Annotated in this window: 54 protein-coding genes, 1 pseudogene and 1 riboswitch (2 of these 56 cut by a window edge); of the genes and pseudogenes, 28 read left to right on the top strand and 27 right to left on the bottom strand. The window is 65.3% G+C overall.

The window, feature by feature from the left end:
- Positions 1-507, top strand: partial view of an alpha-(1->6)-mannopyranosyltransferase A gene (locus AYK61_RS01990; protein ID WP_183130130.1) — the 3' portion only. It extends 1,137 nt beyond the left edge of the window; only the last 507 of its 1,644 coding nucleotides appear in the window; its start codon lies off the left edge, out of view; it ends in the stop codon at positions 505-507.
- A gap of 11 nt (positions 508-518) precedes the next feature.
- The gene (locus AYK61_RS01985; RefSeq protein WP_121872348.1) at positions 519-1,484 is read left to right on the top strand and encodes a phytoene/squalene synthase family protein; all 966 of its coding nucleotides are present in this window, start codon (positions 519-521) and stop codon (positions 1,482-1,484) included.
- Here AYK61_RS01985 and AYK61_RS27180 read toward each other — a convergent pair.
- Entirely contained in the window at positions 1,481-1,852 is a 372-nt protein-coding gene (locus AYK61_RS27180; protein WP_183130129.1) for an Rv2175c family DNA-binding protein, read from the bottom strand. The two genes, AYK61_RS01985 and AYK61_RS27180, sit on opposite strands and share 4 nt — an antisense overlap.
- A 249-nt stretch (positions 1,853-2,101) precedes the next feature.
- Here AYK61_RS27180 and pknB point away from each other — a divergent pair, with 249 nt between their 5' ends.
- Complete coding sequence (gene pknB, locus AYK61_RS01980) at positions 2,102-4,084, top strand: Stk1 family PASTA domain-containing Ser/Thr kinase (RefSeq protein WP_121869607.1); 1,983 nt, start codon at positions 2,102-2,104, stop codon at positions 4,082-4,084.
- Here the strand turns inward: pknB and AYK61_RS01975 are convergent, their stop codons facing one another.
- Positions 4,085-5,470: a class II 3-deoxy-7-phosphoheptulonate synthase gene (locus tag AYK61_RS01975; RefSeq protein ID WP_032394396.1), complete on the bottom strand. Its 1,386-nt coding sequence runs from the start codon at positions 5,468-5,470 to the stop codon at positions 4,085-4,087.
- A gap of 45 nt (positions 5,471-5,515) precedes the next feature.
- On the bottom strand, positions 5,516-6,007 hold the full coding sequence (locus tag AYK61_RS01970) for a polyadenylate-specific 3'-exoribonuclease AS (protein ID WP_121869606.1): 492 nt from the start codon (positions 6,005-6,007) through the stop codon (positions 5,516-5,518).
- A gap of 80 nt (positions 6,008-6,087) precedes the next feature.
- On the opposite strand from AYK61_RS01970, the gene AYK61_RS01965 reads away from it, so the two are divergent.
- Positions 6,088-7,380: a glycosyltransferase 87 family protein gene (locus AYK61_RS01965; protein WP_121869605.1), complete on the top strand. Its 1,293-nt coding sequence runs from the start codon at positions 6,088-6,090 to the stop codon at positions 7,378-7,380.
- 23 nt (positions 7,381-7,403) lie between these two features.
- Here AYK61_RS01965 and AYK61_RS01960 read toward each other — a convergent pair whose 3' ends face one another.
- The 6 genes and pseudogenes from AYK61_RS01960 to AYK61_RS01935 form a co-directional block, all read right to left on the bottom strand.
- Positions 7,404-8,132: a 1-acyl-sn-glycerol-3-phosphate acyltransferase gene (locus AYK61_RS01960; RefSeq protein WP_121869604.1), complete on the bottom strand. Its 729-nt coding sequence runs from the start codon at positions 8,130-8,132 to the stop codon at positions 7,404-7,406.
- A gap of 179 nt (positions 8,133-8,311) precedes the next feature.
- Entirely contained in the window at positions 8,312-9,286 is a 975-nt protein-coding gene (locus tag AYK61_RS01955; RefSeq protein WP_121869603.1) for an ROK family protein, read from the bottom strand.
- Between the two features lie 55 nt (positions 9,287-9,341).
- On the bottom strand, positions 9,342-9,815 hold the full coding sequence (locus tag AYK61_RS01950) for a hypothetical protein (protein WP_147458289.1): 474 nt from the start codon (positions 9,813-9,815) through the stop codon (positions 9,342-9,344).
- Positions 9,816-9,846: 31 nt separating this feature from the next.
- A complete protein-coding gene (locus AYK61_RS01945; RefSeq protein ID WP_121869601.1) occupies positions 9,847-11,073 on the bottom strand; it encodes an ArsA family ATPase in 1,227 nt (408 codons plus the stop codon).
- A gap of 29 nt (positions 11,074-11,102) precedes the next feature.
- Positions 11,103-11,537: an SRPBCC family protein gene (locus tag AYK61_RS01940; RefSeq protein ID WP_121869600.1), complete on the bottom strand. Its 435-nt coding sequence runs from the start codon at positions 11,535-11,537 to the stop codon at positions 11,103-11,105.
- Between the two features lie 133 nt (positions 11,538-11,670).
- Positions 11,671-12,062: pseudogene (locus AYK61_RS01935) on the bottom strand (polyketide cyclase / dehydrase and lipid transport).
- Positions 12,063-12,266: 204 nt separating this feature from the next.
- Here AYK61_RS01935 and AYK61_RS01930 point away from each other — a divergent pair.
- Entirely contained in the window at positions 12,267-14,072 is a 1,806-nt protein-coding gene (locus tag AYK61_RS01930; protein ID WP_121869599.1) for a long-chain fatty acid--CoA ligase, read from the top strand.
- A 25-nt stretch (positions 14,073-14,097) separates the two neighbouring features.
- Here the strand turns inward: AYK61_RS01930 and AYK61_RS01925 are convergent, their stop codons facing one another.
- The 5 genes from AYK61_RS01925 to AYK61_RS01905 all read right to left on the bottom strand — a co-directional run bounded on the left by AYK61_RS01925 (position 14,098) and on the right by AYK61_RS01905 (position 19,148).
- On the bottom strand, positions 14,098-15,222 hold the full coding sequence (locus tag AYK61_RS01925; protein ID WP_121869598.1) for a glycosyltransferase family 4 protein: 1,125 nt from the start codon (positions 15,220-15,222) through the stop codon (positions 14,098-14,100).
- Between the two features lie 23 nt (positions 15,223-15,245).
- A complete protein-coding gene (locus tag AYK61_RS01920) occupies positions 15,246-16,616 on the bottom strand; it encodes a hypothetical protein (protein WP_121869597.1) in 1,371 nt (456 codons plus the stop codon).
- 31 nt (positions 16,617-16,647) lie between these two features.
- The gene (locus AYK61_RS01915) at positions 16,648-17,634 is read right to left on the bottom strand and encodes a C40 family peptidase (RefSeq protein WP_121872347.1); all 987 of its coding nucleotides are present in this window, start codon (positions 17,632-17,634) and stop codon (positions 16,648-16,650) included.
- Between the two features lie 382 nt (positions 17,635-18,016).
- Positions 18,017-18,571 carry a C40 family peptidase gene (locus tag AYK61_RS01910; RefSeq protein ID WP_183130128.1) on the bottom strand — a complete coding sequence of 185 codons (555 nt, stop codon included), beginning with the start codon at positions 18,569-18,571 and terminating at the stop codon, positions 18,017-18,019.
- Between the two features lie 18 nt (positions 18,572-18,589).
- A riboswitch (cyclic di-AMP (ydaO/yuaA leader) is annotated at positions 18,590-18,751 on the bottom strand.
- A 115-nt stretch (positions 18,752-18,866) separates the two neighbouring features.
- Entirely contained in the window at positions 18,867-19,148 is a 282-nt protein-coding gene (locus AYK61_RS01905; RefSeq protein ID WP_121869595.1) for a hypothetical protein, read from the bottom strand.
- 147 nt (positions 19,149-19,295) lie between these two features.
- On the opposite strand from AYK61_RS01905, the gene AYK61_RS01900 reads away from it, so the two are divergent.
- Together AYK61_RS01900 and AYK61_RS01895 are read left to right on the top strand one after the other, a co-directional pair.
- On the top strand, positions 19,296-21,095 hold the full coding sequence (locus AYK61_RS01900; RefSeq protein WP_121872346.1) for a DEDD exonuclease domain-containing protein: 1,800 nt from the start codon (positions 19,296-19,298) through the stop codon (positions 21,093-21,095).
- A 57-nt stretch (positions 21,096-21,152) separates the two neighbouring features.
- Positions 21,153-21,428 carry an Lrp/AsnC family transcriptional regulator gene (locus AYK61_RS01895; RefSeq protein ID WP_121869594.1) on the top strand — a complete coding sequence of 92 codons (276 nt, stop codon included), beginning with the start codon at positions 21,153-21,155 and terminating at the stop codon, positions 21,426-21,428.
- A 27-nt stretch (positions 21,429-21,455) separates the two neighbouring features.
- On the opposite strand, the gene trpD is transcribed toward AYK61_RS01895, so the two are convergent.
- Both trpD and AYK61_RS01885 read right to left on the bottom strand, forming a co-directional pair.
- A complete protein-coding gene (gene trpD, locus AYK61_RS01890; RefSeq protein WP_121869593.1) occupies positions 21,456-22,517 on the bottom strand; it encodes an anthranilate phosphoribosyltransferase in 1,062 nt (353 codons plus the stop codon).
- Positions 22,518-22,568: 51 nt separating this feature from the next.
- A complete protein-coding gene (locus AYK61_RS01885; protein ID WP_121869592.1) occupies positions 22,569-23,045 on the bottom strand; it encodes a hypothetical protein in 477 nt (158 codons plus the stop codon).
- A 151-nt stretch (positions 23,046-23,196) separates the two neighbouring features.
- Here AYK61_RS01885 and AYK61_RS01880 point away from each other — a divergent pair, with 151 nt between their 5' ends.
- From AYK61_RS01880 to AYK61_RS01860, 5 genes are all read left to right on the top strand, one after another.
- A complete protein-coding gene (locus AYK61_RS01880) occupies positions 23,197-23,808 on the top strand; it encodes a heme-copper oxidase subunit III (RefSeq protein ID WP_094612701.1) in 612 nt (203 codons plus the stop codon).
- A gap of 83 nt (positions 23,809-23,891) precedes the next feature.
- Entirely contained in the window at positions 23,892-24,740 is an 849-nt protein-coding gene (locus AYK61_RS01875) for a c-type cytochrome (protein ID WP_121869591.1), read from the top strand.
- Positions 24,737-25,948 carry a ubiquinol-cytochrome c reductase iron-sulfur subunit gene (locus AYK61_RS01870; protein WP_237669275.1) on the top strand — a complete coding sequence of 404 codons (1,212 nt, stop codon included), beginning with the start codon at positions 24,737-24,739 and terminating at the stop codon, positions 25,946-25,948. The genes AYK61_RS01875 and AYK61_RS01870 overlap by 4 nt, the downstream gene beginning before the upstream one ends.
- Positions 25,945-27,723, top strand: a complete 1,779-nt coding sequence (locus tag AYK61_RS01865) for a cytochrome bc complex cytochrome b subunit (protein WP_121869590.1) — start codon at positions 25,945-25,947, stop codon at positions 27,721-27,723. Before AYK61_RS01870 ends, AYK61_RS01865 begins: the two co-directional genes overlap by 4 nt.
- 230 nt (positions 27,724-27,953) lie before the next feature.
- Positions 27,954-28,229: a helix-turn-helix domain-containing protein gene (locus AYK61_RS01860; RefSeq protein ID WP_121869589.1), complete on the top strand. Its 276-nt coding sequence runs from the start codon at positions 27,954-27,956 to the stop codon at positions 28,227-28,229.
- 135 nt (positions 28,230-28,364) lie between these two features.
- Here the strand turns inward: AYK61_RS01860 and AYK61_RS01855 are convergent, their stop codons facing one another.
- Both AYK61_RS01855 and AYK61_RS01850 read right to left on the bottom strand, forming a co-directional pair.
- The gene (locus AYK61_RS01855; protein ID WP_121869588.1) at positions 28,365-28,781 is read right to left on the bottom strand and encodes a cytochrome c oxidase subunit 4; all 417 of its coding nucleotides are present in this window, start codon (positions 28,779-28,781) and stop codon (positions 28,365-28,367) included.
- 18 nt (positions 28,782-28,799) lie between these two features.
- Positions 28,800-29,879 carry a cytochrome c oxidase subunit II gene (locus AYK61_RS01850; protein WP_183130390.1) on the bottom strand — a complete coding sequence of 360 codons (1,080 nt, stop codon included), beginning with the start codon at positions 29,877-29,879 and terminating at the stop codon, positions 28,800-28,802.
- Between the two features lie 224 nt (positions 29,880-30,103).
- On the opposite strand from AYK61_RS01850, the gene asnB reads away from it, so the two are divergent.
- The gene (gene asnB / locus AYK61_RS01845; protein WP_121869587.1) at positions 30,104-32,032 is read left to right on the top strand and encodes an asparagine synthase (glutamine-hydrolyzing); all 1,929 of its coding nucleotides are present in this window, start codon (positions 30,104-30,106) and stop codon (positions 32,030-32,032) included.
- Positions 32,033-32,080: 48 nt separating this feature from the next.
- On the opposite strand, the gene AYK61_RS01840 is transcribed toward asnB, so the two are convergent.
- From AYK61_RS01840 to AYK61_RS01830, 3 genes are all read right to left on the bottom strand, one after another.
- Positions 32,081-33,055, bottom strand: coding sequence for a carbohydrate kinase family protein (locus tag AYK61_RS01840; protein WP_121869586.1), 975 nt, complete (start codon positions 33,053-33,055; stop codon positions 32,081-32,083).
- 104 nt (positions 33,056-33,159) lie between these two features.
- Positions 33,160-33,525, bottom strand: coding sequence for an iron-sulfur cluster assembly accessory protein (locus tag AYK61_RS01835; RefSeq protein WP_037192882.1), 366 nt, complete (start codon positions 33,523-33,525; stop codon positions 33,160-33,162).
- 65 nt (positions 33,526-33,590) lie between these two features.
- Positions 33,591-34,664: a glycerate kinase gene (locus tag AYK61_RS01830; protein ID WP_121869585.1), complete on the bottom strand. Its 1,074-nt coding sequence runs from the start codon at positions 34,662-34,664 to the stop codon at positions 33,591-33,593.
- A gap of 100 nt (positions 34,665-34,764) precedes the next feature.
- Between AYK61_RS01830 and AYK61_RS01825 the strand changes: the two genes are divergently transcribed.
- The 4 genes from AYK61_RS01825 to AYK61_RS01810 are packed head-to-tail and all read left to right on the top strand — an operon-like array spanning position 34,765 to position 37,875.
- Complete coding sequence (locus AYK61_RS01825; RefSeq protein ID WP_032394419.1) at positions 34,765-35,424, top strand: DUF3043 domain-containing protein; 660 nt, start codon at positions 34,765-34,767, stop codon at positions 35,422-35,424.
- A gap of 5 nt (positions 35,425-35,429) precedes the next feature.
- Complete coding sequence (gene cobU, locus AYK61_RS01820; protein ID WP_121869584.1) at positions 35,430-35,999, top strand: bifunctional adenosylcobinamide kinase/adenosylcobinamide-phosphate guanylyltransferase; 570 nt, start codon at positions 35,430-35,432, stop codon at positions 35,997-35,999.
- Positions 35,996-37,111 carry a nicotinate-nucleotide--dimethylbenzimidazole phosphoribosyltransferase gene (cobT, locus tag AYK61_RS01815; RefSeq protein ID WP_121869583.1) on the top strand — a complete coding sequence of 372 codons (1,116 nt, stop codon included), beginning with the start codon at positions 35,996-35,998 and terminating at the stop codon, positions 37,109-37,111. Before cobU ends, cobT begins: the two co-directional genes overlap by 4 nt.
- A 2-nt stretch (positions 37,112-37,113) precedes the next feature.
- Positions 37,114-37,875 (top strand): adenosylcobinamide-GDP ribazoletransferase, encoded by a 762-nt coding sequence (locus AYK61_RS01810; protein WP_121869582.1) that lies wholly within the window; start codon positions 37,114-37,116, stop codon positions 37,873-37,875.
- Here AYK61_RS01810 and AYK61_RS01805 read toward each other — a convergent pair.
- Complete coding sequence (locus AYK61_RS01805; RefSeq protein WP_121869581.1) at positions 37,872-38,975, bottom strand: branched-chain amino acid aminotransferase; 1,104 nt, start codon at positions 38,973-38,975, stop codon at positions 37,872-37,874. The genes AYK61_RS01810 and AYK61_RS01805 overlap by 4 nt on opposite strands.
- 41 nt (positions 38,976-39,016) lie before the next feature.
- Positions 39,017-40,117 (bottom strand): glycine cleavage system aminomethyltransferase GcvT, encoded by a 1,101-nt coding sequence (gene gcvT, locus AYK61_RS01800; RefSeq protein WP_121872343.1) that lies wholly within the window; start codon positions 40,115-40,117, stop codon positions 39,017-39,019.
- Positions 40,118-40,234: 117 nt separating this feature from the next.
- Between gcvT and AYK61_RS01795 the strand changes: the two genes are divergently transcribed.
- Entirely contained in the window at positions 40,235-41,758 is a 1,524-nt protein-coding gene (locus AYK61_RS01795) for a leucyl aminopeptidase (protein WP_121869580.1), read from the top strand.
- 48 nt (positions 41,759-41,806) lie between these two features.
- On the opposite strand, the gene AYK61_RS01790 is transcribed toward AYK61_RS01795, so the two are convergent.
- Positions 41,807-42,148: an oxidoreductase gene (locus AYK61_RS01790; protein ID WP_094612934.1), complete on the bottom strand. Its 342-nt coding sequence runs from the start codon at positions 42,146-42,148 to the stop codon at positions 41,807-41,809.
- A gap of 377 nt (positions 42,149-42,525) precedes the next feature.
- Between AYK61_RS01790 and sucB the strand changes: the two genes are divergently transcribed.
- The 5 genes from sucB to AYK61_RS01765 all read left to right on the top strand — a co-directional run bounded on the left by sucB (position 42,526) and on the right by AYK61_RS01765 (position 47,982).
- Positions 42,526-44,301: a 2-oxoglutarate dehydrogenase, E2 component, dihydrolipoamide succinyltransferase gene (sucB, locus tag AYK61_RS01785; protein ID WP_121869579.1), complete on the top strand. Its 1,776-nt coding sequence runs from the start codon at positions 42,526-42,528 to the stop codon at positions 44,299-44,301.
- 149 nt (positions 44,302-44,450) lie between these two features.
- Positions 44,451-45,341 carry a TIGR01777 family oxidoreductase gene (locus AYK61_RS01780; RefSeq protein WP_121869578.1) on the top strand — a complete coding sequence of 297 codons (891 nt, stop codon included), beginning with the start codon at positions 44,451-44,453 and terminating at the stop codon, positions 45,339-45,341.
- Between the two features lie 21 nt (positions 45,342-45,362).
- Positions 45,363-46,142, top strand: coding sequence for a lipoyl(octanoyl) transferase LipB (lipB, locus tag AYK61_RS01775; protein ID WP_121869577.1), 780 nt, complete (start codon positions 45,363-45,365; stop codon positions 46,140-46,142).
- A 10-nt stretch (positions 46,143-46,152) separates the two neighbouring features.
- Positions 46,153-47,166: a lipoyl synthase gene (gene lipA, locus AYK61_RS01770; protein ID WP_176459221.1), complete on the top strand. Its 1,014-nt coding sequence runs from the start codon at positions 46,153-46,155 to the stop codon at positions 47,164-47,166.
- 60 nt (positions 47,167-47,226) lie between these two features.
- Positions 47,227-47,982 carry a DUF4191 domain-containing protein gene (locus tag AYK61_RS01765; RefSeq protein ID WP_121869576.1) on the top strand — a complete coding sequence of 252 codons (756 nt, stop codon included), beginning with the start codon at positions 47,227-47,229 and terminating at the stop codon, positions 47,980-47,982.
- 40 nt (positions 47,983-48,022) lie between these two features.
- Here the strand turns inward: AYK61_RS01765 and AYK61_RS01760 are convergent, their stop codons facing one another.
- The gene (locus AYK61_RS01760; RefSeq protein WP_121869575.1) at positions 48,023-48,487 is read right to left on the bottom strand and encodes an RDD family protein; all 465 of its coding nucleotides are present in this window, start codon (positions 48,485-48,487) and stop codon (positions 48,023-48,025) included.
- Positions 48,488-48,654: 167 nt separating this feature from the next.
- Between AYK61_RS01760 and glnA (AYK61_RS01755) the strand changes: the two genes are divergently transcribed.
- The 5 genes from glnA (AYK61_RS01755) (at position 48,655) to AYK61_RS01735 (ending at position 53,884) form a co-directional block, all read left to right on the top strand.
- Complete coding sequence (glnA, locus tag AYK61_RS01755) at positions 48,655-50,091, top strand: type I glutamate--ammonia ligase (protein WP_032368128.1); 1,437 nt, start codon at positions 48,655-48,657, stop codon at positions 50,089-50,091.
- A 188-nt stretch (positions 50,092-50,279) separates the two neighbouring features.
- A complete protein-coding gene (locus AYK61_RS01750) occupies positions 50,280-50,930 on the top strand; it encodes an ABC transporter permease (RefSeq protein ID WP_037192916.1) in 651 nt (216 codons plus the stop codon).
- A complete protein-coding gene (locus tag AYK61_RS01745) occupies positions 50,923-52,119 on the top strand; it encodes an ABC transporter ATP-binding protein (protein ID WP_121869574.1) in 1,197 nt (398 codons plus the stop codon). The genes AYK61_RS01750 and AYK61_RS01745 overlap by 8 nt, the downstream gene beginning before the upstream one ends.
- Positions 52,116-52,901: an ABC transporter permease gene (locus AYK61_RS01740; RefSeq protein ID WP_259467894.1), complete on the top strand. Its 786-nt coding sequence runs from the start codon at positions 52,116-52,118 to the stop codon at positions 52,899-52,901. The genes AYK61_RS01745 and AYK61_RS01740 overlap by 4 nt, the downstream gene beginning before the upstream one ends.
- Positions 52,901-53,884 carry a glycine betaine ABC transporter substrate-binding protein gene (locus AYK61_RS01735; protein WP_121869573.1) on the top strand — a complete coding sequence of 328 codons (984 nt, stop codon included), beginning with the start codon at positions 52,901-52,903 and terminating at the stop codon, positions 53,882-53,884. Before AYK61_RS01740 ends, AYK61_RS01735 begins: the two co-directional genes overlap by 1 nt.
- A 12-nt stretch (positions 53,885-53,896) precedes the next feature.
- Here the strand turns inward: AYK61_RS01735 and AYK61_RS01730 are convergent, their stop codons facing one another.
- Together AYK61_RS01730 and glnA (AYK61_RS01725) are read right to left on the bottom strand one after the other, a co-directional pair.
- Entirely contained in the window at positions 53,897-56,944 is a 3,048-nt protein-coding gene (locus tag AYK61_RS01730) for a bifunctional [glutamine synthetase] adenylyltransferase/[glutamine synthetase]-adenylyl-L-tyrosine phosphorylase (protein ID WP_121869572.1), read from the bottom strand.
- Positions 56,945-57,071: 127 nt separating this feature from the next.
- Positions 57,072-57,671 carry the final stretch of a type I glutamate--ammonia ligase gene (gene glnA, locus AYK61_RS01725; protein ID WP_032379097.1) on the bottom strand. The gene runs 741 nt beyond the window's last position, so 600 of the gene's 1,341 nt are visible here — the last part of the coding sequence; its start codon lies beyond the right edge, outside the window; the stop codon is at positions 57,072-57,074.

Genomic DNA, 57,671 nt, shown 5'->3' with positions numbered 1-57,671 from the left:
GCGCACCTGGTGACCGTCAGCACCTCGTGGTTCCTCGATCTTCGCCTCGGACCCGTTCTGGATGTCACCCGTCTGCTGTGCGCGATCGCACTGGTGGTCGTTCTTGCGGCGGCCTGGTGGTTGGGCCGCAGATCCGAACGCGATGCGGTCAAGGGCATCCTGATCGCCCTGGTCGCCACCGTCGTCCTCTCCCCCGCAGCCCTGCCCTGGTACTACTCGTGGCCACTGGCGATCGCCGCAGGCTTCGCACTCTCGCGCACGACCCTGATGATTTTGACGGGGCTGTCGACGTGGCTCATGCTCGTCTTCCAACCCGACGGATCGATCGGCCTGTACACGTTCGGACACGTCGCACTGGCGATCTTCGCCGCGGTCGTCGCAGCTCTGGCTCTGACGCGCGTCGATCCGCTGCGTTTACGATCGGACCGATCCAGGGAACACCGTGCCGTGCCGAACGCACCCAAGACCCCAGCAACGGAACCGACCGGAGACGAATCCACGTCATGAAGGCCCACGTGATGAGAGAACTGGACGGTATCGATCCGGAGCTGCACGAGGCTTACCGCATCTGTCGTGAACTCAACGCTCAGCACGGCAAGACGTACTTCCTCGCCACTCGCCTGCTCCCCACCGACAAGCGCGCCGGCGTGCACGCGCTGTACGGGTTCGCCAGGATGGTCGACGACATCGTCGACCTCGAGGGCACCGACATCGCCGTGGGATCGGACGAGCTCAACGCCCGTCGCATCGTCGAACTCGACGTGATCGAATCCCGGGTGCGCGACGCCTTGGCGGGAAAACCATTGTCCGACAGCGTGTCCGATCAGGTATTGAGCGCATTGTGCGACACCGTGGCGCGCTACGACATTCCGCACGACTATTTCTTCGCGTTCATGTACTCGATGCGCATGGACATTCCGGGGAGCCCGATGTTCGTCTCGCGCTACCGCACGATGGAGCAGTTGCGCGAGTACATGTACGGCTCCGCTGCGGTGATCGGACTGCAGATGTTGCCGATCCTGGGAACGGTCGTCGAGCGGTCCGAGGCCGAGCCCCCCGCCGCAGCCCTGGGCGAGGCGTTCCAGCTCACCAACTTCATCCGCGACATGGGTGAGGACCTCGACCGCGACCGCATCTATCTGCCCACCGACGAACTCGCGGCGTTCGGCGTCGACGAAGAACTACTCCGGTGGTGCCGCACCACGGGGAACGTCGACGCCCGGGTCACCCGCGCCCTCGCACACCTGATCGCCGTCACCCGCTCGATCTACCGCACGTCCGATGCAGGCATCGAGATGCTGGATCCGCGAGTGCGACCGTCGATGCGCACGGCGTCGATCCTGTACGGCCGCATACTCGCAGAGGTCGAGTCACAGGGTTACCGGGTGCTCTCCCAGCGGGCGACGGTGCCGCAGTGGACCCGAGCGCGCGTCGCGCTTCCGCAGTTCGCCGTCACCGGCTGGAAGCGCGCGACGGTTCGCTAGAAGGCCATCGCCTGTGCGCGCCTGATCACTTCGCGCATCAGGTCGCCGTGCAGAGCGGCGACGGGTGCACCGGGCAGGCTCTCGTCCTCGGTGAACAGCCACCGCAGGATCTCCTCGTCCTCGTACCCTCCGTCGTGCAGCACGGCCAGCAGGCCGGGCAGCCCCTTGACGATGGTGCCCTTGCTCGTATCCAGGAACTGCTCCGGCACGACGGGCACGCGCGAACGCTTCAGGGCGAGCAACTGGCGATCTCGAACGAGCTGTTCGACGCGGGTCTTGGGGATGTCGAGGATCTTCGCGACATCGGCGAACTGCAGCACAGACTCCGACGGATCGAGCACGTCGTCGGCATAGGGAATGGCACTCACGCAGGTAACGTTAACGGGTCCGACGCTCAGACTTCAAAAGCGTGACAGCCGGGTCGTTCCGCAGGCTCCACTCCTGCCGCCGGGTCGTTCCGCAGGCTCCACTCCTGTGCAGCAGGCCCCACAGGACCGAAGACACAAGCCACGATCGTCGGTCGGCATCCCCGGCACCGATACGATCGTCTTCAGCGTCCGGCGACCGAGCCGGAAGACGAGTGGACGACGAGGGGAGGTTCGGTGATACCGGGTTCGATGCTCGATCGTCGATACCGAATAGACGCACCGATCGCGCGCGGCGGTATGTCGACGGTCTACCGCGGACTCGACACCAGGCTCGACCGCCCCGTAGCGGTGAAGATCATGGACCCGAAGTTCGCCGAGGACCCGCAGTTCGTCCAGCGCTTCGAGTTCGAGGCGCGGGCCGTGGCCAGGCTCAGCCACCCGGGCCTCGTCGCCGTCTACGACCACGGGCGCGACGGCGAACACGCCTTCCTCGTCATGGAACTCGTCGAGGGCGGAACGCTGCGCGAACTGCTGCGCGAGCGTGGACCGATGCCGCCGCACGCTGCAGCGGCCGTCATCCGGCCGGTTCTCGACGCACTCGCCGTCGCCCATCGAGCCGGTCTGGTGCATCGCGACATCAAGCCCGAGAACATTCTGATCAGCGACGACGGCGACGTGAAGATCGCCGACTTCGGCCTCGTCCGAGCCATCGCGGCCTCCACCGTGACATCGAGCAGTGTGATTCTGGGCACCGCCGCATACCTGTCTCCCGAGCAGGTCACCACCGGATCCGCGTCCGCGAGCAGCGACGTCTACGGCGTCGGTGTCGTGCTGTTCGAGCTGCTGACCGGACGCACACCGTTCACCGGCGACACCTCACTGTCCATCGCCTACCAGCGCATCGACAACGACGTACCGCTCCCCTCCACCCTCATCGCCGGCGTCCCCCCGCAGTTCGACGAGGTGGTCCAGCGCGCCACCGTCCGCGCCCCGGAACACCGGTACCGCAATGCCGACGACATGGCCCGCGCCCTGCGCGCTGCCGCGTCGGCGCTCGCGTTGCCCGAGTACCGAGTGCCCGCACCCAAGCGCTCGGCCGAGCACCTGAGCTCGGCCGCAGCCGGAGCGCCGACGACGGTTGCAGGCAACCGTCCGCCGTCCGCTCGCACCCAGGTCGTGGACACTTCGCCGCCCCCGCCCCCACAACACGGGGTGCAGCACACCCGAGTGGTCACCTCGCCCACGTCCCGAGGCGTCGACGACCGCCAGGAACCGTTCGATGCGCCGCCCGCCGGACCACCCCCGACCGGCCGACGGCACTACGAATTCCCCGACTTCGACGCCGATCAGCAACGCTCGCGCCGAGCGATCGTCATCTGGCTCCTCGTCGTCGCCCTGCTCGCCGTACTCGTCGGGCTCGGCGGATGGTGGATGGGCTCGGGTCGTTACACAGCCGTCCCGATGGTGGACGGACTCGACACCACCGGTGCCACCAGCGCTGTGGAAGCCGCCGGTCTCGAGGCCGCGGTGCGCGGAACCTACTCCGACTCGGTGGACACCGACCTACTCATCGGCACCGATCCCACCGGCGGATCGCGAATCGCCAAGGGCGACACGGTGTCTCTCTTGGTATCGCTGGGTCGCCCCACCGTTCCGTCCATCGACGCGGACGCATCCGTCGAAGACATGGAACAACAATTGCGAGACCGGACTTTCACACCCGTCGACGGCGGCGAGGCCTTCAGCACCTCCGCACCGATCGGCGGAGTCGCAGCACTTGACCCACCGCCCGGCACCGTGCTGTCGACCGGTACCGCGGTCACGGTGCTGCGCAGCAAGGGAGCACCTCCGGTCGAAGTTCCCGACGTACGCGGGCAGAGCGTCGACCAGGCCCGAACGACGCTGGAATCGGTTGGCATCACCGTCGGCGAGGTTCGGGAGTCCTTCGACGAGGACACCGACGGCGGCAAGGCGATCGGATCGACGCCCGAAGCCGGACAGACCGTACGATCCGGGTCCACCGCGGTGCTCGAGGTGTCCAACGCCGTCACCGTGCCGTCGCTGCTGGGCCGGTCGGTCGGGTCGGCCCGGACCACCCTCGAGACGTTGGGCCTGACGATCGACGTCCGTCAGGTGGTGGACACCGACGGGTCTCTGGTCATCACCCAGAGCCCCGGAGCCGGTTCTCGGGTGGAACCGGGCTCCGAGGTCATGGTCGTCTCACTGCCCTGATCAGTCGCGGAGCATCTCGGCAACGAGGAACGCCAGTTCGATGCTCTGCTGCGTGTTCAGGCGCGGGTCGCAGGCGGTCTCGTACCGACCGGCGAGGTCGAGGTCCGAGATGTCCTGGGCACCGCCGAGGCACTCGGTGACGTTGTCGCCGGTCAATTCGACGTGAATTCCGCCCGGATGCGTTCCGAGGCCGTTGTGCACCTCGAAGAATCCCTGCACCTCGTCGACGATGCGGTCGAAGTGCCGCGTCTTGTAACCGGTCGACGCCTCGTGAGTGTTGCCGTGCATCGGATCGCACTGCCAGATGACCTGGTGGCCGGTGGCCTGAACCTTCTCGATGATGGCGGGCAGGATGTCGCGCACCTTGCCGTTGCCCATGCGTGAGATCAGCGTCAGACGTCCCGGCTTGTTGGTCGGGTCGAGGCGCTCGACGTACTCGACGGCCATCTCGGGCGTGGTCGTGGGCCCGATCTTGAGACCGATCGGGTTGGAGATCAGCTCGGCCAGCGCGATGTGCGCCCCGTCGAGCTGGCGAGTGCGGTCGCCGATCCACAGGAAATGTGCGGACAGGTCGTACAGCTTGGGGTGATCGTCGGTGTTGTCCAGGCGCAGCATCGCACGCTCGTAGTCGAGCACGAGTGCTTCGTGACTGGCGAAGATCTGCGCGGTGTGCAGGTTGGGGTCCGAGACGCCGCAGGCATCCATGAAGCGCAGTCCGCGATCGATCTCCCCCGCGAGCGCCTCGTAGCGGGCACCGGCGGGCGACTGCGCGACGAACTCGCGGTTCCAGTCGTGCACCTTGTGCAGATCCGCCATACCGGCACCGGTCAGTGCGCGGACCAGGTTCATCGCCGCGCTTGCATTGGCGTAGGCGCGCACCAGTCGCGACGGATCGTGGCCGCGGACGCTCTCGTCGGCGACGAGGGAGTTGATCATGTCGCCGCGGTAGGACTGCAGACCGAGCGCGTCGATGTTCGACGAACGCGGCTTGGCGTACTGCCCGGCGATACGGGCGACCTTGACCACCGGCATGCTCGCGCCGTAGGTGAGCACCACCGCCATCTGCAGCAGCGTGCGGATGTTGCCCTTGATGTGCGGCTCGGTGTTGTCGACGAACGTCTCGGCGCAATCGCCACCCTGCAGCAGGAAGGCCTCACCGCGAGCGACGGCGGCGAGCTTGTCCGACAACGCCTCCACCTCACCGGCGACGGTGATCGGCGGAACGCTCTCGAGCACCTTGCGCATGTCGGCAGCATGCTCGGGATCCCACTGCGGTTGCTGCGCAGCCGGCTTGGCCAACGCGTCGTCCAATCGAGAGCGCAACGTCGGTGACAACGGCGGCAGGTCGGGCAAGCGATCGATGGGTACGTCGACAGTCCAGTTCACCGCTACAGGATATTCGCACCGCCGAAGCCGCAGGACAACGGGTGTTCACCCGCGGTACGAGTACTCCTCGATCGCCCGGAACTTCGCCAGATTGTGCCGCGCGTCGGCGAGGGCGTCGTGAGCGTCGTCCGGCACCGACGGCAGCTCGGGACTGCCGCGATCCTCCCAGTGCTGGCGCAGCTCACGGGTGAACCGCGGCAACGAACGCGGCAATTCGGTCATCGAGCCCCACAGCTGGCAGAGCGCCACGTGGTCGTACGCCGCCACCCACGCCCACAGTTCGACCTCGGCACCGTAGTGCGGAACGAGAAATTCGAGCAGTTCGTCCCGGATTCGCGACCGGCTCATCCACAGCGGCGACGAGTACGGTGGCAGCTTGGGAAGCACGTTGCGTCGAACCCAGCGGCCGGCGCGCTCGGGATCGAACTCGGAGGACACCGCATAGAACTCGCGACCGTCCTCCGACACCACACCGATCGAGACCAACTCGATTGTGCGACCATCCTCGATGAACTCTGTGTCGTAGAAGTAGCGCACGCGGCTCACCCTAGCGCGTCCCCGACACGCCCCCCACGTACCGGTAGCCCCGATCCGAACAGCCCTGAAAGGGAACACCAGTGACTTCGCCCGACACCAACCGTCCGGTCGCCGAAGCATCGGAGCCTGCCGCGCCGACGCGACGCCGGTGGCCGAGTTGGGCGGTGGCGTCGAGCAGGGTCCTCGTCCTGATCGGTGCCGTCGTCGGTGTGCTGTTCCATCTCAACGGCTTTCCGGGTCTGCGCACGATCGGTGAGCATTACCGACTCGATCTGGACGTGTATCGACTCGGCGGTCAGGTGTTCGCCGAGGGCGGGGATCTCTACGGTCAGCTGCCACCGATCGCGACCGGTACGACGCTGCCGTTCACCTATCCCCCGATCGCCGCTGCGATCTTCAGCCCGCTGTCGTCGGTGTCGCTGTACGCCGCCTCGATCGCGGTCACCGTGCTGTCGATGCTCTTGCTGCTGGTGACCGTCGTGGTGACCCTCACCTCGCTGGGTCTGCGTCCCCGCACGCTCGTATGGTGGTCTGCCGGAGCGGTGTTCGCCGTGGCCGTGCTGCTGCTCGAGCCGGTCACCTCGACGCTGAACTACGGGCAGATCAACATCGTGCTGATGGCGTTCGTTGCACTGGATTGCCTGCCGAAGAAGACGCCGTGGCCCCGAGGCGTGCTGATCGGTCTCGTGGCCGCCGTCAAGCTCACACCCGCGGTGTTCGTTCTGTTCTTCTTGTTGCGCAAGGACTTTCGAGCTGCAGTGGTGTCGGTACTGAGTTTCGCGGTGTTCACCGCGATCGGTTTCGCGCTGACGTGGTCCGACTCGGTGAAGTACTGGACCGAGACGATCGTCGATTCCGACCGAATCGGCGGCCCGGCCTACCCGCCCAACCAGTCGATCACCGGAGTGCTCGCGCGGCTCGGATTGGACGAATTGCCCCGGTCGATCCTGTGGCTCGCGTTGTCGGTGGTGGTACTCGCCATTGCGGCGGTGGCGATACGAAAAGCGTTCGCCGCAGGCGAGACTGCGCTCGCGCTGACGATCAACGCCATGTTCGGTCTGCTGGTGTCGCCGGTCTCGTGGTCACACCACTGGGTGTGGGCCATCCCGTTCACCGTGATGCTCGCCGTCCTCGGCTACCGCCGCCGCAGTGCGCTGCTGGCGACTCTGGTGGCCGTCGGGCTGGCGTTGATGCTCTATCCGCCGCACTGGAAGCTCGGCGAAGGCCGGTGGAGCGGTCTCGGCTGGCCGCTCGTGGACCAGTTCGCAGCCTCGGGCTACGTGTGGTGGGCGCTCGCGTCTATCGTCGCGCTGGCCGCGATCGGGTGGACCGACCGAACCGATACGACAGCCGGCACCCGTTCCGCACTCTGATCGCGGAGCTGGCCGGCAGAGATTCAGCTGGCCTTGGAATCCGGGATGCGCTGCGCCGTCGGAGCCGACTCCGCTTCGGGTGCAGTCTTCTTCAGAGATGCGGCGTACACGTCCACGTACTCCTGACCGGAGAGCAACATCAGGTCGTACATCACCTCGTCGGTGACGGCGCGCTCAACGAAACGGTTGCCGGCCATACCTTCGAAGCGCGAGAAGTCGATGGGCTTTCCGATCCGAATGGTGACCTTCGCCGGACGCCACACGCGCGAACCGATCGGGTTCATCTTCTCGGTACCGATCATCGCGACCGGAATCACCTGGACTCCGGTCTGCAGTGCCAGACGCGCCATCCCGGTCTTGCCCTTGTACAGCCGAGCGTCGGGTGACCGCGTGCCCTCGGGGTAGATACCGAGAACCTTGCCTGCTTCGATCACGCGCACACCTGCGTTGAGTGCGTCCTGTGCCGCGTCGGCTCCGGTGCGATCGATCGGTACCTGCCCGACCGCGGTGAAGAACCACTTCTGGAACGCGCCCTTGAGGCCCGGTCCGGTGAAGTACTCGCTCTTGGCGAGGAAGGTGATGCGCCTGGGCGTCTTGAGCGGGAGATAGAAAGAATCGAGAACGGCCTTGTGGTTGCTGGCCAGAATGACCGGACCCTCCGTCGGGATGTTCTCCGCACCCTCGATCGTGGGCCGACCCAGGGCGATGAGAAGGGGGCCGACGAAAATGTACTTAACCAGCCAGTACCACATTGACATGCTCCCTGATGGTGGTCGGGAAATCGTTTGGTGCCGCCTCGCCCTGGAGCGAATCGACTGCGGTCGTGCATCCTCGAACCGTGCCGCGTAGTGAACTGTACCCACGGTTTATGACACCAGCCACATCATCTCCGACACCGGGACAGAGGTCACAGGAAGCGAGCGAAGAACGGTCAGCGAACCCCGGTGACGAACACCGTCCGGGCCAACTCCGCGGCCCCGATCATGCCTGCTGCCTCACCGAGTTGAGTACTGCGGATTCGGGCGAGGGGTCGATGCCCCGCACCGGTCACCAGCTCCGCGTACTTGTCGGTCGCGCGGGCCAGGAACTGACTCGATGACGTCGCCACTCCACCGGCCAACACGATCAGATCGGGGTCGTACACGTCGCTGACCATCGAGAGCCCGACTCCGAGCCACTGCGCGAAGTCTTCCATGGTGCGGCGGGCGATCGAGTCACCCTCGTGGGCAGCACTGGCAATTCGGCGGCCGGTCAGCGAACCCGGGTCGAGAAACACCTCACGCGCCAGGGTCGTCGACGACGCCGGGTCCGCCGCCAGCAACTCGACTGCGGTATCCACCAGAGCAGTGCCGCTGCAGTACCGCTCCCAACAACCGCGCTTGCCGCACGGGCATGCCCGGCCGTCCGGCACGACCTGGATGTGACCGAGTTCCGGTGCCACGCCGTGGCTACCCCGATAGATCCTGCCGTCGATCAGCAGCGCCGCACCGATTCCGGTACCGATGGCCACCATCACCACATTGCGGCCCCCGGACGCGGCTCCGAAGCGATACTCGGCCCACGCCGCAGAATTGGCGTCGTGCTCGAGCAGCACCGGCAGACCGATGCGCATGCTCATCTCCGTCGCCACGGGGGTGTTCACCCACGGCAGATGCGGGGCGAAGAGAACCGTCGTGCGATCGGAGTCGATGAACCCGGCGACGGCGAGCCCGACGGCCGCGATGTCGTGTCGCCCGGCCAGCTCCTGCACGGCCCGGTCGAGACCGCGTTCGAGCGCGCGAGCAGTGTGCGGGGTAGGAGCGGCCGTCGAATCGAGCACCTGACCGTCCTCGTCGACGACGGACGCGCGCAGGCTCGTCCCGCCCACGTCGATGCCTACCGTCAGCCGCTGGTGGTGCCGCTTCATTCGTTCATGCCTTCCTCGGCCGTCCCCCACGCGGCCTGCACCCGAGTCGCTCCGCTCACGGACGCTCCTGCTCGTCCGAACGCGAATTCTTCACTCGAACGGTAATCGGAACGAACGACGCGGGGCGGTCATCATGAAGTTTCGTGTCGACCGACACGTCCGCGACCTCCGCCGGGTCCGCGGGGGTGCCGGCACTGCCGGGCCCGGATTCGGCCGCGCTGCCAGGTGACGGCGGGGTGGTCGGAGCCTGCGCTGCGGAGTGCGCCGCCCCGGAGGTCGTGTGATCGGCGAGCAGCTGACGCAACAGCGCGATCACCACGGCGCTCTCGGAGGCCACCAGCTCGACGAGATCGTGGCGCTCCCCGCGCACCAGGGCCGCCAGTGCGCAGACCGGGCACCAACTGCATCCCTGTTGGTCCCGATCCTGCTGCGTCTCGGCGACGCGACGCATAATGGGCTCGAGTCGCGTCAGCACGGTGTCGGCCAAGGCCAGCAGGTCAGCCCCCAGCTCGGAATGGTCCGAGTTCATCGACACACCCCGGCCGCCAGGGTCATAGGAGTCACAGCGGCCACACGTCGGGGTTCGGACGAAAACGCACCACCAGGCACGGTCCGTCGAGTTCGGCGGAGTCGGCGACACACCGACGCAGCACCGACGCCAATCTGATGCGCCGTCGCCTCCCGTCGGCACTCACTATCAAGTCGTCCTCCACTCGCCCCAGGCCCAAGGTCGCCGAATCGACCACCGGCAGCAGCATTCTCATCGCGTACACGGATTCGAGTCCGCTACCCGACTCGAGTACCACCGAAGGCTGCTCACCCCAGCCCGGCGCGCGCCGTTCGAGGGAGTCCGGTTCGAGGCGATCGGCCACATCTTGCAAGGGCCCCAACCCTACCGGTTCACCGGGAGCGTGCTCCACCTCCACGACGGGCACCGTACCGATGCGTCGGCGCAGCTCGGCGACCGCGTCGAGCTGCGCCGCCCGCCACCTCTCGAACCAGAACACGGCCGGATGAGCGCCCACCAGACCGATCGACGACGCGTTGAGCTTCGGCAGGATTCTGTTGACCAGAACACGATCGATTCTGATGCCGAGCAGAGCAGCTGCCGACAGCGTTCTTTCCGCGTCGACGATGGAGAGCTGTTCGGCAGTGACGACCACGGTCGCCCCGGTACGGGCCGAGTCGGTGATCAGGGAACGGACGGAGTCGACCTGCGCGAGGATTCGCTCGATCATCGCCACCACGAAGGTCAGACGTACATCGGAACCGGTGCCGGCGACCATCCGGGCGTGCAGAGGCCAGATCCGCTCGACGTACGCGGCGACGGTATCGGGCAACTGCAGCGTTCGCAGGGCATCCGCCGACGCGGGAAGGTCGACTATCACTGTGTCCCAGCGATTCTCGTCGGCAAGACAGCAGATCTCGTGCATTCCGAGCAGCTCTTCGACTCCGGGCAGACCGAGCAGCTCCTCCGGTTCGATGGCTCCGAAGCTCACCCCGTGCTCGTGTCCCGCGGACGCCACGGCCATCAACGAGCCCAGCCCCCGGTACCGCGCTTCGAGCAACGTCAACGTGTCGATCTCGACGATGTCGAGGCCGGGCGCGATCGAACGAACACCGGACGGATCCACGGCCTCGGCGTCCCCCGCGAATGCATCGGCGAGCGAGTGCGCCTGGTCGACGGAGGCGATCAGTACCCGTTCACCGGCCTGGGCCAGTCGCAGCCCGGACGCAGCCGCCAGCGTCGTCTTACCCGCGCCACCTTTGCCGAGGAACAGCAACACCGTGGTGCGGGCTTCGGTGCGAGCTTCGCTCAGCCTTCGACCCGCTTCTTCAATTCCTTGAGCGCGGTGTCGGTGATGACCTTCTCTGCCTTGCGCTTGAACAGACCGATCATCGGGATGTTCAGGTCGACGGTGAGCTCGTACGTCACGTCGGTGCCGCTGCCGGTCTCCTTCAACGAGTACGAGCCGTTCTGCGACTTCTGCATCTCACCCGATACGAGGTTCCACGAGACCGAATTGCCGTCGGCAGCCCAGTCGTACTCGAGCTCGTAGGTGTCCTTCACCATTCCTGCGTCCAGCACGAACTTGACGCGCTTGCCGCGGCCGTCCGCACCGACCTCGAGGACCTCGACGGATTTCGCGGCCGACACCCACGTGGGGTACGCGTCGAAATCGGCGATGACGTCCATGACCCGGCTCGGTGGGGCTTCGACGACGATCGACCTCTGGGTTTTCTCCGCCATGACTACTGGTCCGCTTCCTCTCGGGTACATCGATCAGCTCGGTTCGCTTCGGTGCCGTCGAACTCGCGCAGGCCTATCTCACACGATCGGTCCGCCGACGCACAACGCGAACCGGCCGACCGTACCGCGCGGTTCATTCGCGAGTCGAAGTCGACGCTACGTGGTGGGGTGCCTCACCTGCCGACCGACCGGCCTCGAGCTCTCGTTTGAGCTCGAATGTCATCGCACGTCCGGCCACCCGCCGGGCGTGCTGATGCGCCGCGACGTCGGCGTCTCCGGTGGGTTCGGCGTGCAGGAAGTAATGCACGATCACACCGTCCAGCGCAGGCTCGAGCCAGAGTTCCATCGTTCCGACGACACCGCCGCGCACTGCCCAGCGGATCCCCTTCTCACCCCGGTCCTCGGTGACGGTCAGATTCAGATCGGGCCACCATCGACGCCAGCGCTCGGGCGAGGCGAACGCGTGCGCCACCCGCTCGCCGGGGCGGCCACGAACGTCTGATCCGCAACTTGAATACTGCTCATCGACAGAGCTTCACATATCGGGTCCCCGGCCGTGCGCGTCCCCTCTTCTCGGGGTCGTTCCTGCAGGCTCCACTCCGGTCTTTTCCGAGTCGTTCCTGCAGGCTCCACTCCGGGTGTATTCGAACGCCCCGAACCCGGGTCTAGAGTATCTGTGAAGCCGAGCTATCGACTTTCGTTCTCCCCGTTCTATCCGGAGGTAATCCCGTGCGCGAGTTCACCGTCGCCGCCAAATACGACATCGCGGACACCGACTCGGCTGTCGATACCGTCTTCGTCCGCGCCCGCAACTCACCGAACGCGACAGTGTTCCGCCGCCAGGTCGGTGGGCAGTGGCTCGACGTCACCGCCGCCGAGTTCGAGCAACTGGTGGTGGGAGTGGCACAGGGCCTGATCGCCGCCGGCATCGAGCAGGGCGATCGCGTCGCTCTGATGTCGTCGACGCGATTCGAGTGGTCGGTTCTCGACTACGCGATCTGGGCCGCGGGCGGCGTGACGGTACCGATCTACGAGACGTCCTCGGCCGGGCAGGTGGAGTGGATTCTCGAAGACGCCGAGCCGGTCCTGCTGATCCTCGAGAACGACGCACACGTGCAGGAGACGAAGGACGTTGTGGCAGCTGCCCCGTCGGTCCGCACGACGTTCGTCATCGAGAACACATCAGGCACGGACGCAGTGCAGGCGCTGATCGACGGCGGTGCTGCGGTCTCCGAAGACCAGGTGCATCAACGTGTTTCAGCACTCGCCTCTTCGGACCCGGCAACCCTGATCTACACCTCGGGAACCACCGGTCGCCCCAAGGGCGTCCAACTCACCCATGCCAATCTGCTCGCCGAATCACTCGGGATTCGCGAGACCTCACTGAAATCACTGATGAGGCAGGGCCGTAGCACGCTGATGTTCCTTCCGCTCGCGCATGTTCTCGCGCGCGCGGTGAGCATCGCGTCGTTCGACGCCGGAGTCACTCTCGGCCACACCAACGACATCCCGAACCTCGTCGCGACGTTCGGCACGTTCCAGCCGGACTTCATCCTCTCGGTTCCGCGAGTGTTCGAGAAGGTCTTCAACACCGCAAAGCAGAAGGCGCACGCAGACGGCAAGGGAAAGATCTTCGACCTCGCCACCGAATGCGCAGTGGCATGGAGTGAAGCCCAGGACACCGGCGGACCGGGAATCGTGTTGCGCGCCAAGCACACCGTGTTCGACAAGTTGGTCTACGGCAAACTTCGGGCAGCGCTCGGCGGCAAGTGCGAACTCGCCATCTCCGGCGGAGCGCCTCTCGGTTCCCGTCTGGGCCACTTCTACCGGGGCATCGGCGTGACGATCTACGAGGGCTACGGGCTCACCGAAACCACCGCGGCGTTCGCGGTCAACACCATCGGATTCCAGCGCGTGGGCAGCGTCGGGCGCCCCTTGCCCGGTAACACCGTGCGTATCGCCAAGGACGGAGAGATCCAACTCCGCGGACCGGTCGTGTTCGACGGCTATTGGCGCAACGAGGTCGCGACCGCCGAGTCGCTGGACGACGGTTGGTTCCGCACCGGCGATCTCGGTTCCGTCGACGACGACGGATACATCACCATCTCGGGTCGCAAGAAGGAACTGATCGTCACCGCAGGCGGAAAGAACGTCTCACCGGCCGGACTGGAAGACCAGTTGCGGGCGGGCGCGCTGATCAGCCAGGCAGTCGTCGTGGGCGATCAGAAGCCCTTCATCGGCGCGCTCATCACCCTGGATCCGGATGCGTTCGATCGCTGGAAGTCCTCCCACGGCAAGGCCGCCGACGCCACCGCAGCGGATCTGCAGACCGACCCCGAACTCGTCGCGGAGATCGACGCCGCCGTCGCCGACGCGAACAAGTCCGTCTCGCATGCAGAGTCGATCAAGAAATATCGACTTCTCCCCCACGACTTCTCGGAGGAGAACGGCGAGCTGACTCCCACCATGAAGCTCAAGCGCAACGTCATCACCGCGGCCTACGCCGACGAGATCGAATCGATCTACGCCCGGTAGGTGCACCGCATCGCGGTGACGAACGTCAGATCAGCGACCGCAGCTTCTCGGTCAGCACGTCCCAGCGCCATTCCGCGTCCACCCATGCGCGGCCGGCGTTGCCCATCTGCGTGGCCAGCGTGCGGTCGGAGAGGATCTTCACGATCGCGTCGGTGATGTCCGAAACCGACGTACCGTCGACGACGAGGCCGGTCTTGTTGTGCTGCACCGCTTCCGGCGCACCCCCGGACATGCCGGCAACGACGGGTACACCGCAGGAAGACGCTTCGAGGTAGACGATGCCGAGACCTTCGACATCAAGGCCTGCGCCTCGGGTTCGGCTCGGCATCGCGAACACGTCGGCGATGGTGTGGTGGGCGGCGAGCTCCGCCGACGGCACGGTGCCGGTGAACACCACGTGTTGCTCCATCCCGGTGGATCCAACGAGCTCGCGCAGAGTCTTCTCGTACGGCCCGCCGCCGACGATCACCAGAACCGCGCCGTCGACGGCTCGGCGGATCCCCGGGAGCGCCCGGATCAGGAAATCCTGACCCTTGCGCGGAACGAGCCGGGACAGGCACAGAATTGTGGGGCGATCACCGAGGCCGTAGCGCGCGCGTAGTTCCGCTCGCGCGGCGTCGTCGGGCACGAAGCGATCGGTATCGACACCGGGCGGCAGATGTTCGAGGGCGGCAGACCGACCGAACGCCGAGCTGAAGCGCCCCCGGGTGTACTTGCTGACGTAGGTCACCACGTCGGTGTTCTCGCCGATCGTGCGCAGGGTCGCCCGCCCGCCCGGCACCATCGACCAACCGACCTCGTGACCGTGTGTACTCGCGACGATGCGGTCGGCCCCGGCCTTGCGCAGGTACGACGACATCACCGCCAACGGAGCCGAGGCACCGAACCACACCGAATCGCAGCCTCGGGACTTCAGGATTCGAGCCGCACGACGCGCAACGAGCGGCGTCGGCAACATCAGTGTCGTCGGATGCCTGATCACCTCGAAGGGCTGCCTGGCGTCGAACTTCTCGTGCGAGTCGCCACGCCACCGAGGTGCGTACACGACCAGCTCGTCGGCCGGCAGTTGCGAGGCGAAGCTGTGCAGATAGGACTGGATACCACCCGGGCGAGGAGGAAAGTCGTTCGTCACGAGCAGAGTACGACGCATGGCGTCAACCGTAGCGCCCCGTCTCAGCGGGCCTGGAGAGCCACCCAGTCGCCCCACGCGGCGACGAATTGCGCCCGGCTCATCCCCAACACCGACGCGAAGGCAGCGTCGGTGTTGCTCTCGGACGCGAGCGCTTCGTACAGAGTGCGCAGCGTCGACTCCCCGAACCGATCGGCCACGAATGCGAACACCGACCACGCCGATTCGTAGGCCACACTCGACCTGGCACCCCCGGCACCGAAATCCTCGTTCTTCGGCAGCACCGTCGGCGGCCCACCGGCCGCCACGATCGCCGCGAGAGTGGGCGCGAGTTGCGCGAACTCGGCACCGGAATTTCGGTACCCGGAATAGTCTGCGAACCCCTCCGACACCCACAACTCCGTACCGTCGGACGTCTGCGCCCTCGCCGCCACATGGGTCAACTCGTGTCGCAGAACCGAGCGCACGGTGAACGGCGTCAACCGCGACGCGGCGTCAGGACCGAACACCACCCGCTGACCCGTCGGACGGGAGCCGTCGCCCGCAACCGCGTCGGACACCGTCACCGCGGCCACGTCGGTTGACGGATCGGACCCCGTCAGATCGGCGAACTCCTGCGCGGAGGATGCGACGAAAACCAGCCCGTCGCGCGCCCAGTCGTCTCCCCAGAAATCGGTGACGGCCGCGATTGCCGACGGAAGTTCGGCCGCGAGGCTCTCGACGAACTGCTCGCGGTCCGGATGTCCTATGACCACCGATGTCCCGGCCGCAGTGGGCACCGAACGAACGGTCAAAGGACCGAAATCCCACGGCCCACGCCAGGTGTGGCGGCGGTACTCGGTCAGGTCCGCATCGTCGACCAGCCGCCATCGACCGTCCCGCTCGGCGACGACGAGTGAGACCGGCCGACGCGTCGGCGATGCGTCCGGCCCGGTGACCGCGTACCGCAGATACACAGAGGGTGCCCAGACATCGGTGGCATCCAGCGCCTCGGCGATCGGCGGCGGAACCGGAGTTTCGGGCTCGTCACCCAGGTCGTAGCCGAACTCGGAGAAGGGGACGCCCGGCACCACTGCAGCCCGGCGCACCTGCGCCTCCACGAAGTCGGGGTCGGCCTGCGGATCCATCGATTCACGCAGTGCATCGAGATCGCCGGAGCGAACCGCACGCGCCCACTGGTCGAGGAGAACGGTCACATCGGCACGGCGCTGCTGATCGTAGGTCGGCGGGTCCGGAGCGACTGTCACGTCGGCGGTCCCTGCGCTGGACGTGCCGTCGAATCGGTGAATCAGGACGACCGAGACGGCGACGACCACGACGACCACGACGACCACGACGACCACGACGGCAAGCCAGCGCAACCGTGACGATCGGAGGAGAACATGCAACCCGGATGGCCGGTTCGAGGCGCTCATGCCACCATTCGTCGATCGTCGAGACACACCCTCAGTATCGACGTGCCCCGTAGTACGGGAACGATGCCATCGACTGCACCTTCACGGGAACACCGAACGTGGAGGCATGCAGCACGTTGCCGTTTCCGGCGTAGATGCCGACGTGTGAGATGTCCGGATAGAACAGGACGACGTCACCCGGCTGCAGATCCTTCTGATCCACCGGAGTTCCGCCTGCTGCCTGCGCCTGGCTCGACCGCGGCAACGTCTTGCCCACCTGCTTGTACGCCCAGACGACCAAACCGGAGCAGTCGAAGCCATCCGGGCCGGTTGCGCCCCAGACGTACGGCTTGCCGATCTGCGTCAGGCCGGCCTGCAACGCGCTGGCCCCCGATCCTGGCGTCAGGTTCTGCAGAATCGTCGAGGGGTCGAAGCCGTCGGGCAGGGCCGAACCGGCCAGAGCCAGTTGCTCCGAGGACGAGAGCGCACTGTAGGCGGCCATGACCTCGGCTATCTGACCCTGCAGCTCGCTCTGTTTGGCCTGAAGGTCGTCGCTGACGGCCTTGGCCTGTTCTGCGGCGACGCGTGCCTGGTCTGCGGCCGTCGTTGCGGCCTGCTCGGCCGTCACTGCATCCGAGCTCGCCTGCTTGAATCGAGCGACCTGGTCTGCGGTCTCCGCAGAGATGACGTCCAGTGCCGACATCTGGTCGAGCAACTGCTGTGGCGAGTCGCTGACCATGACGGCGAACAGTCGGTTGGTCCGCGCACCCTGATAGTTGACGTTGGCAACCTTGTCCATGGCCGGCTTGAGCTGCGCCAACTGCGCTTGCGCTGCGTCCAGGGCTGCACGGCTCTGGTCGACGGCGACCTGTGCGTCGAGCTGCTGCTGGTTCTTGGCGTCGAGATCGATCTGAGCATTGTGCAGAGATTCGGTGGTCTGCTCGGACTGGCGAGAAAGCTCGGCGAGCTCGGTCTGCGCGTCGGACGCGGAGTCGAATCCCGGCTGTGCGGTCGCCGGCGTCATCGGCACCACGGCCATGCATGCGGTCAGTGCGACAGCAACCGCCGAATTGCGGGCAAGCCGCAACACACGGGTAGATCTCGATATCGCCACGGAAAGCGACTCTCCGTCCTCACACATGTCACCTCGTCCGAGGCAACGGTTTGAAAAGTAGACCGAAAACGAACCATACCCATGCTCTTACTGGCGGGGACGTGAACACGGTCCGAAATCGATGGGGGTTCTAGGTGACAGGTCACAAAGTAAACATCGACCAGGTCTCGATCAGATTACGAACTGGATGCTTCCCTGTCCACCGGACCGGCGTGTCGCGCGGTCCGTGTCCGGATACGAGAACAGGGCCGAGCCGATACACGGCTCGACCCTGTCGGTCGATCACAGCTGACGTCGGTCGCTCGAATCAGTAACGGCGAGCACCGTCGAACGGCATCGAGGCAAGCGGAGCAACCTTGACCGGCACACCGGACGTGGATGCATGCACGACATTGCCGTTGCCGACGTAGATGCCCGAGTGCGAGCCGTCGTAGAACGAGACGACGTCGCCGGGGGCCAGGCTGTCGCGCGAGACCGGGGTGCCCGCGGCCGCCTGGTCGTAGCTCGTACGGGGCAGGCTGATGCCGGCCTGCTTGTACGCCCACTGAACGAGGCCCGAGCAGTCGAACGAATCCGGACCCGAAGCGCCGTACACGTACGGTGCTCCGATCTTGGATTCTGCGGCCTGAACGGCCTTCGCTGCCGGGGTGACCTGCGGTGCCAACGGCGCACCCGGTGCAGGCGCACCCGGAATGTTGAGGGGAGGGAGGCCCGGGATGTCAGGAATCTCGAAGGTTCCGACGCCGGGAATGGTGAGGGGGGCCGCCATTGCGGGTGCAGCGGGAAGGATGACCACGCCTGCCGTGAGCGCTCCGGCTACGAGGACTCGCCGCAATGATCGGTTGGAAAGTTGTGACGCCACGAAAGATGGTGCTCCGTTTCTTCCTATCGTCCGCCGACCGAGTTAGCTGACGGGTTCGGGCTGGGAAGAGCAGCCCTACCCACCGGCCACCGTGTGGTGGCTCAGCGGGATTCACCCCAGTAGATATCGGGTTCCCGGTACGAACACTCTCGCGAGTGAACGATTAGGCGGTGACTTGCGACGCCACTCCGGTTTGGATTGGCGAGACTCCGCAAGGTCTCAGGAAGGTTACGAAATGGCATACCCCCGTGTCGACCCCAACTCGCCGAGGCGAGCAAATTCGGCTCGATTCTCGCTAGCCGGCGCGCTGATCTCCCGGTGTGTCACGAGTCGATAACAACGGAACCTCGGCGGTGCCGCCGTCGTTCACCACGAGCTTGAGGGTCGGCACGAGACCGACATCGGCGAGCACACCCATGGCACCGAGTTCTTCCTGCTCGAGAGTGATACGAGACGGCGGTCCGACCCACCGCCCGTCCGATCTCGACGGCATCCCCGGAGCCCCCAGAAGCACCGTCACGACGCAGTCCGCGCAGGCGATGTCACGGACCAGGCAGTCACTGCAGTCGATGATCATTGTGATCCTTGTCTCTTTGCGGTTTCCGGCGGCCGAATCGACCGACGAAGTGAAAGATAACGTCGGGCACCGACAGGTTTCGTGACACGACGACGTTCGAGGGCGCGATGCGCGATCTTGTCGGAGGTCGGCCCTAACGTCGTCCCGGTGAGCCTGCCCATCCAGCTGACGTTCGACGAACTCGATACCCCGCTGCACGAGACCACGTTCGTCGTCGTCGACCTCGAGACCACCGGCGGCAGCGCAGACACCGAGGCCATCACCGAAATCGGGGCAGTCAAGGTTCGAGGCGGCGAAATTCTCGCTGAGTTCGCCACGCTGATCGACCCGGGCAGGTCCATCCCGCCGTACATCGTGGAGCTGACCGGCATCACATCGGCGATGCTCATCGGCGCGCCGCGCATCGAGCGGGTGCTCCCCGGTTTCCTCGAATTCGCCCGAGGTTCGGTGCTGGTGGCACACAACGCCGGCTTCGACACGGGATTTCTCAGGGCCGCCGCCAGTCGTCTCGACATTGCGTGGCCACGGTTTCAGGTGCTGTGCACGGTCAAGCTGGCTCGTCGAGTTCTGACCCGCGACGAAGCCCCGTCGGTGAAGCTGTCCGCACTCTCGACTCTGTTCCGATCCGGCACCAGGCCGACCCACCGCGCACTCGACGACGCCCGGGCGACCGTCGACGTCTTGCACGGCCTCATCGAACGGGTGGGCAATCAGGGGGTTCACAGCTACGCCGAGTTGGTCGACTACCTACCCGCGGTGTCGGCCGGCCAGCGCGCCAAACGCGGGCTGGCCGCTCATCTTCCCGGTACGCCCGGCGTCTATCTGTTCCGCGGCCCGTCCGACGAGGTCCTGTACGTCGGTACGTCCAACAACCTCAAACGACGCGTGCGCAACTACTTCACCGGCTCGGAGACGAGAGGCCGGATGAAGGAGATGGTCGCACTGGCCACTCGCGTCGACCACGTCGAGTGTGCGCACGCGCTCGAGGCCGGGGTCCGCGAGCTACGCCTGCTCTCGGCGCACGTTCCGCCGTACAACCGCCGCTCGAAGTTCCCTCGGAAGGGGTGGTGGATCACGCTGACCGACGAGGCGTTCCCTCGCCTGTCGATCGTTCGCACACCGGCACCGAACAGTCTCGGACCGTTCTCGGTTCGCGGCGACGCCGCAGAGGCCGCGGCGCTCGTCGCGGAGTTCTGCCGCCTACGAACGTGTACACGCCGTCTGGCTCGCTCGGTCCGTCACGGTGACCACTGCCCGGCAACCGACGTCGGAGGCTGCCCTGCGGCTCTGTCCGGCCCGTTGACGGCCGACGAGTACTCGGATGCCCCGACGCAGTTTCTCGCGCTCGTGTGCGGTCAGGACGACGCCGTTCTCTATTCCATGCGCCGCCGCGTCGCCGAGCTCGCGGACAAGGAGCTGTACGAGACGGCTGCTCGTCTGCGCGATCGAATCGCGATCACCGTCGATGCACTGCGCAGGATGCACCGATCGGCAGCGGTGGCCGCCATTGCCGAACTCGTTGCGGCGAAGCGGACGGCCGACGGCGGGTGGGAGTTGATCGTGGTGCGCTTCGGCCGTCTGGCCGGCGCTGCCGTCGCACCGCGCGGGGTGCATCCGATGCCCGTTGTCGACGCCATCACCGCGTCGGCCGAAACGGTGCTGCCCGATACGACCCCGCTGCGCGGCGCGCCGCCGGAGGAAGTGGGACTGATCGCGGCCTGGCTGCGCACGGACGGAGTCCGGATCGTCCGTACGAGCAGTGGGTACTGCAGCCCGGCACGGTCGGCGGGTTCGTGGGAGTCGTGGTGTCGGACGGCGAGAGAAGCAGCGAGGGCAGGAGTGGAGCCTGCGGAACGACAAATTAGGGCAGGAGTGGAGCCTGCGGAACGACAAATTAGGGCAGGAGTGGAGCCTGCGGAAGGACTCTCGCGGCATGGCAGCCACTAGGGTCTGGGGGGGGTAGCTCGCGTCGGACACCGAGCTCGAGATGCTTGAGGAGCACAGATGATCAATGCCATCGTCTTGATCGACGCCGAGGCCGACTTGATTCCGGAGGCGGCGCAGGCCGTAGCCGATGTCGACGGGGTGTCGGAGGTCTATTCGTGTGCTGGGGATGTCGATTTGATCGCCATCGTCAAGGTTCGCGATCATGCTTCGATCGCAGAGGTCATCACCAAGCACATCAATCGCGTTCGGGGTGTGCGCAGCACCACCACTCACATTGCGTTCCAGTCCTATTCGAGTTCCGATGTCGATGCGGGGTTCTCGATAGGCGAGTAGGCGCGCTCTGTGTCGGTCGGAGAGGTGTCAGTCGGCGAGTTCGGTGGTGCATCGACCCCAGTCGGCGAGTAACCGTGCTGCCGCGCCTGAATCGACTGCCTTTGCGGCAGTGGCCAATCCGGCTTCGATCCGGGCGTGGAGGTCGTCGGACACGCCGTGGTGCGCTGCCATCGCTGCGGCGGCATTGAGCAGTACTGCGTCGCGGACGGGGCCGTGTTCACCGGCGAACACGCGGTGCGCCACGGCCGCGTTGAATTCTGCGTCTCCGCCTCTGAGAGCTTCGATGGGCGCTCGGGCGATGCCGTAATCGAGGGGGTCGATCGTCTCGACGGTCACCGAGCCACCGGACACCACGTGCACGGTCGTGGTGGTGGACAGGGTGATCTCGTCCAGTCCGTCGTCGCCGCGGACGACCAGGACCGAGCTACCACGTCCGGCGAACACGTCGGCCATCACGGGAGCCAGACTCTCGAACGCGCAGCCGATCAGGCCTGCGCGCGGGCGGCCGGGGTTGGTCAGTGGCCCCAGCACGTTGAACACCGTCGGGATGCCGATCTCTTTGCGTGGTGCCGCGGCGAAGCGCAGTGCAGGATGGTGGATCGGCGCGAAGCAGAATCCGATACCGACCTGTTCGACGCTCGATGCGACGGCGTCGGCTCCGAGAGTCACCCGCACACCCAGCGCTTCGAGGACATCGGTCGTGCCGCTCTTGGACGACGCTGCGCGGTTGCCGTGCTTGACCACTCGCACCCCGCTGGCGGCAACGACGATCGCGGCCATGGTGGAGATGTTGACGGTGTCTGCCCCGTCACCTCCGGTGCCCACGACGTCGACGGCGTCGGTGTCGGTGTCCACCAGCACCGCATGCGCGAGCATGGACTCGGCCAGACCGCTCACCTCGGCCGGAGTCGGCCCTTTCATCCTGAGTGCGACCCCGAAGGCAGCGATCTGGGCGGCGCTCGCATTATCGGCCATGATCTCGTCCATCGCCCAGCCGGTGTCGGCGCTGGACAGGTCGGTGTGCGTCGTCAACGCGCCGAGAATTCGACGCCAGGTACGCGGCTGTTCGTCGCTGATCGCTGCGGTCATGGTGGTTCTGCCGTGCCCTTCTGCCGTCGATGCACTCGGTGCCCTGGAAGCTTAGCCAGACGCCGCGTCGGGCTGTGCGGGCTGCAGTGCGTCCCACCCGAGCACGGCTCCCCCTCGACGCTGGGCGAGGCCCGCCATGCGAGAACGCTCCTGCGAGCAGTGCAAGGCGTCGAGCACCTGAACCCGTTGCAGAACCAGAGGCACACCGTCGTCCACCCGAGGGCGGTAGCCGGTGCTCTCCGGTAGTTCGGCGGCCGGTCCCACTTCGTAGCCGTCCTGAGCCGCAACCGCTGCAGCGTCATCGACCTGGTTGGAGGGCAACACCAGATGATGGCGGAGCACCACGTCTGCCGCTTCCGTCCACGCCGGCTGGGTCCTCGCTGCTTCGTCGAGCACGGCCGAGCATGCCTGTGCATCGTCGAAGCAACTCGCCACTGTCACGAGGTCGTCGCGGGTGGGGTCAAGAGGTTCTGCCGTCGATCGCGAGAACAGTCTCCGAAACCATCCACCCTCGGTGCGCTTTGCCATGAGGCCAGCCTTGCACGACTGGACCCTACCGGCCCGTACAGGCCCTCTGACCAGCACGGGAACAAGGACGCACCTGGATTCGTTCCGACGCGACGCGCCAAGAGCGGACCCGGATATGCCTTCCGTACTACGACGGGTCATACTTCTCTTTGTGACGAGCGCTGTAGGGACTCAAGGATCGGCAATCACCCAACGCGTGCACTCGCTGAACCGTCCCAATATGGTCAGCGTCGGCACGATCGTGTGGCTGTCGAGTGAACTCATGTTCTTCGCCGGGCTGTTTGCGATGTACTTCGTCGCACGCGCCCAAGCGAATGGAATCTGGCCGCCGGAGCCGACGGAGCTGAACCTCGCTCTCGCTGTGCCGGTGACTGCGGTGCTGATCGCATCGTCGTTCACCTGCCAGCTGGGTGTGTTCGCCGCCGAGCGAGGTGACGTCTTCGGACTGCGCCGCTGGTACATCATCACTCTGGTGATGGGCACGTTCTTCGTGGCCGGCCAGGCGTACGAGTACTACCACATGGTCCACGAGGGCACGACGATCTCGAGCAGCGTGTACGGCTCGGTCTTCTACATCACGACCGGCTTCCACGGACTGCACGTGATCGGCGGACTCATCGCCTTCGTCTTCCTGATCACCAGAACTCTGGTCAGCAAGTTCACGCCCGCGCAGGCCACCGCCGCCATCGTCGTTTCGTATTACTGGCACTTCGTCGACATCGTCTGGATTGCCCTCTTCGCAACTATCTACTTCATCCGCTAGTGACAGTCAGCACGCCAAAGATAACGAGCGAACGGATTCAGCCCCCGACGTTCGGTCCGTCCCGACACGACAAGGGATAGAAGATGAGTTCATCTCCCCCAGCAGCATCCGACGACAACGCCGCCTCCAAGACGAGACGGCAGCGTAAGACGCGCCGACGCATCACCGGTGCGCTCGTTCTGATGATGGGCCTTCTGAGCGCAGGATTCCTCGCTTCGGCTCTGACGCCGACTCCGCAGGTCGCGACCGCCGATACCGATTCGGCAGCGCTGATCCGCGAGGGCAAGCAGCTCTACGACACGTCCTGCGTCACGTGCCACGGTGCAAACCTGCAGGGTGTTCAGGATCGCGGACCGAGCCTCATCGGCGTCGGCGAAGCGGCCGTGTACTTCCAGGTGTCGAGTGGTCGTATGCCTGCCGTTCGCAACGAGGCACAGGCAATCCGCAAGCCACCGAAGTTCGACGACAAGCAGATCGACGCCCTCGGTGCCTACATCCAGGCCAACGGTGGCGGACCGACGGTGCTCCTCGACGAGAACGGCGAGATCGCTCAGGAGTCGCTGCGCGGCAACGACATCGGACGTGGAAGCGAGTTGTTCCGTCTCAACTGCGCCTCCTGCCACAACTTCACCGGCCTCGGCGGAGCTCTCTCCTCGGGCAAGTTCGCACCCCCGCTCGGACCCGCAAACGAGCAGGAGATCTACACCGCGATGGTCACCGGTCCGCAGAACATGCCGAAGTTCTCCGATCGTCAGCTGACGCTGGAAGAGAAGTCCGACATCATCGCCTACATCAAGTCGTCCACCGAGACGCTGCCCGCAGGCGGTTGGAGCATCGGCGGATTCGGTCCCGGTACCGAGATGATCGCTATCTGGACGGTCGGCATCATCGCCGTCGTCGGAGCAACTTTGTGGATCGGAGCTAGATCATGACCGACGGCGATTCCGGCCGTAAGGACGCGAACAACGACGACGAAGCCGGACGCAAGGATGCACCCGGCACCGAGGGCGTGAACGCGGACAAGAAGTACACCGACGAGGAACTCGCCGCGCTCAGCCGCGACGACCTGGTCAAACTGGGCACCAACCTCGACGGTGTCGACGTCGCTTTCCGCCGCAACCGTTGGGCTGTGGAAGGTACTCGCGCCGAGAAGCGTGCCGAGCGCAGCGTCGCGATCTGGTTCGCGATCGCCGGCCTCGCCGCTGTCGCTTTCATCGGCATCTACCTGTTTTGGCCGTGGCAGTACGCCGGTATCGGCGAAGAGAACTACATCGCCTACTCGCTGTACACCCCGCTCATCGGCGGAACGATGGGCCTGGCGATCCTCGCCGTCGGTATCGGTGCGGTGCAGTTCACCAAGAAGTTCATCCCCGAAGAGGTCTCAATCCAGGACCGTCACGACGGCGGTTCGTCGGAGACGGACCGCAAGACGCTCGTGGCAGAGCTCGGCGACTCCCTCGACACGTCGACCATCGGTCGTCGCAAGGTGATCAAGCGCTCGCTCTACTTCGGCGGCGGCGCGCTGGGCATCATGGCACTGCTCCCCCTCGGCGGACTGATCAAGAACCCCTGGGCCAAGGGCGAAGATTCGCCGTTGTGGGTATCCGGCTGGACTCCTCGCTACGATGGAGAGACCATCTACCTCCGACGAGACACCGGGCGACCGGAAGATGTCGTTCTCGTTCGGCCCGAGGACTTGGACGCTGGTGCCATGGAGACCGTATTCCCGTTCCGTGAAGCGGACCGCGAGAGCGAGCACGATCTGCTCGTTTCTCTGCGTGGAATTCGTAACTCGGTCATGCTCATCCGCCTTCGCTCGGACGACGCCAGCACGGTCGTCAAGCGCAAGGGCCAGGAAAGCTTCAATTACGGCGATTACTTCGCCTACTCCAAGATCTGCACGCACCTGGGTTGCCCGACATCGTTGTACGAGCAGCAGACCAACCGAATTCTGTGCCCTTGCCACCAGTCGCAGTTCAACGCGCTCGAGTACGGCAAGCCGATCTTCGGACCGGCTGCGCGTGCGCTGCCCCAACTTCCCATCACTGTCAACGAAGAGGGATTCCTCGTCGCTTCGGGAGACTTCACCGAAGCACTGGGACCCGCCTTCTGGGAACGTCGTCCGGAGCGTGACTCATGAGTACATTGCAAACCCTCGCCGCCAAGCAGGCCGACGGCGTAGACAGTCGCTACCACCTGGCACCTGGACTGCGGCGCCAGATCAACAAGGTATTCCCCACCCACTGGTCGTTCCTGCTCGGCGAGATCGCGCTGTACAGCTTCGTCATCCTGCTGATCTCGGGCGTGTTCCTCACCCTGTTCTTCGATCCGTCGCTCAGCGAGGTCGTGTACGAAGGTGCGTACACCCCGCTCAACGGCGTGACGATGTCCAAGGCATACGCGACCGCTCTCGACATCACGTTCGAGGTTCGCGGCGGTCTGTTCATGCGGCAGATTCACCACTGGGCCGCCCTGATGTTCGCGGCCTCGATCATCGTGCACATGATGCGTATCTTCTTCACCGGCGCGTTCCGTCGCCCGCGTGAGGCCAACTGGGTCATCGGCTGCCTGCTGCTCATCCTCGCGATGTTCGAGGGCTTCTTCGGCTACTCGCTCCCCGACGATCTGCTCTCCGGCACCGGCCTCCGCGCAGCTCTCGGTGGCATCACGATGAGCATCCCGATCATCGGTACGTGGATGCACTGGCTCATCTTCGACGGCGACTTCCCCGGCACGATCATCATCCCGCGCCTGTACGTCGCTCACGTTCTTCTTCTACCGGCCATCATTCTGGCGCTGATCGCAGCCCACCTGGCCCTGGTCTGGTACCAGAAGCACACGCAGTTCCCCGGACCCGGCCGCACGGAGCAAAACGTCGTCGGCGTTCGTATTCTCCCGGTTTTCGCAGTCAAGTCCGGTGCCTTCTTCGCCGTCACCTTCGGTGTGCTGGCAGCAATGGGTGGACTGCTTCAGATCAACCCGATCTGGAATCTCGGACCGTACAACCCGTCGCAAGTGTCGGCAGGCGTTCAGCCCGACTTCTATCTGATGTGGACCGATGGCATGGCCCGACTGTGGCCTGCCTGGGAGATATACATCGCCGGGCGCTACACCATCCCGGCAGTGTTCTGGGTGGCAGTGATCATGGGTCTCGTCTTCACCGTGATGATCGCCTACCCGTGGATCGAGAAGCGTCTCACCGGAGACACTGCGCATCACAACCTGCTGCAGCGTCCCCGCGACGTTCCGGTGCGTACCGCGATCGGCGCGATGGCTCTCACGTTCTACGTGATCCTCACGCTCTCGTGCATCAACGACCTCATCGCGTACAAGTTCGACATCTCTCTCAACGCGATGACGTGGATCGGTCGTATCGGAATTCTCACCATGCCTCCGCTCGCGTACTTCATCGCATACCGATTCTGCATCGGCTTGCAGCGCAGTGACCGGGCAGTTCTCGAGCACGGCATCGAAACCGGAATCATCAAGCGACTCCCGCACGGCCAGTACGTGGAGATCCACCAGCCGCTCGGACCGGTCGACGATCACGGACACCCGATCCCCCTCGATTACCAGGGCGCACCCGTTCCCAAGAAAATGAACAAGCTCGGCTCGGCCGGAAAGCCCGGCTCGGGATCGCTGTTCAGCCCGGATCCGGTGGCACAGAGCAAGGCTCTCGAAGACGCCCATCACAAGGGTGAACACGAACAGCTCACGATGCTCCGCAACTACCAGGCGGGCATTCACGGCAACGGCCACGCGAACGGTAACGGTCACTCGAACGGAAATGGCCACTCGAACGGTAACGGCCATGCGAATGGCAACGGACACTCGAACGGCAACGGCAATGGACTCCACTCGGACGAGGACACTGCAATCGCTTCGGGTCGAAGCGACAACGACAGAGAACGCTGACATCTGACAGAGTCCGAAAAGAGGGCGACACCGGCAACGGTGTCGCCCTCTTTCTCGTCTGCGAACATCATCCGGGGTCGACCCCTCGCGCACCCTCTGGAGCAGTACGGCTCCACGTGGACGGGAAGGACCTGAGGGCCCCTCCCCTCCCCCACCGGCGGATGACCCGCCCGGTGTATCGACCGATCTCGGCTCAGGGGTTCGCCACAACCGGTATTACTATCGGTCTCATGGTCCGTATTCCCCTCACCCCCGGCGAACTCGCCCGAGGTGCCAGGCTCGGCTCTGCTCTCCGTCATGCCCGTGGTGGCCGAACCATGACCGACGTCGCCGATACGGCCGGCATCTCGGTCGAAACTCTGCGAAAGATCGAGACCGGCCGAATTCCGACGCCTGCATTCTTCACCGTCGCCGCGTTGTGCGGTGCGCTGAACATCTCTCTCGATTCGCTTGCCGATTCGACGTCCAGCTCCGTTCGGCCCCACTCGGAGGCCGACGTCTCCTGAGGGCTCCACCTCTCCCGTTCACCTCACAGCGCCGTGAGTCGACCATTCCGTCCGGCCTGTGGTCCAAACAGCAGAAAAGGGCCCCGGTCGCTCGTGAGAACGACCGGGGCCCTTTTCTGGTGCAACTGGTGGAAGTCAGTGGCGCTCGGCACCTACGTGGTACTCGAAGACCAAACCTGCCGCCGCAACGATGACGCACACGACGCCCAGCGCGATGAGCCACGGCTGGAAGAAGGCGAAGCCGATGGCGGTGACGGCTGCGAAGGCCGCCAGCACGATCGGCCAGAAGCTGCCGGGGCTGAAGAAGCCCAAGTCGCCTGCACCGTCGCTCACCTCGGCGTCGTCGAAGTCCTCGGGGCGTGTGTCGAGGCGTCGGGCGACGAACCTGAAGTAGGTACCGATGATCAGTGTCAGACCCACCGACAGGAAGATCGCGGTGACTCCTGCCCACTCCACTCCTGTGCGGCTCAGGCCCGTGAACAACGTGTACACGATGCCGACCAGGAGGAAGAAGACAGTGAGGATTTCGAAGATCTTGGCTTCGATTTTCATATCAGCATGCTTCCTTGGTCAGTTGCCTTCAGCGACAGCGGCTGTTCGGAGGGTGCGGTCGGTCGCGAACGGCGCGGTGCTCGTTGCGAGGGGGCTCTCGCCGATGGCTTCGAGTGCCTGCGCGTTGGTCAGCGCTTCTCCGCCTTCGGACAGGGGCTTGCGAAGCTCGATGTACTGCTCGAACCGCTCCGGAGAGACGGCACGAACCTCGAAGTTCATCATCGAGTGGAAGGTGCCACACATCTCGGTGCACCGTCCGACGAAGGAGCCTTCGCGTTCGATTTCGCTGATCTGGAAGACGTTGTCGGAGTGGTTCTCCTCGGGGTTCGGGAGAACGTCACGCTTGAACAGGAATTCCGGAACCCAGAATCCGTGGATGACGTCCGAGGACGCGAGCACGAACTCGATGCGCTTGCCGGTCGGCAGAACAAGCACCGGGATCTCTTCGCTGGAGCCGACCGTTTCGATCTTGTTGTAGTGCAGGTACGACAGATCCTGCGTGGATGCTCCGTTGATCGGTCCCGGAACGAACTCACCGTCCTCGCTGCCCTCGGCACCTTCACCCGGGGTGGCGGCGGCCTCGGCGGCAGCCTGCTCTTCCTCGTCGGTGCCCTCGTACTTCGCGGCACCGTCCTTGAGATCGATGGTCCGGTACCCGAACTTCCAGTTCCACTGGTACGCCGTGACATCGACCTGGACGTCGGGATCGGCCTGCTTCTCGTCGACGTAGTTCTGCACCACGACGGTGAAGTAGAACAGCACGGCGATGATCACGAACGGAACCGCCGTGTAGAACAGCTCGAGCGGTACGTTGTAGGCCGTCTGGCGGGGGAACTCCGGTGAGCTCTTCTTCTTGCGGTGGAACAGCACCACCCAGAAGATGAGAACCCACACGATGATGCCCATGACCAGGGCTGCAATGACCGACCACGTCCACAGGTCGCCGATGCGTCGCCCCTGAGGGGTGACGCCCGAGGCGAAACCGAAATTGAGTACGTTGTCGCTGCTGATGGAACAGCCCGACAGCATCAACGCGGCTACACCGAGAAATGCTGTCAGCCCCGCTCGCCGAAGGATCCGACTCTGCGCCACGTTCACGCCTTCCTGATTGCCCACCACTGAAGAATAAGGGCTTCCACATGGAGATGCCCGAGTACTACGCAGCGTAGACCAAAGCCGGCGGAGAACCACCCTTGGGTCGTTACCTACGTCCGAGCGTGTCTGCGGCATACTCGGATCCTGATCTACAGTCCCGCTGACGACACTCGCGGAGACCAGGACCCCTGCACTGTCCCCAACTGCGAGAAGAGGTAGCAGACGCTGTGTGTGGACTGCTCGGAGTACTCACGTCTCACGGAACGACCGCCGCCGGAGTCGAACTCGTGGCTTCGGCGACCCATTGCATGCGACACCGCGGTCCGGACGAGCCCGGTGGCACCTGGCACGACGACGACGTCGTCTACGGCTTCAATCGGTTGTCCTTCATCGACATCGAACACTCCCATCAGCCGATGCGTTGGGGTCCGCCCGAGTCACCGAACCGGTACGCGCTCGTCTTCAACGGCGAGATCTACAACTATCTGGAACTGCGCGCCGAACTGGCTCGCGACCACGGTGCCGAGTTCACCACCGAGGGTGACAGCGAGTCGATCGTCGCGGCCTTCCACTACTGGGGCCCTGCTGCAGTACAGCGACTGCGAGGCATGTTCGCATTCGCCGTCTGGGACACCGAGACCCGCGAGATGTTCATCGCCCGCGATCCCTTCGGCATCAAGCCGCTGTTCCTGGCCACCGGTCCTGGCGGCACCGCGTTCGGTAGTGAGAAGAAGAGCGTGCTCGAGCTGATGGAGCTGCTCGGAGTCGACACAGATCTCGACCCGCGCGCCATCGAGCACTACACCGTGCTGCAGTACGTCCCCGAGCCCGAAACCCTGCACGCAGGCGTTCGTCGGCTCGAATCCGGTTGCTATGCCACCCTGTCCCCCGGTACGCCGGCGAAGGTCACCCGGTACTTCACACCGAAGTTTCCGGTGCAGCCCTTCGCGCCCGGCAGCGAGAAGGCGCGCTACCAGGAGATCGCCGAGGCACTCGAGGACTCGGTTGCCAAACACATGCGCGCCGACGTCACCGTCGGCTCGTTTCTCTCCGGCGGCATCGATTCGACGGCCATCGCGGCTCTGGCGATTCGTCACAATCCCGACCTGATCACGTTCACCACCGGATTCGAGCGCGAGGGCTACTCCGAGGTCGACGTGGCAGCGGAGTCGGCGGCCGCCATCGGTGCCCGGCACATCGTGAAGGTCGTCGGGCCCGAAGAGTTCGCAGCGTCCATCCCCGAGATCGTCTGGTATCTGGACGATCCTGTGGCCGACCCTGCGTTGGTGCCGCTGTACTTCGTCGCCAAGGAAGCACGCAAGCACGTGAAGGTCGTGCTCTCCGGTGAAGGTGCGGACGAGTTGTTCGGCGGCTACACCATCTACCGCGAACCGCTGTCGTTGAAGCCGTTCGAGTCGCTTCCCGCCTTCCTTCGACGTGCGGCCGGCTCGTTGAGCGAGCGAATCCCGGAGGGCACGCGCGGCAAGAGCCTGCTCAACCGTGGGTCGATGACTCTCGAAGAGCGGTACTACGGCAACGCTCGCAGCTTCAACGACGCGCAGTTGCGTTCGGTGTTGCGTGAGTTCCGATCCGAGTGGACCCATCAGGACGTCACCGCGCCGATCTACGCGCAGTCGCAGGGATGGGATCCGGTGGCTCGTATGCAGCACCTGGATCTGTTCACCTGGTTGCGCGGCGACATTCTGGTCAAGGCAGACAAGATCACCATGGCGAACTCACTCGAGCTGCGAGTCCCGTTCCTGGACTCCGAGGTCTACAAGGTCGCCGAGAAGCTCCCGCTCGAGCAGAAGATCACCAAGAGCACCACCAAGTACGCTCTGCGTCAGGCACTCGAGGGAATCGTTCCCGGTCATGTACTGCATCGCGCCAAGCTGGGATTCCCTGTGCCACTGCGCCATTGGCTGCGTGGCACGGAACTCTTCGACTGGGCGCACCAGCAGATCGCCGATTCGCAGACCGATCACCTGCTGAACAAGGCCGCCGTCGTCGCCATGCTCGACGACCACCGCGCCGGCAAGTCCGATCACAGCCGTCGACTGTGGACGCTGCTGATCTTCATGGTGTGGCACGGGATCTTCGTCGAGAAGCGCATCGTGCCGCAGATCGCCGAACCGGAGTACCCGGTCAACATCTGATCGACGTCACCTCGCCGCCCCTGATACATCGGGGCGGCGAGATCGGCCTCAGACTGAGAGCAGCGCCCCGATCTCCTCGCCCGCTTCGGCACCGTAGGCCGCGGTCAGACGCTTGATCGCGTCGTCGCGGTTGAGCTCCCATTCCTGAGTGCCGGTGGTCTCGAGTACCAACACGGCCACGAGCGAACCGAGTTGCGCTGCACGTTCGATGCTGGCTCCGCCCATGTGCGCCGTGAGGAAACCTGCTCGGAAGCCGTCGCCGACACCGGTCGGGTCGACCTTGCTCGTCTCGGGTACGACACCGATGTGGGTGTGTTCGCCGCCCTTGGCGACGATGTCGACGCCGCGCTTACCCAGGGTGGTGATTCGCAGATCCACCTTCGCCGCGATGTCTGCGTCGGACATGCCGGTCTTCTGCTTGAGGAGGGCCCATTCGTACTCGTTGGTGAACAGGTACGCGGCACCGTCGATCAAGTCGGTAGCCTGCGCGGCGTCGAGTCGGGCGAGCTGCTGCGACGGGTCGGCCGCGAACGGGATGCCGGCCGCGCGGCACTGGGCCGTGTGCGCCGTCATGGCGTCGGGGTCGTTGGCACCGATCAGAACCAGGTCCATCTCGTGCTGCGCTGCGAGGGCCTCGATGGAAATATCGCGGGCCTCGCTCATCGCGCCGGGGTAGAACGACGCGATCTGCGCCATGTCCTCGTCCGTGGTGCAGACGAAGCGGGCAGTGTGGGCGGTGGCGGACACACTCACGCCACTGCAGTCGACTCCGTGCTCTTCGAGCCAGGTCCGGTATTCGGCGAAGTCCGGTCCCACAGCTCCGACGAGCAGTGGCGAACCGCCGAGAACTCCGAGTGCGTACGCGATGTTTCCGCCGACGCCTCCCTTGCGGATGACCAGATCGTCGACCAGAAAGCTCAACGAGATGTTCGAGAGCTGGTCGGCGACGATCTGCTCGGCGAACCGTCCGGAGAATCGCATCAGATGGTCGGTCGCTATCGAGCCGGATACCGCGAGAGTCACGAAGGAGGGCCTTTCGGTTCGTAAATGCTGGGGAGCTGATGGGCAGACACGACTGTGACCGATACACGCATGCGTGTATCGGTCACAGTCGAGTACGAGTCAGCTCAGTTGAACGAGTCGCCGCACGCGCACGATCCCGTGGCGTTCGGGTTGTCGATCGTGAAGCCCTGCTTCTCGATCGTGTCCACGAAGTCGATGGATGCACCCTCCACGTACGGGGCGCTCATCCGGTCCACTGCGAGGGTGACGCCGTTGAAGTCGACCGCGAGGTCGCCGTCGAGGCTTCGGTCGTCGAAGAAGAGCTGGTAGCGCAGTCCTGCGCAACCACCTGGCTGCACGGCGATGCGCAGCGCGAGGTCGTCGCGGCCTTCTTGGTCCAGCAACGCCTTGGCCTTGGTCGACGCGGTCTCCGTCATGGTGACCTTGTGCGCTGTGGTTTCGGTCGTTGTGGTTTCGTTCGAGACGGTCATGGGCTCTCCCTATCAGTCGTACAAACCCGTGAACTACTCAACCGTACTCCCGGTGGCTCTATTCCTCACGCTCGCCGCCTCGGTTGCACAGCAGAGTCGGCCACGTCGGCCGCGACGCGCGCGGCCAGCTGTTCGAGCTGGTTCGCCGCGTCGGACATCGCCAGCTCCACCGATCCCGCGAACTCGGTGATCGAGTGCGCAGCCGAGATACCCGCCGAGTCCAGTTCGTCCTCGGTCAACGTGACCTGTCCCGCGAGCACGATCGTGTCGAGACCGGTCGCGCCGCCCGCTGCAGCGATTCTGGTCACCAACTTGCCTCGCAGCGATTGCGAGTCGAATTTGCCCTCACCGGTCAGCACCAGGTCGACGGAGTCCAGCAGTTCCTGCTGCCCGGTTCGTTCGGCCACCACGACGGCGCCGGGGAGCTGCCTGCCACCGAGTGCGAACAGGGCCGCGCCCAGACCGCCTGCGGCTCCGGCGCCGGGTCGATCTGCCACGTCATGGCCGGCGGCGGAGAGCACTGCGGCCCAATCGCTGTTCGATTCCTCGAGCCGAGCGACCGTGTCTTCGTCGGCACCCTTCTGTGGGCCGAACACTCGGGCCGCACCGACGTCGCCCAGCAGCGGGTTCTCCACGTCCGACGCGGCGACGAGGTCGATGTCCGACAACCGCGCGACTGCCGATCCGAGACCGCCCAGCGCACGAATCATCGCGCGCCCGCCGTCGCTGCAGCTACTTCCGCCGAGTCCGACGAACACCGTTCGGGCCCCGGCGTCGAGGGCGGCGCCCAGCAGCTGACCGACGCCGTAGCTGCTCGCCTTCAGTGCGGAGAGTGGGGTGGGCGGCCCGTCGAGCAGATGCAGTCCGCAGGCCTGAGCCGATTCGATGTACGCCGCCGTACCGTCGAGCAGCCACTGGGCACGTACCGGGTTGCCGTGGGGCCCGTCCACGTCCGCGAACTGCACGGTGCCGATGCGCGAGGCCAAGACCTCGACGAAGCCGGGGCCGCCGTCGGATTGGGGCGCGAGTTCGAGTTCGTCGGTCTCACGAACCGAGGCCCATCCCCTGGCGATGGCATCTGCCGCGGCCGCGGCCGTCAGGGTGTCTCCGAACGAATCCGGCGCAATCATCACTCGCATCGTCGGAAGTCTAGGGCGGCCGCGCCGGAACGGCATCCGGTGTTTCCCCGCTGACCTGGCCGGTGTTCGATACCGACGAGCCATCCCATACTCTGAGTGCGTGAAGCTGCTACGCCGTGGAAACTCTGACAATTCGGACGGAAACGACTCGAACGAATCCGAGTCGACGACGGCCGGGAGCGACGCGACCTCTTCGGTGTCTCTCGGCAAGGGCCGGCCGACCCCCAAGCGCCGTGATGCCGAGGCGCGGCGTCGCGGACCTGTCGCTCCTGCTCCCCTTACGAGCAAAGAGGCACGCGAGCGTCGCAAGGCGAACAAGGGCAGCAAGGAAGATCGCAAGGCGGCCTCCAACGAGCGACGCGCCGCCGCAGCCGAACGACGCGCACGCATGCTCGCGGGCGACGACAAGTATCTGCTCCCCCGCGACAAGGGTCCGGTGCGCGCATACGTGCGCGACATCGTCGACGCGCGACGCAACCTCGTGGGCCTGTTCATGCCGCTCGCGTTGATCCTGATCTTCGCGTTGTTCCTGCAGCCTCAGGTGCAGCAGTACGTCACCCTCGGCATGTTCGTGATGATGCTCTTCATGGTCGGTGAGGGCATCTACCTCGGCAAGATGATCAACAACAAGATCCGGGTGCGGTTCCCCGAGACCACCGACGGCGGTTTCAAGATCGGCTGGTACGCCTTCGTCCGCGCGTCCCAGATCCGCAAGATGCGCGCACCGAAGCCGCGAGTCAGCGCCGGCGAGGCCGTCTGACGTCGGTGGGCGAACCGAGACGAACCCTCGTGCTCGGTGGAGCCAGATCGGGCAAGTCCGGGCACGCCGAATCGCTTGCCGTTCTCGAGCCGGTGCGCTACCTCGCCACCGGGAGGCGGGACGCGACCGACGAGGACTGGCAGCGTCGTATCGACCGGCATCGCGCGTCGAGACCGAAACACTGGTCCACCGTCGAGACCGTCACGTCACTGGCCGGTGTCGTCACGCAGCCGTGGGACGGCACCACCGTCGTCGACGATCTCGGAACGTGGCTGACGGGAATGCTCGACGACGCGCAGGCCTGGGAGCTCCCCCGCGGCACGATCGCACCGGCTGTCGACAACCTGGTCGGAGCGGTCGCGGACTGCACGTCCCCCCTCGTGCTCGTCAGCCCCGAGGTCGGCCTGTCCGTGGTACCCGAATCCCGTTCCGGTCGCCTCTTCCGAGACGAGCTGGGATTGCTCAATTCTCGGCTTGCCGCGGTGTGTGACAGGGTTCTGCTGGTCGTCGCAGGACTCGCGCTGACCCTCAAGGAACCTCCGGCGGACTTCATCACCGCGAAAGGCACAGTGTGACAATTCTTTCGAAAGAAGATTCGGCGTCGCCGTTTCGTCCGGTGACCGCTCCGTCGGACTCGGCTCGATCGGCTGCGGTGGACCGGCAAGGGGAATTGACCAAGCCTGCCGGAAGCCTCGGTCGCCTCGAGGCGCTCGGTGAGTGGATCGCGGCCTGCCAGGACTCCTGCCCGCCGCGGTCTCTCGAACGAGTGCGTGTTGTCGTCTTCGCCGGCGATCACGGCGTCGCTGCGCACGGAGTGTCTGCTTACCCTCCAGAGGTGACGGCCCAGATGGTCGAGAACATCCGGGCCGGCGGTGCCGCGGTCAACGTGCTCGCCGATATCGCCGGTGCTGCGGTTCGGGTTGTCGACATCGCGGTCGACGCCGATACGGATTCTTCTGTGTCCGCGTTCAAGATTCGACGGTCCAGCGGGTCCATCGACCGCGAGGATGCACTGACCGAGGACGAGGTTCGGGCCGCGATTGCTGCCGGAGCCGCCATCGCCGACGAAGAAGTGGACGCCGGCGCGGATCTTCTCATCGCAGGCGACATGGGCATCGGAAACACCACTCCTGCAACGGTATTGATCGCCACCCTGACCGATACCGAACCGGTTGCCGCGGTCGGCCGCGGCACTGGAATCGACGATGCGGGGTGGATAAGGAAGACCGCAGCGATCCGGGACGCGATGCGTCGAGCACGACCGGTCGCGAAGAACCCCACCGACCTGCTGCGGGTCGCGGGCGGTGCCGACATCGCGGCCCTCGCCGGCTTTCTCGCCCAGGCCGCACATCGGCGAACCCCGGTGATTCTGGACGGCCTCGTGGTGACCGCGGCCGCTCTGGTGGCCGAGGACGCGGCAGCCGGGGCACGCAGCTGGTGGGTGGCCGGGCATCGTTCGGCCGAGCCTGCACATTCACTTGCGTTGCGGCACTTGCGTCTCGAACCGATCGTGGAGCTGGAGATGCGTCTCGGCGAAGGCTCGGGTGCGTTGGCGGCGTTGCCTCTGGTTCGTGCGGGCGTCGGCACCTTGAATTCGATGGCCACCTTCGCCGACTCCGGTGTCAGTACCGGCGACAGCGAAACCCACAGCAGCATCGAAGCCCGCAGCACCATCGAAGAGCACTGACGGTGCGCAAGCGAGCCGATTCACTGGCGCTCGCGTTCTCCTGGCTGACCGTGCTGCCCGTGCGCGGCCCCGAGGACGTCGACAGGCACTCCGCCGGCCGGGCGATCGCTTTCACTCCGCTCGTCGGCCTCACCCTCGGTGGTATCTCCGCCGCACTGCTGTGGGTGTCGATCGCGGCCGGACTGTCGCCACTGCTCGGCGGACTGATCGCCGTCGGCGCCTCGGCACTGCTCACTCGGGGTATGCATCTCGACGGCTTGGCCGATACCGCAGACGGACTCGGCTGTTACGGACCTCCCGAGCGCGCGCGAGAAGTCATGAAGTCCGGCAGTGCCGGGCCGTTCGGAGTTGCGACCATCGCACTCGTTCTGGCAGTTCAGGCCGCGAGCCTGGGCCAGCTCGCGCACCAGCAGCTGTGGTGGGCCATCGCGGTCGTCCCGGTCGTCGGCCGGGTGTCGGTGGTGCTCGCCTGCCGCCGGGGCACGGACGCGTCGTCGCCGAACGGTTTCGGTGCGCTCGTGGCAGGTACGCAGTCGAACGTGGCTCCGGTGCTGTGGGTGCTTGTCGCAGTGGCGATCTCGGTGTTCGCACGGGCCGACCACCCGTGGCAGGGACCGCTGGTGGTCATCGCCGTGCTGGCGCTCGGTACGGTGGCCACCCGGCACTGCGTCCGACGCTTCGGCGGGCTCTCCGGCGACGTGCTCGGAGCCGGGATCGAGTCCACCACCGCGCTGGCCGCGGTCGGTCTGCTCCTGGGGAGCTAGCGGAGCGTGGTCATCCAGCCGTGCGTATCGGCGAACGTTCCGCGCTGAATGCCGGTGAGCGTGTCGCGCAGTGCAAGCGTGATCTCGCCGGGCTCGCCGCCTGCGATCTCGAACGTTCCCTCGGTGGACTTGACGCTGCCAACCGGTGTGATGACGGCTGCTGTGCCGCAGGCGAACACCTCGGTGATCTCGCCGGAGTCGGCACCCTTGCGCCACTCCTCGGTGGAGATCCGCCGCTCTTCGACGGGGATGCCTGCGTCGGTCGCCAGGGCCAGCAGCGAGTCGCGGGTGATGCCGGGCAGAAGTGATCCGGACAGCGACGGCGTCACCAGGCGGGCATCGGAGCCCGAGCCGAAGACGAAGAACAGGTTCATGCCGCCCATTTCCTCGACGTAGCGGCGCTCGGTCGCGTCGAGCCAGACCACCTGATCGCATCCCTCGTCGCTGGCCTGCGCCTGCGCGAGGAGCGACGCGGCGTAGTTGCCGGCGAACTTCGCCGCACCGGTGCCGCCCGGTGCCGCCCGGACGTACTCGGTGGACAGCCAGACGCTCACCGGCTTTACGCCCCGGGGGAAGTACGCGCCCGCGGGCGAGGCGATCAGCATGTAGCGGTACGAGTCGGCGGGGCGCACGCCCAGCCCGGCCTCGGTGGAGAACATGTACGGCCGCACGTACAGCGCGTCTTCGCCGCCTGCTGCGGGGACCCAGTCGTGGTCGAATTCGAGAAGCTTCTCGATCGATCCGATGAACAGCTCGTCCGGCAACTCCGGCATTGCCAGACGGCGTGCCGAGAAGCGGAAGCGCTCGGCATTGGAGTGCACCCGGAAGGTCGACAGGTCGCCGTTCGGCTGACGGTAGATCTTGAGTCCTTCGAAAATGGCCTGGCCGTAGTGCAGCACCATCGCGGCGGGGTCGAGCTCGATCGGCCCGTAGGGCGCGATCGTCGCATCGTGCCATCCACCGTCACGGGTGTAGTCGATGTACACCATGTGATCGGTGAAGTGCTTTCCGAAACCGGGTGCAGCGAGCACCGCGTCGCGCTCCACGGGAGTGGTGGGAGAGGGATGCTGCACGTACGCGAACTCGGAAACACCTGTCATGCCGGAGATCCTATCGTCAAGGCCGCTGCGCTCTCGCGCGGTCACCTGGTCTTCGCTGCGACGAACGGCGGCGCGACCACTTCGCAGCGCAGCGCTCGGCCACGAACGTCGACCTCGACCTCCGTGCCCACCTCCGGTGCGGCTTCCGCGTCGAGCAGGGCGAGGGCGATTCCGATCTTGAGCGACGGAGAGAACGTGCCGGACGTCGTCGTTCCGATCTGCTGTCCCGACGCCCCGACGGCCAGGCCCGGGCGCAGCACACCGCGGTCGAGGGCCTTCAGTCCGCGCAGCACTCGCGCCGGTCCGCTCGCCTTCTCGGTGGACAGGGCTTCCTTGCCCCAGAACGCGTCCTTCTTCCACCCGATCGCCCAGCCGCAGCGAGCCTCGAGTGGCGAGATGTCCAGTGCCAGTTCGTGTCCGTGCAACGGGTATCCCATCTCGGTACGCAACGTATCGCGTGCACCGAGCCCGCACACCTGCCCTCCGCGCGATCGCACTGCAGCCATGAGTGCCCGGAAGAGCGGTTCCACATCTCCCGCGGGGGGAACGAGCTCGTAGCCGTGTTCGCCGGTGTATCCGGTCCGGCAGACGCGGACCGCAACCGAATTCCAGGTGGCGTCCTCGAATGCCATGTAGTCCATGTCGGTCGGCAAGCCGAGCTCCTGCAGGACCTCGGTCGATTTCGGTCCCTGCACGGCAAGCACTCCGAACTCGCGGTGCTGGTTCACCACCGACACCCCTTCGGGTGCCTGCTCGGCCATTGCCGCGACGACGGCCGCCGTGTTGGCTGCGTTCGGCACCAGAAAGACGTTCTCGTCCGAGACGTAGTACGCAATCAGGTCGTCTACGACACCGCCGGATTCGGTGCAGCACAGGGTGTACTGCGCCTTGCCCGGTTCGATTCGGTTCAGATCGTTGGTGAGCACGGAGTTCACGAACGCGGCGGCTCCGGGGCCTGTCACCGACGCCTTGCCGAGATGCCCGACATCGAACAGGCCAACGGCCTCTCGCACCGCCGTGTGCTCGACGACGACTCCGGCGTACGACACCGGCATGGTCCAGCCGCCGAAAGGTGCGAATGTCGCGCCCAATTCGGTGTGCACGGCGTGAAGTGGTCCCTCGATCAACTCGGTGTCGGTCATGGCGGTCACGCTAGCTCACATCGCGGCCGTTGCGGGCCCGGCAGACCGACTGCGTCCCTCGACGACTCGTCATTAGGATCGAGGTACGTACACGTCAACCCCTACAGGAGCAGCCACGTGCCTTCACCCTCGACGCCTTCCCGCACTCTCGGACCCGACCTGGTCCTCGCGGGCAAGCTCGGTAAGAAAGTCGACGTTCTCGTCGTCGCGCTGAGTACCAGTGACGACGGCCTCGAACTCGCCATCACCGACGACATTTCCGACGACGCCATAGCTGCGGCGCTGCTCGACGCTCTCGAATCCGTCGGTGCCACCGGAAAGGCCGACGAGCTGGTGCGCATTCCGGCACCGTCGGGGCTGTCCGTGGACAGCGTGCTGGCGGTCGGCCTCGGCAGCGCAGCCGACATCGACAGCGAGCGGATCCGGCAGTCGGCCGGTACCGCAGCTCGCGCACTCAAGGGCGTCGATACTGCCGCGACCACGTTGTCGGCGCTCGATCTCGGCGCGGCCGCAGAGGGCTTCTTTCTCGGCGCGTATCAGTTCACCGAGTTCAAGTCGACGTTGTCGGCACCGAAGTCCGACGCACTTCCACTGACCCGCGTCGAGCTGCTGGTTCCCGACACCCGCTCCAAGGAAGCCAAGAACGAGCTGGCACGATCGCTCGCCATTGCCGAATCCGTCGCTGTGGCACGCGATTTCGTCAACACTCCGCCCAGCCACCTCTATCCGGAGGAGTTCGCGGCGCAGGCCAAGGCTCTCGGTACGGCTGCGGGCCTGAAGGTCGAGATCATGGACGACAAGACGCTGGAGAAGGACGGCTACGGCGGCATTCACGGCGTCGGCAAGGGTTCTTCGCGTCTGCCGCGACTGGTTCGCCTGACGCACTCGGGCGGTAAGCGTGGCGCGAAGAAGGTCGCCCTGGTGGGCAAGGGAATCACGTTCGACACCGGCGGCATCTCCATCAAACCCGCCGCGGGCATGGAGAACATGACCTCCGACATGGGCGGTGCCGCTGCGGTCATCGCGACGGTGATCCTGGCCGCGAAGGTCGATCTGCCACTCGATGTCATTGCGACCGTGCCGATGGCCGAGAACATGCCGTCGGGCACCGCGCAGCGTCCGGGCGATGTACTTACCCAGTACGGCGGCATCACGGTCGAGGTCATCAACACCGACGCCGAAGGCCGGTTGGTGTTGGCCGACGCGATCGTGCGTGCCTGCGAGGACGATCCGGACTACCTCATCGACACCGCGACACTGACCGGTGCTCAGGTGGTCGCGCTCGGCAATCGAACGCCAGGGGTCATGGGCACCGAGGACTTCCGCGACCGGGTCGCCGAGATCTCTCAGGCCATCGGCGAAAACGCATGGGCGATGCCGTTGCCGAAGGAGATCCGACGCGAACTCGATTCCAAAGTGGCCGATCTGGCGAACGTCACCAACGGCCGGGCCGGTGGAATGCTCGCTGCCGCTCTGTTCTTGAAGGAATTCGTCGCCGACGGAGTCGAATGGGCTCACATCGACGTCGCGGGCCCGGCATACAACACCGGTGGACCCTTCGGTTACACCGGCAAGGGCGGTACCGGCGTTCCCGTACGAACGATGTTCGCGGTCCTCGAGGACATCGCCGAGAACGGCTGATCGCGAACGTCCGTGCGTGCGGATCGGCGTCCGCACGCACGGGCTGGGTCACAGATCGCGCTGCTGTTGTTCGCGCTTCCTGATGACCTTCTGGCGGGCGTCGTGATCACGCATGCGCTGGGGGTAGCCGGTCTTGCGCACGTCGTAGACCGGGATCTTCAGGTCGGGTCCGATCTTTCGTGCATATTTTTCATCGAGCGGCCGACGGGTCCATTCGCCGTCGTTCGCGATCAGCACGACGGTCAGCGGGGTGACCGTCGTCTTCGGCTCGACGTAGGCCTCGACACCGATTCGCGCGTCGGTCCAATCGGCCAGGTACTGGGCAACCGACCCCTCCGGAGCCCGTTTCGCGGCCCCGCCGCTGCGCTTGAGTCGATCGAACAATCCCACGAGAACATCCTTTTCTTGCGGCCGATGGATCACCGGTTCTGGTGCCGGAATGTTGTTACCCGCCAGTTTGCCAGGCGTGTTGCACGCCCTAGGGGAACGGCGAGGCGATAACAATGGAAGGATGACATTAGAGGGTTCAGCTCTCTTGATAGTGAACCAAGGCTCGTGAAGTGAGTAAGTGAATTGCCGAGAGGGAGTGTCGACGTGGGCGCTGTGTCGAGCGGAACCTGCTCGATACGTGCCTTGTGCACCGGTGCCTCCGTCGAACCGAATCACCCAACTCTCGTCCATGAACCCTGTTCCGCCAGCACAATGGTCTGCGACCACAAGTCGTCGATCCACATCACCCGCATACAACTGTCGAGGAGTCAACAGACATGGCCTTCTCCGTCCAGATGCCAGCTCTTGGTGAGAGCGTCACCGAGGGAACTGTCACGAGGTGGCTCAAACAAGAAGGCGACACCGTCGAAGTCGACGAGCCATTGCTCGAAGTCTCCACGGACAAGGTCGATACCGAGATCCCGTCGCCTGCAGCCGGTGTTCTGACCAAGATCGTCGCTCAGGAAGACGACACCGTCGAGATCGGTGGCGAGCTCGCCCAGATCGGTGACGCAGACGAGGCGCCCTCGTCCGATGCACCGGCCGAGGACGCCGCGCCCGCCGAGGAGTCGGCACCCGAGGAAGCTGCCGAGGAGCCCACTCCCGCAGCCGAGCCCGAGCCACAGGCCGAGGAGGAGGCACCCGCAGCGAGTGCATCGTCCGACTCGTCCGGATCCGGCACGCCGGTGACGATGCCCGAGTTGGGCGAGTCCGTCACCGAAGGCACCGTGACTCGATGGCTCAAGGCCGTCGGTGACGAGGTTGCTGTCGACGAGCCGCTGCTCGAGGTGTCCACCGACAAGGTCGACACCGAGATCCCGTCTCCGGTCGCCGGAACCCTGCTCGAGATCTCCGCCGAGGAAGACGACACGGTCGCCGTCGGTGGCCAGCTCGCCGTCATCGGATCGGGATCGCCGGCCGAGAAGGCTCCCGAGCCCGAGGCAACCCCGGAACCCGAGGCCCCGAAGGCCGAAGAGCCGAAGAAGGAAGAGCCGAAGAAGGAGGCTCCCAAGCAGGAAGCCCCCAAGGCCGAGCCGAAGCCCGAGCCCGAGCCCGAGGCTCCCAAGGCCGCTCCCGCCAAGGAATCGGCACCGTCGGGTGATTCCAGCCCGTACGTCACTCCCCTGGTGCGCAAGCTGGCGTCGGACAACGACGTCGACCTCTCGACCGTGAAGGGCACCGGTGTCGGTGGCCGCATCCGCAAGCAGGATGTGCTCGCCGCAGCCGAGGCCAAGAAGGCTCCGGCCGCTCCGGCTGCCGCTGCTGCGCCTGCCGCCGCATCCAAGCCCGCTGCCCCGGCCACCGCCGGTGTTCGCCCGGAGCTCGCGCATCTTCGCGGAACCACGCAGAAGATCAACCGGATTCGTCAGATCACCGCGAAGAAGACGCGTGAGTCGCTGCAGACTTCTGCACAGCTGACGCAGACCTTCGAGGTCGACGTGACGAAGATTGCCGGTCTGCGTACCAAGGCGAAGGCGAAGTTCGCCGAGAACGAGGGCGTCAACCTGACGTACCTGCCGTTCTTCGCGAAGGCCGTCGTGGAGGCTCTCAAGGCGCACCCCAACGTCAACGCGAGCATCAACGAGGACGCCAAGGAGATCACCTACCACGCCGATGTCCACCTCGGTATCGCCGTGGACACCGAGCAGGGTCTGCTCTCCCCCGTCATCCACAATGCAGGCGACCTGTCGCTCGCCGGACTGGCTCGGGCGATCAACGACATCGCCACCCGTGCACGCTCGGGTGGACTCAAGCCCGACGAGCTGTCCGGTGGCACGTTCACGATCACCAACATCGGCAGCCAGGGCGCGCTGTTCGACACCCCGATCCTGGTTCCGCCGCAGGCGGCCATGCTGGGCACGGGTGCGATCGTCAAGCGTCCGGTCGTCGTCAAGGACGACTCGGGCAACGAGTCGATCGGTGTTCGCTCGATGTGCTACCTGCCGCTCACCTACGACCACCGCCTGGTGGACGGGGCCGATGCGGGACGCTTCCTCACGACGATCAAGCAGCGTCTCGAAGTGGCGTCGTTCGAGGCCGATCTCGGTCTGTAGGCAACCGGCGAATCGTATCTCTCACGTATTCTGGTGAGAGCGCGAAACATTCGCATCGGAGTCTCGACAAGAGGGGCACGAACCGTGCATCCGGGGCATCATTCGTTCGCGAATGATGCCCCGTTTGCGTCAAGGAGGCTTTCGTTCACATGCGCGTAGTCATTGCAGGTTCATCAGGATTGATCGGCACAGCGCTCGTCGCGGCATTGCGAGGCCGGAGCCACGACGTCACCCGGCTCGTTCGGCGCACGCCTGCCGGACCGGACGAGTCCCAGTGGGATCCGTCGCGCGGGAGCATCGACGCGGCCACGCTCGACGGTGCCGACGCCATCGTCAACCTCTGCGGCGTCGGTATCGGCGACAAGAGATGGTCCGGTGCCTACAAGCAGTTGGTACGAGACAGTCGCATCGCCCCGACCGAGGTACTCGCTGCAGCTGCGGCCGACGCCGGGGTCCCCACCTTGATCAATGCCAGTGGCGTCAACTTCTACGGCGACACCGGCGACCGGGTGGTGGACGAGACTGCCCCCGTCGGTGAGGGATTCCTGGCCGAAGTATGTCGCGACTGGGAGAACGCCACGTCTGCGGCGTCTGAAGCGGGTGTTCGCACGATCATGCTGCGCAGCGGTGTGGTGCTGTCGCAGCGCGGCGGCATGCTGGGCAAGCTTCGGCCGCTGTACCTGTTCGCTCTCGGCGGGCGATTGGGCAGTGGCCGTCAATACTTCCCGTGGATTTCGTTGGAGGACGAGATCGGGGCCATCGTGCACGGCATCGAGAACGACGCACTGCGGGGACCGGTCAACATGGTGGGCCCCACTCCGGTGACCAACGCCCAGTTCAACAGTGCGATGTCGCGAGCGGTGCATCGACCGGCCCCATGGGTGGTGCCCGGCTTCGCGTTGAAGGCCGTGATCGGTGAGTTCGCCGAGGAGGCCATTCTGACCGGGCCACGGGCAATTCCGAAGGCACTCGAGGACGCGGGCTACACCTTCGAGCACAACACCATCGGGGAAGCACTGCGGGTGGCCGTCGGCTCGTGACGCGGCGTACCGTTCCGATTCATGAGTGAAGCGAACTCTTCGCCGGCCGCTGTGTCGGCACGCGCGAGCTCCGAGCCGGTCGTGGTGCGAGAGTTGGGCACCGTGGAGTACACCGAGGCCTGGGCACTGCAGCGCGAGCTGGCCGGTGCTCGGGCGGACGGTGCCGGCTCCGACACGCTGCTGCTGCTCGAGCATCCGTCCGTCTACACGGCCGGGAGGCGTACCTCCGAGGAAGACATGCCGCGCGACGGTACCCCCGTCGTGGAGGTCGATCGTGGCGGCAAGATCACCTGGCACGGACCCGGCCAACTGGTGGGGTATCCCATCGTCAAGCTCGCGCAGCCCATCGACGTCGTACGGTACGTACGCCGCATCGAAGAGGCACTGATCTCCGTCGTGTCCGCCTACGGCATCACCTGCGGGCGCGTCGACGGTAGATCCGGGGTGTGGCTTGCAGCGCAGATGCGCGGCGGCGCGTGCCTGCCCGAACGAAAGATCGCGGCGATCGGAGTCCGTGTTCAGCGTGGAGTGACGCTGCACGGTTTCTCGCTGAACTGCAATGCGGCCATGACCGGTTTCGATGCGATCGTGCCGTGTGGCATCGCCGATGCCGGTGTGACGTCGCTGTCGCTGGAGCTGGACCGAGACGTCACCATCGGGGACGTCACCGCCGCGGTCACCGAGGCGGTTCTGGCCGCGCTGGACGGGTCGATGCCCGTGCAGGACCACGAGATCGAGCATCCGCCGGTCGCGGACGCGTCGATCAACCCGCAGTTCACGACGGTCCGCTTCGGCGCGTAGCATCGATGCTGTGACTGTGGCCCCAGAAGGACGCAAGCTGCTCCGCCTCGAGATCCGAAACGCGGAGACCCCCATCGAACGCAAACCCAACTGGATCAAGACCAAAGCCAAGATGGGCCCGGAATACACCGAGCTCAAGGGTCTTGTGAAGCGCGAGGGTCTGCACACGGTGTGCGAGGAAGCCGGCTGCCCCAATATCTACGAATGCTGGGAAGATCGCGAAGCGACCTTCCTCATCGGCGGTGAGCAATGCACCCGCCGTTGCGATTTCTGCCAGATCGACACCGGGAAGCCGGAGGATCTCGATCGAGACGAGCCGCGCCGGGTGGCCGAGAGCGTGCAGGCCATGGGTCTGCGCTACTCCACGATCACCGGCGTCGCTCGTGACGATCTCGAGGACGGCGGCGCGTGGCTGTATGCCGAAACGGTTCGGTACATCAAGAAGCTCAATCCGAACACCGGCGTCGAACTGCTCATCCCCGATTTCAATGCCAAGCCAGATCAGCTGGCCGAGGTCTTCTCCTCACGCCCGGAGGTGCTCGCTCACAACGTCGAGACGGTGCCGCGCATTTTCAAGCGCATCCGTCCCGCCTTCCGGTACCAGCGGTCGATGGACGTCATCACCGCGGCCCGCGACGACGGTCTGGTCACCAAGTCCAATCTGATCCTCGGCATGGGCGAGACTCCGGAAGAGGTGCAGGAAGCCATTCGCGATCTGCACGAAGCCGGTTGCGACATCCTGACCATCACCCAGTACCTTCGCCCGTCGCCGCGCCACCATCCGGTCGAGCGTTGGGTCAAGCCGGAGGAGTTCGTCGAGCACTCCGATTACGCGACCGAAATCGGGTTCGCCGGTGTGTTGGCCGGGCCGTTGGTCCGCTCCTCCTACCGCGCCGGACGCCTCTACGCGCAGGCCATGGCGCATCACGGCCGTGAATTGCCCGAGAGCATGAGTCACCTGACCGATGGCGGCGAAGCCTCCCAAGAGGCCAGTTCGCTGATGGCGCGTCTGGCGGCTCGCTAGATCTTTTGCCAACCCGGCGCGGTGCACGTGAGCGTCGGCACAGGACGTATCCTGTGACGTATGGCGAAAGGCAGTAAGGCTGGCAAAGCAGCAAAGCCCAGCAAGGAAGCAAAAGCGGCTGCCAAGGCGGCGCGCAAGCAGGCATCGAAGGAACGGCGTAAGCAGCTCTGGCAGGCGTTTCAGATGCAGCGCAAGGACGACAAGGTTCTCCTTCCGCTGATGATCGGGTCGGTGGTCGGGCTCGGGCTCCTCGGGTTCCTCATCGGCTTGGCCTTCGACTTCCAGTGGTTCCTGCTCCCCATCGGACTGCTCCTGGGCGTCCTGGTTGCGTTCATCATCTTCGGTCGCCGCGTGCAGAAATCGGTGTACAAGAAGGCAGACGGGCAGGCAGGCGCGGCCGCGTGGGCCCTGGACAACCTGCAGGGGTCGTGGCGAGTGACCAATGCGATCGCCGGAACCACCCATCTCGACGCCGTGCATCGAGTCATCGGCAAGCCCGGTGTCATTCTCGTGGCCGAGGGTGCACCGCATCGCGTGAAGTCACTGTTGGCTCAGGAGAAGAAGAAAACCGCCCGTTTGGTGGGCGACACTCCGATCTACGACATCATCGTCGGAAACGAAGAGAACCAGATTCCGCTCTCGGGTCTGCAGAAGTACCTGTCGAAGTTGCCGAAGAACATCGACGGCAAGCGCATGGACACTATCGAGTCGCGGCTGTCCGCTCTGGGCACCAAGGGTGGCCCGGCGATGCCGAAGGGACCCATTCCCGGCGGAGCCAAGATGAAGGGTGTTCAGCGGACCATGAAGCGCCGCTAGCCACTCACGACCACTCGGACAGCCCTGGTGCGCAGACCCCTCAGCGGGTCCGCAGCAGGGCTGTTCCCGTTGCACGGTCGTGCATTCCTCGACCGTCCATGTCGGTGACTACGGCCGGGACGACGAACAGCAGAATCAATTGGCGAACCAGCGCGCGCACGAAGCCGACCCGCGCGTGTGCGTCGATGCGTGCCACCTGAATACCGACGATGAACTGCCCCGGAGTGAACGAGAACAGCGAGACGCTCACCAGTCCGACGCCGAACCACACGGCCAGCACGATCGTCGAGATCAGTCCGCTCGTGGTGTATCCACCGAGAATGAGCGACGCCACGCCGGTGGCCATCGTCCAATCGAGCAGCAACGCGAGGACTCTGCGGCCGGTACCGGCCAGCGCGCCGACGCCCTGCTGTGGAAGACCCAGCTCCTCCCCGCGGAAGTTCTGGGGTTCACGTGGGTTCGCGGAGGCCGGTCCGGACAACCAGGACCCTGTCATTCGTGCCATGATTTCCAGGATAGGCGCGGTCGGGCACACGGGAAAACACCTGGACGTACTGTTGTCCCTGCCAGCCGTGAGCCAGGACGCGTAACACGGGCGAAACACGAGCTTGACGGGCGGGCAACACCAAGTCCATAACGTCAGGTTGACGGACTCAACAAAGGAGCAAAAGCGTGGCGTTTTCCACGGCCCAAGAGGTCATCAAGTTCATCGCAGATGAAGGAATCGAATACGTCGACATCCGGTTCACGGATCTGCCGGGTGCACAGCAGCACTTCTCGATCGCCGCCAAGGCGTTCACGGCAGACACGCTCGAGGACGGCCTCGCGTTCGACGGTTCGTCCGTCCGCGGCTTCCAGTCGATCCACGAGTCCGACATGATCCTGCTTCCGGACTACGCCACCGCTCAGGTCGATCCCTTCCGCAATGCCAAGACGCTGAACATCGACTTCTTCGTTCACGATCCGTTCACGCGTGAGGCCTACAGCCGCGACCCGCGCAACGTTGCACGTAAGGCCGAGGAGTACCTGGCCAGCACCGGCATCGCCGACACCGCGTACTTCGGTGCCGAGGCCGAGTTCTACATCTTCGATTCCGTGCGCTTCGATTCGCAGGCGAACGGTGCGTTCTACGAGGTCGATTCGTCCTCGGGTTGGTGGAACACCGGAGCCGAGACCGAGGCCGACGGCAGCCCGAACCTCGGTTACAAGGTGCGTTTCAAGGGTGGCTACTTCCCCGTCGCTCCGTACGACCACTACGTCGACCTGCGCGACCAGATCTCGACCAACCTGCAGAACGCCGGCTTCGAGCTCGAGCGTGCGCACCACGAGGTCGGCACCGGCGGCCAGCAGGAGATCAACTACAAGTTCAACACGCTGCTTCGTGCGGCAGACGACCTGCAGCTGTTCAAGTACATCGTCAAGAACACCGCATGGCAGAACGGCAAGTCGGCGACGTTCATGCCGAAGCCGCTCTTCGGCGACAACGGTTCGGGCATGCACGTGCACCAGTCGCTGTGGAAGGACGGCAAGCCTCTCTTCCACGACGAGGCCGGATACGCCGGACTGTCGGATCTCGCTCGCCACTACATCGGCGGCATCCTGCACCACGCGCCGTCGCTGTTGGCATTCACCAACCCGACGATCAACTCGTACCACCGTCTGGTGCCGGGCTACGAGGCCCCCATCAACTTGGTCTACAGCCAGCGCAACCGCTCCGCTGCGGTTCGTATCCCGATCACCGGCAACAACCCGAAGGCCAAGCGCCTCGAGTTCCGTGCGCCGGACTCCTCGGGTAACCCGTACCTGAACTTCGCCGCTCAGATGATGGCCGGTCTGGACGGAATCAAGAACAAGATCGAGCCGATGGCACCGGTCGACAAGGACCTCTACGAGTTGCCGCCCGAGGAAGCCAAGAACATTCCTCAGGCACCGACCTCGCTGAACGCGGTCATCGACCGGCTCGAGGCCGATCACGACTACCTCACCGAGGGTGGCGTGTTCACCACCGACCTGATCGAGACCTGGATCTCGCTCAAGCGCGAGCAGGAAATCGCTCCGGTGAACCTGCGTCCGCACCCGTACGAGTTCTCGCTGTACTACGACGTGTGATCGACCCGATTTCACGCTGAAAACGCCCGGCCGAATCTTTTCGGCCGGGCGTTTTCGCGTTCTCGATTGTCTCCGATCGGCAAAGTTTTCGGCAATCGACAAAGAATTGGGACCGGTCGGCGTTTGATAGTCGGTACGCGGGGTAAAGGTATTTATCCGCTACCGGCGAACAGAGGGACGACAACTGCATGGATGCACTGTGGGAATTCATCGTCGGACGGCGAAGACAGTTGGCGATCGACTCCTATCTGCACGTCTCGGCCGTCGTACAGTGCGTCGTCATCGCCACCGTCATCGGTGTCGCGATCGGAGTTCTCGTCTACCGCAGCCCCGCTGGGTCGGCGATCGCGACGGCACTCGCGAGCACCATCCTGACGATCCCTTCGTTCGCGCTGCTGGGCGTGCTCATCCCCATCATGGGATTGGGTGTTCGGCCCACGGTGACCGCGTTGGTCCTCTACTCTCTGCTGCCGATCATCCGCAATACCGTGGTCGGTCTGGCTGCAGTCGATCCGGCCGTCGCCGACGCCGCCCGCGGTATCGGAATGAGTCGCACCCTGGTGCTGCGACGCATCGAAATTCCTCTCGCCTGGCCGTCGATTCTCACCGGGATGCGGATCAGCACGCAGATGGCCATGGGCATCCTGGCCATCGCCGCGTACGCGAAAGGCCCTGGCCTGGGCAACCTGTTGTTCTCCGGGCTCGCGCGCGTGGGCAGTCCCACGGCCCTACCGCAGGCCCTCACCGGCACTGTCCTGATCGTCCTGCTGGCGTTGATCCTGGACGGGATCTACGTGTTGATCGGCAAACTGACCACCTCGAGGGGTATCCGTGAGTGACTCGACCCGTACATCGAACGTCTCCGGCGCGGAAATCGTGCTCGAGAACGTCACCAAGAGCTACCCGGGGCAGAAGCTCGCGGCCGTGGACAACGTGTCCATGACGATTCCGGCCGGCGAGGTCGTCGTTCTGGTCGGGCCCTCGGGCTGCGGTAAGACGACGACGATGCGCATGATCAACCGGCTGATCGAGCCGACGTCGGGCCGCATCACCATCGGTGGCAAGGACGCGCTCTCGATCGACCCCAACGAGTTGCGTCGCACCATCGGCTACTCCATCCAGCAGGCGGGCCTGTTCCCCCACATGACGATCGCGCAGAACGTCGGGATGGTGCCCGGGCTCATCGGTTGGAACAAGAAGCGCATCGACGATCGCACAGACGAGATGCTCGATCTGGTCGGGCTCGATCCGGCGGTCTACCGCGAGCGCTATCCACGTCAGCTCTCGGGTGGCCAGCAGCAGCGTGTCGGCGTCGCCCGCGCACTCGCCGCCGATCCCCCGGTGCTGTTGATGGACGAGCCCTTCGGCGCGGTCGATCCGATCACTCGAGGACTGCTGCAGGACGAATTGATGCGGCTGCAGGCCGAACTGGGCAAGACCATAGTGTTCGTGACCCACGACTTCGACGAGGCCGTCAAGCTCGGCGATCGCATCGCCGTTCTGGGGAACCAATCGACCATCCTCCAGTACGACACTCCCGAGGCCGTTCTCGCCAACCCCGCAGACGACACCGTGGCCGGTTTCGTCGGTGCCGGAGCGGCATTGAAGCAGTTGACCTTGATGCGGGTACGCGACATCGAACTGTCCGACGTCCCTGTTTTCGGCGAGGACGATTCGGTGGACATGATGAACACCGCTCTCGGCTCCGATCCCGAGGCCTGGGGAATCATCCTCGACTCGCGCAAGCGCCCGCTTCGGTGGACCGATCGACGCCACCTCGTCGGAGTCGGGAGCCTGCGCGACGTCGGTGTGCCGATGGGCGAGATGGTCTCGACGCAGTCCACCCTCCAGGACGCGCTCGAAGCTCTTCTGTCCGAGGGCAACGCAACGGCCACCGTCACCGGCAACCGCGGCGAGTACGTCGGCACCGTGACGATCGACGTACTGATCGATACCGTCAAGTCCCTGCGGTCCCAACACGCGAACGACCACGACAAGCCGCGCACCGACGTAGGGACTCCGTCGTGACGACTCTGGCCGATACCGGCGACGACACGAAGGACACCGCGCGAGCCGCCAAGCGGGCCGAACGTCTCAGGCTGCTGATCCAGCCCGTGGTCATCCTCGCCATCGTGGCCGTTCTGTTGGGGTACACCTTCAGCCGAGACCTCACCGCCACCCAGTCCGGCACGTTGAACGCCGGCAGCATCTTCACCGCCGTTCGAGAGCACGTCGCGATCACGATCGTCGTCACTGCCCTCGTTCTCGTCATAGCGGTTCCGCTGGGAATCCTGTTGACGCGGCCCCGGTACCGAAAGCTGGCTCCGCTGTTCATCGGCATCGCCAACATCGGTCAGGCCGCACCCGCGGTCGGCTTGCTGGTGCTGCTGTTCCTGGCCACCGGGTGGACGGGCTTCACCGCGGGCGTTCTACCCATCGCGTTCTACTCACTGCTCCCGGTTCTGCGCAACACCATGCTGGGTTTTCAGACGGTGGACCCGAACTACATCGACGCCGCTCGCGGTCAGGGAATGTCGAACATGGGCATCCTGCGGCGCATCGAGTTCCCCCTGGCGGTGCCCTTCATCCTCGCAGGTCTGCGTACCTCACTGGTGCTGGCCGTGGGCACGGCAACTCTGAGCTTCCTCGTCGGTGCCGGCGGACTCGGAGTGTTGATCGACACCGGCTACAAGCTCAACCAACCGATCATCCTTGTGGTCGGAGCAGTCCTCGCGGTCGCTCTGGCGCTGCTGGTCGACTGGCTCGGCGCTCTCGCCGAGGCATTTCTCGGACCGAAAGGACTCCGCTGATGCGGCGCAGCACTCGACGACTCGTGGCCCTGTGTGCGGCTGCGACCATGGCGTTGACCGGATGTGGCTTGCAATCGGGCGGAGCGATGCCGTTGTCGGTCGAACCCGGCAGCATCACCCCGCTCCCGGGCCTCGAGGGAGCGCAGTTGACCGTCGGGTCCAAGGACTTCACCGAGCAGATCATTCTGGGTTACATCCTCGAATTCGCCTTGAGCGCTGCGGGAGCCGACGTTCGCGACCTCACCAACATCGCCGGCTCGCAGAGCGTACGACTGGCTATGCAGAGCGGCCAGGTCGACGTCGCCTACGAATACACGGGCACCGGCTGGATCAACTTTCTGGGCAACGAAACCCCCATTCCCGACGCCACCGAGCAGTTCGAGGCCGTGCGCGATGCCGACAAGGCCAACGGCATCGACTGGGTCAATCCTGCACCGATGGACAACACGTATGCGTTGGCGATGAATCAGCAGGTGGCGCAGGCGACCGGGGTGCGCACGCTGTCCGACTATGCCGCTCTGGTGAACCGAGATCCCGCTGCGGCGGCGTTGTGCGTGGAGACCGAGTTCAACAGCCGCCAGGACGGTCTTCCAGGACTCGCAGCGACCTACGGATTCGACGCGAGCACGCTGCCCGTACAGATTCTGCAGACCGGTGTCATCTACCAGGCCACGGCCGAGGGTGGCCAGTGCAGCTTCGGTGAGGTGTTCACCACCGACGGCCGCATCAAGGGCCTGAACCTGACGGTGCTCGAAGACGACAAGTCGTTCTTCCCGCGCTACAACGCCACGGTCATCATCCGCCAGGAGATCGCCGACCGGTATCCCGAGATCGCCGAGGTGACCGCGCCGATCTCGGACGCGTTGACCAACGAGGCCATCTCCGAGTTGAACAAGCAGGTCGACATCGACGGCCGCGATCCGGCCGATGTTGCGCGCGACTGGATGGTTGCGCAGGGCTTCGTCACCGTGGGCAGCGATTAGAGACCGACGGGACTAGAGTCCGCCGAACGTTCTCTCCACCACGGCCTTCGCCCGACGCGTCACACGCAGGTAGTTGTCGAGGAACGCTCCGGCATCGCCGTTCTCCCAGCCCGCCACCTGCGCGACTGCGGAGAGCACAGCTCCCGGTCGCGGCAGCTGATCGGTGGGCTTGCCGCGGACCAACACCAGCGCGTTGCGTGCCTTCGTCGCCAGGATCCATGCCTCCCTGAGCAATTCGATGTCGGTCTCGCTCATGAGCTCGGCCGCACCGATGGCGTCGAGTGATTGCAGGGTCGAGGTGTTGTGCAGCGTCCGGACTTTGTGCGCATACCTGAGCTGGATCAGCTGAACGGTCCACTCGATGTCTGCCAGTCCCCCGCGTCCGAGCTTGGTGTGGGTCGAGGGGTCGGCCCCCTTGGGCAGACGCTCGGAGTCGATGCGCGCCTTGATGCGTCGAATCTCGCGGACCGCGTCGGCGGACACTCCGCCTTCGGGGTAGCGAACCTTGTCTGCCATCAGCAGGAACCGGATGCCGAGATCCTGGTCGCCGGCCACCTGGTGCGCCCGCAGCAGAGCCTGCACTTCCCAGGCCTGAGCCCACTGCGCGTAGTACGCGGCGTACGAAGACAGGGTGCGCACCACCGGGCCGTTGCGACCTTCCGGCCGCAGACCGGTGTCGACCTCGAGGGGCGGATCGGTGCTGGGCGCGCCGAGCAGTTTGCGGATGCGGTCGGCAATGGTGTTGGCCCACTTGACCGCAACGGTCTCGTCGACGCCGTCCACCGGTTCGCAGACGAACAGCACGTCCGCGTCGCTGCCGTAGCCGAGCTCACCGCCGCCCAGCCGTCCCATGCCGATGACGGCGAGAGTTGCCGGAGCCGGCTCCCCCCGCTCCTTCTCGCTGGCTCGCACCGCAGCGGCAAGCGCTGCATTGATGACTGCGGCCCAGACCGAGGACAGCGCGCGGCACACCTGAGGTACGTCCAGCATGCCCAGAATGTCTGCCGAGGCCACCCGCGCCAGTTCGTGGCGTCGTAGTGCCCTGGCTGCGTTGATGGCTCGTACCGGGTCCTCGTACCGAGCCGAGGACGACAGGATCGCGCGGTAGGTCTCCTCCGGCTCGGCGTCGAGCAGTCGGGGGCCGGTGGGTCCGTCGGCGAACAACCGAATGACCTCGGGGGCTTTGATCAGCAGGTCCGGTACGTAGGCCGAGGAGCCGAGCACGATCATCAGCCGCTGCGCCACTGCGCCTTCGTCGCGCAGCACGCGCAGGAACCACGTCTGCTCCCCCGCCGATTCGGACAGCCTGCGGTAGTTGAGCAGTCCGGCGTCGGGATCGGGGGTGTCGGCGAGCCATTCGAGCAGCGTCGGAAGCAGCACGGCCTGAATCTGGCCGCGGCGGGTACCGGAGCCGACGAGCGCACGGAGGTGGCCCAGCGCGTTCTGCGGGGTCGCGTAGCCGAGCGCGGCGAGCTGACGCGTCGCCGCGTCGGGGGTCAGACGTACTGTCTCGGAGTCGAACTTGACCACCGAGTCGAGCAACGGCCGGTAGAAGAGCTTCGCGTGCAACCGCCTGATGCGCTGCGCGTTGCGTTTGATCTCGGCGTTCAGTACGCCGAGGGCGTCGCGGTTGCCGTCGGGTCGCATGTGCGCCGAACGTGCCAGCCACCGCAGGGCTTCCTCGTCGTCCTGAGGAGGCAGGGTGTGCGTGCGACGCATTCGCTGCATCTGCAGGCGGTGCTCGATCAGCCGAAGAAACTCGTAGGAGGCCGTCAGGTTCGCAGCGTCGTCGCGGCCGACGTAGCCGCCCTCGGTGAGCGCGGTCAGTGCGTCGGTCGTGCCGAGTACGCGCAGCGACTCATCGGTTCGACCGTGCACCAATTGCAGGAGCTGGACCGCGAATTCGACGTCCCGCAGGCTTCCGCGTCCGAGTTTGATCTCGCGCTCGCGGAGCTCCGGCGGCACCATCTCCTCGACTCGGCGCCGCATGGCGCGCACCTCGGGCACGAAGTCCTCGCGCTGGCTGGCCAACCACACCATCGGGTTGACCGCGTCGACGTAATCGTTGCCGAGCGCGATGTCGCCGGTCATGGGGCGAGCTTTGAGCAACGCCTGGAATTCCCAGGTTTTGGCCCAGCGCTTGTAGTACGCGACATGCGAATCCAGCGTGCGGACCAGCTCGCCGCGCTTGCCCTCGGGGCGCAGTGCCGCGTCCACCTCGAAGAATGCCGAGGACCCGATGCGCATCATTTCACCGGCGATGCGGCTCGCTTGAGAGTCGGCGGGCTCGGCGACGAACACGACGTCGACGTCGGAGACGTAATTGAGTTCGCGTGCACCACATTTGCCCATTGCGACGACGGCCAGACGCGTCGGACACGGGGCGTCCGGGCACACGGTGGCGACGGCGACGGCCAGCGCAGCGGTGAGCGCTGCGTCGGCCATGTCGGAGAGCTGCGCTCCGACCACGGTGTACGGCAGGACGGGTTCGTTCTCGACGGTCGCGGCGAGGTCGTATGCCGCCAGCACCATGATCTGGTCGCGGTACTTCTTGCGCAGCGCGATCACGGCGGGCGGCCCGATCAGGGACGCGCGGTACAGGTCCGGTGCGGCGTTGGGGCCGGTCTCGGGCTCGGCACCGACGGCCTCGAGCAGTTCCGCGACCAGGGTGGCTTTGGTGGGGAGCTCGATCTTGGCCGAGACTCCGCTGCTCTGACCTTCCTTGGTCAGCAGCAGACGCCAGGTGCTGTCGTCGGCAACAAGGTGATCGGCGAGCGCACTGGAGGCACCGACGAGACCGAGGATGCGGCCGCGGAATCCCTTGTCCGTGCGCAGCGCCGTGTCGAACTCCGACCAGCCGGAACCGAGCGACTCGTACAACCGCACCAGGGTGCGGAGCGCGAGATCGGCATTGGGCGCACGCGAGAGCGACCAGAGCAGCTCGAGGCTGTCCTCATCCGTCCATCCGAGAGTGCTCAGATCGGACGGCGCAGTTTCTTCGACCAGGCCGAGACGGCCCGGTCCGGGAACGACGGATCTGGAAGTCGGAGGACGCACCATCTAAAATCCACCTCGGCGTGCCACAGTTTTACCCCGTCGTCAGTAATGCGACGCGAGGGTGCCCGCGCCGGCATCGGAACTACCATTCACGATCGACTAGAACGTAGCCCATGACGACGCCGTGCTGTTAAAGACCCAGGTAGGCCTTCAGCTCGTAGGGCGTGACGTGGCTGCGGTATTCCTCCCACTCGCGACGCTTGTTGCGGAGGAAGAAGTCGAAGACGTGCTCGCCCAGTGCTTCGGCGACCAGTTCGGAGCCTTCCATCGCGTTCAGTGCCTGATCGAGGTTGCCCGGCAGTTCCTTGTAGCCCATGGCGCGACGCTCCGCGGAGGTCAGTGCCCACACGTCTTCCTCGGCCTCGGGCGGCAGGGTGTAGCCCTTCTCGATTCCCCGAAGACCGGCCGCGAGCAGCACCGCGAACGCGAGGTACGGGTTGCACGCCGAATCAGGGCTGCGAATCTCGACGCGACGCGAGGATGCCTTGTTCGGGGTGTACATCGGCACGCGGATCAGTGCCGAGCGGTTCGCCGGTCCCCACGACGCAGCGGTCGGTGCTTCTCCGCCGCGCACGAGTCGCTTGTAGGAGTTGACCCACTGGTTGGTCACGGCGCTGATCTCGTTGGCGTGTTCGAGGATGCCGGCGATGAAAGACTTGCCGGTCTCCGAGAGCTGCATCGGGTCGTCCGGGTTGTGGAAGGCGTTCGCGTCGCCCTCGAACAGGCTCAT

It is taken from the genome of Rhodococcus sp. SBT000017, from assembly GCF_003688915.1.
Classification (GTDB): domain Bacteria; phylum Actinomycetota; class Actinomycetes; order Mycobacteriales; family Mycobacteriaceae; genus Rhodococcoides.
This window is presented reverse-complemented; position numbering and strand designations above follow the sequence as displayed.

Coding starts and splice junctions, on each gene's coding strand:
- gcvT (WP_121872343.1), bottom strand. CDS start 40,117: ATGACCGACACCGAGTTGATCGAGGGACCACTTCACGCCGTGCACACC.
- AYK61_RS01875 (WP_121869591.1), top strand. CDS start 23,892: ATGAGTTCATCTCCCCCAGCAGCATCCGACGACAACGCCGCCTCCAAG.
- AYK61_RS01735 (WP_121869573.1), top strand. CDS start 52,901: ATGCGGCGCAGCACTCGACGACTCGTGGCCCTGTGTGCGGCTGCGACC.
- AYK61_RS01940 (WP_121869600.1), bottom strand. CDS start 11,537: ATGGCGGAGAAAACCCAGAGGTCGATCGTCGTCGAAGCCCCACCGAGC.
- AYK61_RS01895 (WP_121869594.1), top strand. CDS start 21,153: ATGATCAATGCCATCGTCTTGATCGACGCCGAGGCCGACTTGATTCCG.
- AYK61_RS01780 (WP_121869578.1), top strand. CDS start 44,451: ATGCGCGTAGTCATTGCAGGTTCATCAGGATTGATCGGCACAGCGCTC.
- AYK61_RS01765 (WP_121869576.1), top strand. CDS start 47,227: ATGGCGAAAGGCAGTAAGGCTGGCAAAGCAGCAAAGCCCAGCAAGGAA.
- AYK61_RS01915 (WP_121872347.1), bottom strand. CDS start 17,634: ATGGCCGTGGTGCCGATGACGCCGGCGACCGCACAGCCGGGATTCGAC.
- AYK61_RS01960 (WP_121869604.1), bottom strand. CDS start 8,132: ATGTGGTACTGGCTGGTTAAGTACATTTTCGTCGGCCCCCTTCTCATC.
- AYK61_RS01885 (WP_121869592.1), bottom strand. CDS start 23,045: ATGGCAAAGCGCACCGAGGGTGGATGGTTTCGGAGACTGTTCTCGCGA.
- pknB (WP_121869607.1), top strand. CDS start 2,102: ATGCTCGATCGTCGATACCGAATAGACGCACCGATCGCGCGCGGCGGT.
- AYK61_RS01950 (WP_147458289.1), bottom strand. CDS start 9,815: ATGAACTCGGACCATTCCGAGCTGGGGGCTGACCTGCTGGCCTTGGCC.
- AYK61_RS01985 (WP_121872348.1), top strand. CDS start 519: ATGAGAGAACTGGACGGTATCGATCCGGAGCTGCACGAGGCTTACCGC.
- AYK61_RS01920 (WP_121869597.1), bottom strand. CDS start 16,616: ATGAGCGCCTCGAACCGGCCATCCGGGTTGCATGTTCTCCTCCGATCG.
- AYK61_RS01860 (WP_121869589.1), top strand. CDS start 27,954: ATGGTCCGTATTCCCCTCACCCCCGGCGAACTCGCCCGAGGTGCCAGG.
- AYK61_RS01750 (WP_037192916.1), top strand. CDS start 50,280: ATGGATGCACTGTGGGAATTCATCGTCGGACGGCGAAGACAGTTGGCG.
- AYK61_RS01905 (WP_121869595.1), bottom strand. CDS start 19,148: ATGATCATCGACTGCAGTGACTGCCTGGTCCGTGACATCGCCTGCGCG.
- AYK61_RS01730 (WP_121869572.1), bottom strand. CDS start 56,944: ATGGTGCGTCCTCCGACTTCCAGATCCGTCGTTCCCGGACCGGGCCGT.
- AYK61_RS01955 (WP_121869603.1), bottom strand. CDS start 9,286: ATGAAGCGGCACCACCAGCGGCTGACGGTAGGCATCGACGTGGGCGGG.
- AYK61_RS01760 (WP_121869575.1), bottom strand. CDS start 48,487: ATGGCACGAATGACAGGGTCCTGGTTGTCCGGACCGGCCTCCGCGAAC.
- sucB (WP_121869579.1), top strand. CDS start 42,526: ATGGCCTTCTCCGTCCAGATGCCAGCTCTTGGTGAGAGCGTCACCGAG.
- AYK61_RS01835 (WP_037192882.1), bottom strand. CDS start 33,525: ATGACCGTCTCGAACGAAACCACAACGACCGAAACCACAGCGCACAAG.
- AYK61_RS01855 (WP_121869588.1), bottom strand. CDS start 28,781: ATGAAAATCGAAGCCAAGATCTTCGAAATCCTCACTGTCTTCTTCCTC.
- AYK61_RS01870 (WP_237669275.1), top strand. CDS start 24,737: ATGACCGACGGCGATTCCGGCCGTAAGGACGCGAACAACGACGACGAA.
- AYK61_RS01830 (WP_121869585.1), bottom strand. CDS start 34,664: ATGCGAGTGATGATTGCGCCGGATTCGTTCGGAGACACCCTGACGGCC.
- AYK61_RS01805 (WP_121869581.1), bottom strand. CDS start 38,975: ATGACAGGTGTTTCCGAGTTCGCGTACGTGCAGCATCCCTCTCCCACC.
- AYK61_RS01865 (WP_121869590.1), top strand. CDS start 25,945: ATGAGTACATTGCAAACCCTCGCCGCCAAGCAGGCCGACGGCGTAGAC.
- lipB (WP_121869577.1), top strand. CDS start 45,363: ATGAGTGAAGCGAACTCTTCGCCGGCCGCTGTGTCGGCACGCGCGAGC.
- AYK61_RS01925 (WP_121869598.1), bottom strand. CDS start 15,222: ATGCGTCGTACTCTGCTCGTGACGAACGACTTTCCTCCTCGCCCGGGT.
- trpD (WP_121869593.1), bottom strand. CDS start 22,517: ATGACCGCAGCGATCAGCGACGAACAGCCGCGTACCTGGCGTCGAATT.